This is a genomic window from Streptomyces sp. NPDC002232, assembly GCF_042890295.1.
In the GTDB taxonomy this organism is placed as follows: Bacteria; Actinomycetota; Actinomycetes; order Streptomycetales; family Streptomycetaceae; genus Streptomyces.
The window spans coordinates 397,617-455,287 of sequence record NZ_JBIARV010000003.1 but is presented as its reverse complement, the minus strand read 5'-3'; the positions used below and the strand labels follow the sequence as shown (position 1 = coordinate 455,287).

Sequence of the window (57,671 nt, the reverse complement as noted above, 5' to 3'; positions counted from 1 at the left end):
GGGCCCTTCGTAGCGCAGGGCGGCGGCCCAGTCGGTCCAGAAGGCGAGGGTGCGGCCGAGGGCGGCGTCGACGTCGCCGGGGGTCGCGGGCGGCGGCGCGGGGACGTGCGAGGGGCACCAGCCGAGGACGAAGGCGACCCGTCGGCCGGCGGTGATCGTGAAGGCGCAGGTGGTGCGTTCCGGGGTGACGTCCAGCGTGACTCCGGGTCCGCACGAGAGGTGGGCGGCGTCGGGTCCGGCGACGGAGACGACGGTGCGCCGGTCCGTCGAGCGGGTCCAGGGCACGATGCTGCCGTGGTGGAAGCGGACCCTCAACTCGCCCCGCACCGCGACCCGTCCGGAGATCCCCTCCACGACGCGCACGATCCTCGGGGCGTCCTCGCCCCGGTTGCGGGGCGGCATGAAGTCGGTGATCCGGACGGCGCCGGAGAGGGTCTCCCAGACGGTGTCGAGGACGAGGGTGTCGCCCCGGTAACTCCTGCGCTTACAGAGCCCGTTGCCGACCGGGGCGAGGATCCAGCGGCCGTGGCCGGGATCGCCGAGGAGAGCCGCGAGGCACGCGGGCGAGTCGAAGCGGGGTGCGCACCACCAGTCGACGGACCCGTCGGTCCCGACGAGCGCGGCGGTCTCCAGGTCACCGACGAGGGCGTAGTCCTCAATTCGCCCTGCCATGCAGGGATTCTATTCCTCCAGGAGGGAACGCGCAGAAATCGCCGACGCGGGGCCGGGTCGCTTCTCGTGGGAATTCGCGTACCCGTCCGCCGTATGTCCGCGTACCCGTCCGCCGTGTCTCCGCATACCCGCTCGCATGATCTTCCGCGTCCTCTTCCGCATTTCTTGACGGCGCCACCCGCACGCAGGATTCTGAAATGCGGGCGCTCGCCCGAGGGGCCGAACAGACGAGTGAGGCCGTACCGATGAGTAGCGATGCGCGATGAGCGGCGACTCCCATCCTCTGCGCCGCTCGACCGACCGGTCGCCGGCCCCCGGCACCCGGACGGTGACCCTCGTGCTCACGGTCCGCCCCGGTGAGGCGTGTCCCGGCCCGGTGCTCGACGGGCTGCTGGACCAGGTGCCCCCGAGCGTGCGGGAGGTCGTGCTGATCGGCGGCCGCGCCGCGGAGGGCGCCGTGCGCGAGGGCATGGAGGTGCGGCGGCTGGGGGACTGGGACTTCACGCGGGGCGACATCCCGCACGCGGCCCTGCTCGCGGCGACCGGGGACCTGATCGTCCTGATGAACGCCGACGGGAGCATGTCGCCGCACGAGATCCCGCATTACCTGCATTACCTGGAAAGCGGTTACGACTTCGTGAAGGGCTCGCGTTTCATCGCGGGCGGCGACTGTGCCGACTATCCGCTCCCGCGCCGCCTCGGACACCGCGCGCTGCTGCGGGTCGCCCGGCGCCTCTACGGCCAGCACCTCACGGATCTCTGGTACGGGTTCTGCGCCTTCCGGCGGCCCTTCGTGGACCTCCTGGACCTGCGCGAGGACGGCGTCGAGCTCGGGGCCGAACTCGTCACGCACGCGCTGCACTACGGGCTGCGCGTCGCCGAGGTGCCGAGCCGCGAACGGCCGCGCCGCCCGGCGGGCCGGGCCGGACCGCCGCATCCCCGTACGGTCCGCGACGGCGCCCGGATCCTCGGCACCCTGCTGGAGGAGCGGCCGCACAACGCCCTGTCGAGGCTGACCCGGGTGCCCTTCCGCGGCTCCCACGGCGCCTCCGGTTGACGAACCGCTTCGCGGGATGCTACCGCTTAGAGAAGCAACATTTCAGGACAAACCAGACCCTGAGCGCACATCCTCGGCAGGGTCGGTTGACGGAGAGGCTCGTCGTGACCTCACATCCCCTCAGCCGAACGCCGGTGGCACCCGTTCCGCACCCGCTGCGACGCGTGACCGACTGGCCCCTCGCTGATGCCCGTCGTCGCTCGCTCCACCGCTCCCCGCACGCTCCGAACCCGCACCCGGCCCGCCGGGCCTCCGACCGGATCGGCCCCTGCGCCCGTCCGCCCCGGAGCCCGGCACGCAGGCCGCGCGGCGCGGCGCGGCGGCGGCGGACCCGTACGACCCACGCGCGCACCGCTCGACGCGGGCGCGGCTCGGGCCGTAGCGCCGGTCCATCGGGCTCTCCCGCCCGCAGCGGCCCGTCCGGTTCACCGGGCTCCCACGGCCCGGCCGGCGCGTCCGGCCCCGCCGACGGCGGCACCGCCCGCCGCGCCCCCGTCCACGCCCCGATCCCCCGCGCGTGCGCGCGCTCCGCGCCCCGCGCCTTCCCCCGAGGAGGCGAGGCGTGATGGCAGCCGCACGCACCCACGCACCGCTCCCCCGCCGGCTCGTCCGCCCGCCGGTGGAACTGGAACTGCTGATCCCCGCCTTCAACGAGCGGCGCCGACTGCCCACCACCGTGGCGGCGACCGTCGACTACCTGACCGAACGGCCCTGGTCCTCGGCGGTCGTCGTGGTCGACAACAACAGCGCCGACGGCACCCAGGACGTCCTCGGACGCTTCACCGACTCCCCCGTCCCGGTCCACGCCATCGGGTGCAGCGACCAGGGCAAGGGCGCTGCGGTCCGGCGCGGGATCGAGACCTCCTCGGCCCGGTTCGTCGGCTTCGCCGACGCCGACAACGCCACCCCGGTGGACACCCTGGACCGGGTCATGCGGCTGCTGCGGGCGGGCCACGGCGCCGTGATCGCCTCCCGGCACGCGCCCGGCGCGCGCCTCGACGTGGAGCAGCCGCTGCTGCGGCGCGGCGGCGGCCTGCTCTTCCGCACCCTCGCGCACCTCTCTCTGCCCGGTGTCGCCGACACCCAGTGCGGCTTCAAGTTCTTCCCCGGGCCCCTGGTCCGGGAGATCGCGCGGGACTGCCGCATCGACGGCTTCGCCTTCGACGTCGAACTGCTCGCCCGGGTCGTGCGGGCCGGACGGGACGTCGTGGAGGTGCCGGTGGTCTGGCACGACGTCCCCGGCTCGACCTTCTCGGCCCGGCGCGACGGACTGCGCTCGATGGCCGACCTCGTCCGCATCTCGCTGGCCCGGTGAGCGCCGTGACCGCACTCGACCGCCTCGCCCGCACCGACCTCGCCTTCCTCAACTGGCGCGACCCGTCCCACCCGGACGCGGGCGGAGCCGAGGCGTACTGCTGGGAGATCGCCCGGCGGTTCGCGACGGCCGGCGCCCGCGTCACCCTCGTCTCCTCGCGGTACCCCGGCTCGCCCGCCCGTGAGTTCCGCGACGGGATCCGCATCGTGCGGGCCGGCGGCACCTTCGGCGTGTACGCGTCGGCCGCCGCCCATCTGCTGAGGAACCGTCACGCGTACGACGCCGTGGTCGACTTCCAGAACGGCATCCCGTTCTTCTCCCCGCTGTTCACACCCCGCTGGACCGCCGACATCTGCGTCATCCACCACGTGCACCAGCGGCAGTTCGACACCCGGTTCCGCTGGCCCCTCAACTCGGTCGGCCGGGTGCTGGAGAAGCAGGTCAGCCGACAGGTCTACCGGGGCCGGCCGGTGGTCGTCGTCTCGCCCTCGACCCGCGAGGGCGCCCGCCGCGAACTCGGCTTCGGCAATCCGATCCACATCGTCCCGAACGGACGCCCAGGCCCCGCGCCCACGCCCCCGGCCGGGCACCGCTCCCCCGTCCCCGCGCTGACCGTCGTCAGCCGGCTCGTCCCGCAGAAGCGGGTCGACCTGATCCTGCGGGCCGTGCCCGCGCTGCTGCGCCGCCGCCCCGGACTCCGCGTCGACGTGTGCGGCGACGGACCCGAGGCGGAGCGGCTGCGGAAGCTCGCCGCCGAACTGGGCGTGGGCTCCGCCGTCGTCTTCCACGGACGCGTCGGCGACGCCCGCAAGCAGGAGCTGTTCCACCACGCGTGGCTGACGGTGGTGCCGTCCGTCGCCGAGGGCTGGGGCCTCGCCGTCATCGAGGCGAACACCGTCGGCACCCCCGCCCTCGCCTTCGACGTGCCGGGGCTGCGGGACGCGATCCGGCCGGGGGTCAACGGCTGGCTGCTCGACCCCGGCGCCGACCTCGCCGACGGCGTCGCGGCCGCCCTGGACGCGCTGTCCACGGCGGAGGCGCGGCGCCTGGCCGCACTCCGGTGCCGGGCCTGGGCCGCCGCCTTCTCCTGGGACGCCAGCGCCGAGCGCCTCGCGCAGGTCGTCCTTGAGGACCTCCAGCGCACCCACCGCCACCGGCGCACCCGGCGCGGCGCGAGCGACCTCTCGGTGCTCACCCGCTTCACCTCGCCCGACCCGGACGCGACCGAGCGGGCGGTACGGGGCTCCCTGCGTCAGACCGACGTCTGGCGGCGCGAGGGCGACGCCTTCCGGCTCCTCCTGCACGGCTGCGACGAGGTGCGGGCGCTGAGCGCCCTGCGCCGCCTCGCCGTCGCCGACGCGGACGTCTTCCTGGCGAACGGTCACGACGTCCTGCTCGGTACGGCGGAGCCCGGCGACGGGTCCGCCGCGGGGCGGGCACCGGGGAGGCGGCCGTGAGGCCCGCCGGCTCCGTCACCACCCGGCCGCCGGTCCACCAGGACGAGGCCACGGCGGTGCACGGCGCGCGCTGGATCGGCACGGCCGTGGTCGTGGTCGGCGCGCTGAACTACGCGTACTCCCTGATCCTCACCCGGCTCCTGGACGTCTCCGGGTACGCCACCTTCGCCGCGGGCCAGGGCCTCATCGTCTGCACCGCCGCGGTGGCCGTGGTCACCGTGCCGTGGATGCTCGCGCAGGCCCTGGCGCGCGCCGGTTCGGACGCCGAGCGCGGCGAGGCGGTCCGCTTCGCCGTGGTCACCGCCTTCGCGGGCGGCACCGTCGCGGCGGTCGTGGTGGCGGCCGTGTCCATGGAGTTCGCGAGCGCCGTGACGACGCTCGTCATCGCCGGCGGCACCATGGCCGTCTACGTCACCCGGGTGAGCGTGGGCTGGCTCCAGGGCACCGAGCGGCTGCGGACGCTGGCCGTGCTGACCGCCCTGGAGGCCGCCCTCAAGTTCGGGGTGGGCCTGTTCTTCGTCACCGCGCTCGGCATGGGCGAGACGGGCGCCCTCGCGGCCTTCGGGATCGCCGTCCTGCCGTACGTCTTCTTCCGGCCCCGCCGCTTCCCCGACGCGCAGCGCCGCCCGTGGCGGGCGGTGAGCGCCGACCGTCGGCTGTGGCGGCGCGCGATGGGGGTCGCCTCGATCCAGGGCGTGGTCGCGATGCTCGCGGCCGTGGACGTCGTGCTCGTCGCGATGCTGCCCACCGACCGGTCGGCCGCGGCGAGCTACCAGGCGGCCGTGATGCTCGGCCGGGTCCCGCTCTTCCTGGCCGGCGCCGTCTCCATCGCCTTCCTGCCCGCGCTGTCGCGGCGCGGGGCGGGCGATCCGCTCACCGCGAGCGCCCTGCGGATGTACCTCACGGTGGCCCTCCCGCTGACGGTGGTGGCCGCGACGGCGCCGGGCGCCCTGCTCACCAGGATCTTCCCCCCGGGGTACTCCATGGTCTCCACCCTGCTGACCTGCACGGCGGCTTCGGGCCTGGCCCTCGGCGCGCTCGCCCTGCTCGTGACCTTCGCCCAGGCGGTCAACGACTACGGGTGCCTGCGGACGCTCCTCGTCGGGCTCGTCGTGTACGTGACGGCCCTGCTGTCCGGCTGGGCCGTCGGCGGCGTGCTCGGGATGGCGGTCGGCGGGCTGTGCGGGACGGTCACGGCCCTGGTGCTGATCGTGGTGCGGCACGCCCGTCGCCACGGCTTCGGGGTGGCGGAGCGGCCCTTCGGCCGGGTGGTGCTGCCGCTGCTCGGACTCGCCGCGGCCATGGCGCTGCTCCGCCCTTACACCCTCGCCTGGTTCGGCGCCGCCGTGGTGGTGACGGGCGTCGCGCTGTGGCGCTTCTTCGGACGGCGCGGCTCGCCCGTCCCGGCGGCCGGAGCCGCCGGGGAGGCCGCCGGGGCCGCGTCCCCCGACCCGGCCGCGGAGTCCGGCCCCGGACGGCCCGGGACACCGGCGCCGGTGCCCGGCGAGCGGCCGACAGCACGGGCCGCGGCCCACGACGAGCGGGCCGTACCGCTGCTCGTCGACGCCGTGTGGCGGGGCCGTGTCCGGCCCGCCGGCGACGAGGAGCTGCTCGGCGCGCTGGCCGCGGCCCGGCTCAACCAGGTGGAGGGGCGGCTGGCCCGCGCCTATCCCCGCCAGCTCGCGGCGACCCTCGACGAGGTCGAGTGCGCGACCAGTCAGTTCCGGCGCAACCTGGTGGAGTCCACCGACCGGCTGCGGACGGCGGGCATCCCGACCGTCCTCATCAAGGCCGACCTCGGCGGCGACTACGTGTACGGCAACTTCGACCTGGTGGTGCCCCCGGGCCGGCTCCCGGCGGCGCAGGACGCGCTCGACGGCTGGTACGCGCACCGCACGACGTACTGGCTGGAGCGCACCAGCAAGGTGCTCCTGGAACCGGCGCGCGGCCCCGCGGCCCATCTGCACGGCTCGGTCTCGTGGTTCGGCGTTCCGGTGGTGCCCACCGAGCGGCTCTTCGCGCGCGCCGAGCGGTCCGCGCACGCCGACGGCGAGGCCGGCGGGCACGCCTGGCTGACGCCGTGTCCTTCCGACCGGCTGCGGATCTGGCTGGCGCACGCCCTCTTCCAGAACCTCACCCTGGACCTCTCCGAACTCCTCGCGCTGCGGCCCCTGCTGTGCCCCGAAGTGATCGCGGAGGCCCACCGGGAGGCCGCCCGCGAGGGCTGGAGCGCGGGCGGCCGTGCGGCGCTCGGCGTGGCCGTCGAGGCGATGGCGAGGCTCGACCGGGGCGAGCCCGTCCCGCTGCCGCTGCCGCTGCCCGTGGGAACGTCCCTCCGGGCCGGGGCCGAGCACTCCGGGCACCTCCTCGGCGCGGGCCGGATCCGGGCCGCGACCCGTGAGGCGTCCCTGCGCGTCCCCCTGGTGATGACCAAGAAGCTGCGGAGGCGGGTGCCATGACGACCTTCCGGGGCCCGCTGCTCGTCGCGGTGTCGGGGCCGGACGGGGCGGGCAAGTCCTCGCTGGTGCGACGGCTCTCGACGCTGCTCCGCGAGCGCGGGGTCACCACCGTCACGACCTACGGCTACGGCTGCTTCCTGTGCCGCAGGTTCCCGGCTCCGCCCCGCGCGCGGGAGGACGGGGACCGGCGGGCACGGCGCGCCACGGATCCCGAGGCCCTGGCGTCCCGAGCGCACGCCGCCCACGCGTTCCTGGACGCGGGAGAACTCGCGGCCCGGCTCACCTCGGCCCGGCTGCTCGCGCGGGTCCGGGCGCACGGCGGGCAGGCCGTGGTCGTGACCGACCGCGGACCGCTCGACGGGCTGGTCAAGTTCGACCCGCCGGCCTCCTCCGGGGCGGCGGCCGCCTTCCGCCGGATCGCCGGCCGGTACGGTCTGACGCTGCTCGTCGAGACCGGTCCCGAGACCCTCCGGGCCCGCGGCTGGGAGGAGAGCGCGGGGCCGCCGACCGCCTGGTGGGCCCGCTACCGCACCTGGTCGCGGCGGCTGGCGGGGATCACGCACCTCGACGGCGAGCGGGCCCCGTCCCTGGTGGCGGGCACCGCACTGGAGCGGATCCTCGGCGCCCTGCGGGCCCGGGAGCGGGCCGCCGGTGCGCCGGAGGGCGGCGCGGCCGGGGACCGGCCGCACGTGGTGGTCTCGATCTACGACGACGCGGACAACCCCGCCTACCGGGGCGGCGGCGCGCTGGTCGTCGGCAAGGTGGCGCGGCGGCTCGCCGAGGACTTCCGGGTGACCGTCGTGACGGCGGGACGCCACGGCGGCACCGAGGACCGGGACGGCGTCCGGTACGTCCGGCTGCCGGTGGGCCGGGCCGGTCCGCGCGCGGGACAGCTGCTGTTCCTGATGGCGCTGCCGGTCGTGTCCCGCCGGATCCGGCACGACCTGTGGCTGGAGAGCTTCACGCCCCCGTTCTCGACGAGCTTCCTGCCCCTGACGACGCGCGCACCCGTGGTCGGCATCGACCAGGGGCGCAGCGCGGAGACCCTGTCGGACCGCTACCACCTGCCGTTCTTCCTGGTCGAACGGCTCGGACTGCGCTGCTACCGGCACCTCGTGGCGCTGAACGCCGCCGACGGGACGGCGATCCGCCGGCACAGCCCCCGGGCCGACGTCCAGGTCATCCCCAACGGGGTGGAGCAGCGCCCGCCCGAGGAGTCCCCGCTCGGTTCCGGGCGGTTCATCCTCTTCCTGGGCCGGATCGACACCTGGGTCAAGGGCATCGACCTGCTGCTCGACGCCTACGACCGGGCGCGGCCCCCGCTCGACCTGCTGCTCGCGGGCAGCGGCACCGCCGTCGAGGAGCGCCGTCTCGCCGCGCTGGTCGCGGCGCACGCCCGCGGGCCCCGGCCGAGGATCCACTGGGTGGGCTTCGCCGAGGGGGAGCGCAAGCGCCAACTGCTCCGCGACAGCGCGTTCCTGGTGATGCCCTCGCGGCACGAGACCTTCGGCCTGGTGGCCCTGGAGGGCATGTCGTACGGCAAGCCCGTCCTGCACTTCGACCTGCCCGCGCTGCGCTGGATGCGCGACGGCGGCGACGTGGCCGTGCGGCCGTTCGACGTGGCGGCGTTCGGGGCGCGCATGACCGAGCTCGCCACGGACACGGCGCTGCGCCGCCGCCTCGGCCACCGCGCCGGGATCGCGGCGCGGCACTACACCTGGGACGAGATGACGGGCCGGTATCTGGCGCTGGCCCACCGGCTGGTGGACTCGCCCGCCGCCGCGCGGCGGCCGAGGAGGAGGGGTGCGTCATGGCAGACGATCCGCTGACGGGGTTTGTCCGCACCCTCGTCGGCTCCCGCGTCCCGGTGCTGGTGCTGTCGCCGCACCTGGACGACGCCGTCCTGTCCTGCGGCGCGCTGCTGGGCTGGGCGGGGCGGCGGGCCCCGGTGACGGTGGCCTCGCTGTTCACGGAGGCCACGCCACCGCCGTACACCCTGTCGGGGCGGATGTACCTGAGGCAGACCCGTGCCGGGGACGCGGAGGCGCTGTTCGCCGAGCGGCGGGCGGAGGACCTGCGGGTCCTGGAGCTGCTCGGCGTCGACCCGCACCACGCGGGCCTGGTCGACGGGCTGTTCCGGCGGCTGCCCCGGCCCCGCCCGGGCACCGGGGGCCTGGCCCGGCTGCTGCCCGAGGTGGCGCACGTGTACCCCACGTACCGGCTGCACCTGACCCGGGGCCGGATCTCCGCGCACGACGCCGAGGTCCTGCGCGCGGTCGGGGAGACCATCGACGCGCTGCTGCCCGCCGGCTCGGGCGGCCTGGTCCTGGCGCCGCTGGCCGTGGGCGGGCACGCGGACCACGTCCTGGTCCGCTGCGCCGCCGAGCGCAGCGGCCGCCGGATCGTGTACTACAGCGACTTCCCGTACAACCAGTCGGCTGCCGCCGAAGCGGAGTTCATCCGCCGCCACCGGCTGGTCGCCCACACGTGGGAGCGGGACCTCGACCGGAAGGCGGAGCTGATCCAGGGCTACGGGACGCAGGCCGGCGCGCTGTTCCCCCGAGGGCGCGTGCCGTGCTCGCCCGAGGTGTACCTGGTGTCCGAGGCGGGCCCCGGAGCCGCGCCCCTGCCCGTCGCACGGCCGCCCGGCAGCCGGGCCAGGACCGCCGGGGGTGTGCCGTGACCGTCCCCCGCACCGCCCCCGCGCCCGCCGGGACCGCACGGACCCGGCCGCGGACCGCGCGCCCGCGTCTGCCCCGGGGCCCCGTCCCCGCGGGGGTGTACGCGGCCCTGGCGGCGCTGCTCACGGTGACGCTGCGCCTGGTGGAGATCGGGCGCGCCGGGGACGTGTTCATCGACGAACCGATCTACCGGCGTCTCGGCGAGAGCGCCGCCGCGGGCGGCTTCCCCCGGACCGGCGAGGGCCTGTTCTTCCTGCACCCGCCCGGCGACTTCTACCTCCAGGCCGGCTGGATCAAGCTCGTCGGGGACCACGCGGACATCATCGCGGGCGTGCACTCCTCCCGGGTGCTGAACTCCCTGCTCGCCGGCGTCACCGCGGCCCTCCTCGTCCTCCTCGTCGCCCGGGTGCGCTCGCCGGGCGCGGGCGCCCTGGCCGGACTGGTCTTCGCCCTGGACCAGTTCTGCATCCGGCAGAACGACCGGGTGCTCCTGGAGACGGCCACCATGATGTGGATCCTGGCCGGCTACCTGGTGCTGGTGGGCCTCGCCCGTCCCGATCCGCCCGGCCGCCCCCGCGCCCGCGCCCTGCTCGCCGGGCTCTTCCTCGGCCTGGCCGTCCTGACGAAGGACCACGCGACGCTGATCACCGTGCTGCCGCTGCTGGCCGCCCTGGCGCTCGGCTGGGGACCGCCCCGGCGCCTGCTGGCACTGACGCTTCCCATGACGCTGCTTCCGTACGCCGTGTACGTCGGCCTCGTCGCGGGCTTCGGACACTTCGGCGTCTTCTGGGACGCGAAGACGTCCGGGGTGCGGCGGCTGCTCGGGATGGTGCAGGAGACGGGCTTCAACGCGGCGGGCACGCCCTCGCTCTCGGGCCGGCTCCTCGACGAGTTCCCGGCCTACGCGGTCACGTACCTGCTGCTCGCCCTGACACCGGTGGCCCTGGTGCTGCTGTGGCGGCGCAAGGGGCCCGTGTACCGGCTGCTCACCCTCTTCCAGGCCTCCGCCATCGTCACCCTGGGGTACGCGCTGACCCTCGGCACCCTGGAGGAGCAGGCCCTGTACCTGCTGTTCGTGCCGAACCTGGTGGCGCTCGCCGTGACGGTCCGCCTGCCGTCCCGGCACCGCCGCGGGCCGCGCGCCCTGGCCGTCGGGGCACTGGTCGCCGTGCTCGCCGTCCCCGCCGCCGTCTACGCCCAGAACCGGTGGACGCCCGACGACGGCTTCCAGCGCCTCCGCGCCTACCTGCTCACGCACGTCCCGGCGGGCACCGCCGTCGTCACCGTCGACGGGCAGCGGACCCGGGGCGTGACGGAGTGGATCCTCGACGACACCTATCGGCTGGGCCACTGGGTGACGCCCGGCGAGCGCGCCGCCGAGGGCGCCGACTACCTGATCGTGCCCTGGCGGGTCGTCGACCAGGGCTACGGCAGCTCCACGCCCGCCGAGGTCCGGAGGCTGACGGACGGGCTGACGCCCGTCACCGCCTCGCACGGCCCCATGTACGGCACGCTCGCCCTGTACCGGCTGCCGTCGCCGCTGCCCGGTCCCGACCTGGCCCGCCTCGCCGTGACCGGCTCCACGGCCGGGCCGGTGCTCCCGGCGCCGGAGCCGCCCCGGGGGGAGGCGCCCGATGCGCCGCGGTGAGCGGCCCCGGGTCCTGCTCCTGACCAGCAGTCCGCTGGACGGGTCGGAGGGGGGTGACGTGCGGCTCGCCGCCGACGTCCTCGGGACGCTGCCCGGAGTGGACTTCGTCTGGTTCGCCCAGTGGCCCACCGGGCGGCAGCCCGCTCCGCGGCGCGGCCGGCCGGTCCGCGTCCTGTCCCTGGACGGCGTGCCGCACGTCCCCGAGCGGTTGCAGTCCGCCGCCGCCGGGGCCGTGTTCGCCCGCCGGGTCGACCTGGTGCACGCCTTCCTGACCATCGGCCGCACCTTCCCGGTCTTCTCCTGGCTGCGCCCGCTGCTGCTCGGCGGCCGGCCCGTCGTGCACACCGTGCCGGGCGTGATGGACAACCGCCACCTCCGCAGGACCCGTCCGCTCGGGACGACGGTGGCCCTGTCCGAGTCGATGGCGCGCAGGCTGCGGGCCGCCGACTTCGGGGACGTCCGGGTCGTACCGCCCATGATCGGCCTCGACGCGTGGCCGTACCTGCCGCGCCCCGAGGGGTTCCCCGCGGTGCTCTTCGCCGGGCACCACGATCCGCACGGCGGCGCGGAGACCGCGATCGAGGCGGCGGCGGAGGCCCATCGGGAAGGGGCCAGGTTCCGGCTGGTGCTGGCCATGCGGGCCCGGCCGGGACAGGACGGCGAGGCCCTCGACGAGGCGCTGCGGGAGCGGGCCGGCGCGGCCGGGCTGCCGGACGTCGAGGTGCTCGGGTACGTCGACGACATGCACGCGCTGCTGGCCTCCGTCCAGGTGCTGCTGTTCCCGCCGGCCGTGCTCGGCGGGAAGGCGGACATCCCGCTCACGGTGCTCCAGGCGCTGGCCTCCGGGCGGCCCTCGATCCTCAGCGACCTGCCCCAGTTCGCCGACTTCGGCCCAGCCGTGCTGCGCGCCCCGGCGGGCGACGGGCGCCGCACCGGGCAGCAGCTGGCGTGGCTGCTGGCCCGGCCGCGCTCCTGGGACGTGCTCGCGGAGCGGGGCCGCGCCCTGGTCGAGGACCACTTCGGTCCCGAGCGGTTCGCCGCCCGGTACGCGGCGCTCTACCGGGAGCTCCTGTCGTGACGGCGCCGTGGCGGACGGGAGCCCGGCCGGGGTCGCTGGTGGCCCTCGTGGTGATCCTGCTGCTGGTGGGGGCGCTCGGGGGGCTGCGGCGCGCGGACCCGAGCCCGGCGCCGTACTGGTACGGCACGCTCCAGACCGATCCGGACCGGGCGCGCACCGAGTACGAGCACGGCATCCGGGTCGCGCACCTCCAGATCGACTGGGAGCGGCTCGAACCGGAGCCGGGCGTGTACGACGAGGGGTACGCGCGCGAGGTACGGGACCGGGTCGCCGCCTTCCGGGACGCGGGGCTGCTCGTCGAAGCCGGTCTCGGGCTCAACCACGCCCCGTCCTGGCTGTCGGACGCCTACCCGGAGTCGGTCTGGACCGACCAGGCCGGGCGGCGGTCCACGGCCACCCCGAACATCGTCTTCAGCGCACCGGTGCGCGCCGGGGTCGCCGACTACGTGCGCGCGGTGGACCGCCTGATCGGCCTCGACACCTTCTGGGCCGTGCGGCTCGGCGTCGACGAGACCGGCGAGTTCACCTATCCGGAGCCGTCGCCGGGAGGCGAGGGACGGGCCGCGTTCTGGGCGTACGACAGCCACGCGCAGGCCAGTTCGCCGTTCCCGGGCTGGCGGCCCGGTGAACGCACCTACCGCGGGCGTCCGTTCACCTCCGAGGACGTGGCCCGCTGGTACGCCTGGTACGAGGGAGCCCTCGCCGGGGCCGTGAACTGGCAGATCGACCTGTACACCTCGCTCGGCTACCGGGGCCGGCTCAAGGTGCTCGTGCCCGGCGCCGGCTTCTACCCCTCCGACCTGCGGGCGGCCGTCGGCGCCCGGCTGGCCGGCTCTCCCGCGATCGGGCTGGTCGGCCGCGGGGCGGGCTACTTCCTGACCCTGGGCCGGGTCGAGCACCGGGACACCGTACGGATCGTCACCACCGCCCTGGTGGACGGCACGGGCACGCCCGAGGACGACGGCTGCGCGCCCGGCGACGCCCGGGTCGACGTGTCGGCGCCGGACGACGCGGCGGTACGCGCCTGGTCGTCGGCGCGCTGGGTCACGGCGGTGGCCCGGAGCGCGGGCTTCACCCGGCTGGCCGGGGAGAGCGCGGGGCCGCAGATCGCCCCCTACCACGACGGGGTGACCGACACGGCGTACCGGCAGATGGCGTCCTGCGGGCTGGAGGGCATGATGTGGGCCTTCGACCGGAACCTGTACGACGGGACGCCGGGCTCCTCGCTCGACCGGTACGCCGAGACGATCCGGAGTCACCCCTGACCCGGTGCGGCGGAGGCGGCGGGCGCGGCGGGCCGTTCGGCCGTGAGCAGCAGGACGCCGCTGTCCCCGTACTCGGGCAGGGTGGGGTCCTTGGCGAGCCGGGTGATCCGCAGGCCGGTGGTGCGGGGGGCGAACACGGCCCGCAGGGCGTGTTCGTCGACGGGGCAGGCGGGCCAGACCGGGCCGGTGCCGATGCGGTAGCTCGGCATGCGCTCCATGAAGGAGGCGAGGAGGGTGCCGCCGGGGCGCACGGCTGCGACGAAGGCCCCGCAGAGGGCGGCGAACTCCTCGGCGTCCTCGGTGACGCTCTCGGCGACGAAGTTCATCGAGGCGAGGTCGTAGCTCCCCGGTTCCAGGTCGGCGGCGGTGCCCCGCCGGACGCGCACCCGTCGCAGCGCCTCGGCGGACCGCTCCGGGAGGGCGGGGTCGAGGGAGCGGCACAGGGCGTAGAAGGGCTCCCAGCTGTCGTCGACGCCGTGGTCGAGCTGGGCGCGCAGGTAGCGCACGCCGGCGGCGCCGGGTTCGAGGGCGTCGATCCGGAGACTGGCGGCCCCGGCGAGCATCAGCGGGTACAGGTTGGGGCCCGCGCCGAGTTCCAGGGTGCGCGGCAGGCTGCCGGGGGCGAACCGCCGGTAGACGGCCGCGTGGTGGCGGATGACGCCGACGTCCAGGGGGTGGAGCAGGCGGTAGTTCTCGGCGAGGTAGGCGTCGACCGGCCAGGCGTCCCAGTCGGCGTCCCGGTTGCGGCGGAGCGGGTCCCTCGCCCGCGGGACCGGCGGACGGCGGTCCCTCACTCCTCCGCCGTCCTTCCCGCGGTGACGGGACGGGTGGTCGCGGCGGACTGGAGGGCGAAGCGCGCGGCGAGCTCCGTGAGGGCGGCGCACAGCTGCTCGATCTCCTCGTCGGTGTTGGCCGCGGTGACCTGGACGCGGAAGCCCACCCGGTCGCGCGGGACCAGCGGGTAGGACGCGAGGGTGACGTAGACGCCCTTCTCCCAGAGGAAGGCGGCGACGGCGTCCAGGTCCGCGGCGTCGCCGAGCGGGATCTCGACGATCGGCAGGCCGTCCGTGTTGGGGGTGTCGATGCCGAGCGCCCGCACGTGCGCGAGGACACGGGCCGTCATCCGGTGCAGACGGGCCCTGATCTCGTCGCCGCGCTCGTCGTTGAGGTCGAGTCCGGCGAGGGCGGTGGCGAGCGAGGCGGTCGGCGAGGGGCCCGAGTACAGGTAGGGGGCCGCCGCCACCTTGAGGTGGTCCTTGAGCCGCTTCGGTACGGCGAGGAAGGCGAGCAGCGAGGAGAAGGCCTTGGAGAAGCCGCCGACGAGGACCAGGTTGTCGTAGGTCTCGCCGAAGTGGCGGACGATGCTGTTCCCGCGCGAGCCGTACGGGCTGCTCTCGCCGGGGCGGCGTTCGCCGATGACACCGAAGCCGTGGGCGTCGTCGACGTACAGCAGGGCGCCGTTCTCCCGGCAGACGCGGGCCAGGAGCGGCAGGTCGGGGTAGTTGCCGGTCATGCTGTTGACGCCGTCCATGCAGACGAGCCGGGCGGCGTCGGCGGGCGCGCCGCGCAGCAGCGAGGCCAGTTCGTCCGGCCGGTCGGCGTGGAAGCGGTGGATCTCGGCGCCCTGCCCGCGGGCCCCGACCGCTCCGTCGTACACGGTGCGGTGGGCCTGCGCCTCGACGAAGACCTGGCCGGTGCCGGCGAGGATCGGGATGACGGACTGGTGGATGAGGGTGATGGTGGGCAGCAGCAGGGTGTCGGGGGCGCCGAGCAGTTCGGTGAGCCGCTCCTCGATGCGCGGGTAGAGCCGCGGGCTGCCGATGAGCCGGGACCAGCTGGGGTGGGTGCCCCAGCGGTGGACCTCGGGTCCGATGGCGTCGATGATCTCGGGTTCCAGGTCGAATCCGAGGTAGTTGCACGAGGCGAAGTCGACGAGCCAGTCGTCGCCGACGCGGATGCGGCGGCCGTCGATCTCGTCGATGACGGCGTCGCACATGAGGCTGGTCCGCTGGAGGTGTTGCAGGTCCCGCCAGCGGGGCTCGCGCGGCGGCCGGACGGTGGGGACGGCGGGCGTGGATCCCGCGAGCCGGACGACGGGCCGGTCGGGGGGCCGGGCGGCGGGTCCGGCCGCCCTCGACGGGGCGTGGTGCAGATAGGAGTCGGCCTGGTGGGCGGTCATGGGGCGGGCGAAGAGGTAGCCCTGGCCGTACTGGCAGCCCATCTCGGCGAGCAGCGACCGCTGTTCCTCGTGCTCGATGCCCTCGGCGACGACCTGGAGGCCGAGGACGTCGGCGATGCGCACGATGCCCTCCACGAGCGCCACCTGCTGCGGGTCGGTGGTGATGTCGTCGATGAACGACTTGTCGACCTTGAGGACGTCGATGGGGAACTCGCGGAGATAGCTGAGCGAGGAGAAGCCGGTGCCGAAGTCGTCGATGGCGATGGCCACGCCGAGCTCCTTCAGGGCGGCCATGGTGGTCCTGATCTGGGCGTCCCTGCGCATGAGGACGCTCTCGGTGAGTTCCAGGACGAGCGAGCCGGGGGCGAGCCCGGAGGAGTGCAGGGCGCGCCGCACCTCGTCGAGGAACCCGGGGTCGCGGAACTGCCGCGCGGAGACGTTCACGTTGGCGCGCAGCGGGGTGCGGCGGGGGTGGGAGCGCTGCCAGCGGGCGATGTCGAGCGCCGCGTGTTCGAGGACCCAGGCGCCCAGCGGCATGATGTGGCCGCTCTCCTCGGCGAGGGTGATGAACTGGTCGGGCGGGACCATGCCGCGCCGGGCGTGCGGCCAGCGGATCAGCGCTTCGAAACCGGCCGGGGCGCCGCCGTCGACCTCGACGATGGGCTGGTAGCGCAGGGCGAAGGCGTGGTCGGTGATGGCGGTGTCCATGCCCGCCTGGAGTTCGTGGCGGGCGACGAGCCGGGAGTGCAGCTCGGGGTGGAAGAGCCGCCACCGCTTCTTGCCTGCGGCCTTGGCGGCGTAGAGGGCGAGGTCGGCGTGGCCGAGGAGTTCCTCGGCGTGGGCGCTGTCGAGGACGGTCGCGATGCCGACGCTGGTCGACACGGAGACGGCGCCGTCGGTGAGGTGGAACGGCTGGCTGAGGGTGTGCACGATCTCGGCCGCGAGGGCCTCGGCGTCGCGGGGCTCGCGGGCTCCTTCGATGAGGACGGCGAACTCGTCGCCGCCGAGCCGGGCGGCGGTGTCGGTGAGCCGCAGGACCGAGGTGAGGCGGCGGGCGACGGCGACGAGCAGTTCGTCGCCGACGGAGTGCCCCATGGTGTCGTTGACGACCTTGAAGTCGTCGAGGTCGACGAAGAGCATGCAGGTCAGGGTGGACTCGCGGCGGCCCCGGAGCAGGGCACGCTCGATGCGTTCGAGGAGCAGGACCCGGTTGGGGAGCCCGGTGAGGGAGTCGTGGAAGGCCCGGTGGGTCAGCTCCCGTTCCAGCTTCCGCTGCTCGGTGACGTCCCGCAGGGTGAGGACGAGGCCGTGGACGGTGCGCTCGTCGCGGAGGTTGCTGCACCGGACCTCGACCTCCAGCTCGTCGGAGCCGCCGTGCAGCAGCCTCCAGTCGTCCCGGGCGTCGGCGGCGCCGCGGGCGCGCGCGTCGGCGACGAGGCGCAGGGCGCCGGCCGTGTCGGACGGGGCGACGAGGTCGGTGAGCGGGGTGCCGGGCAGCGGGGAGCGGCCGAACATGGTCTCGGCCGAGGGGCTGGCGTACCGGACGGTGTCGTCGTCGTCGACGATCAGGATGACGTCCGAGGTGTTGTGGACGAGGGTGCGGAAGTAGGCCTCGCTGGTGCGGCGGTTGACCTCCTCGCTGAGCTCGAAGCGTTCGAGGGCGAGGGCCGCCTGGGAGGCGAGGGACTGGGCGGGGCCCGAGATCTCCGCGAGCTTCTTCTCGGGCCCGCCCAGGAGCAGGATGCCGAGGAGCGGTTCGCGTCCGTCCGGGGTCTGGAGCTCCAGGGGGCAGAGCAGGACGTGGGTCTCGGGCGTGATCTCGGCGGCGACGGACGGATCGAGCCGGGTGAGTGGAAGCAACTGGGCGCCGTCGGTGACGAGCTCCGACCAGTCGGTGCCGCGGGGCCGGATCAGCGCGTCCGTGCGGCAGCTCCAGGGGTGTTCCGCCGTGGGCACCGCGGTGAGGCCGCCGCGGCGGTCCCGGGTCAGGAGCAGCACCCGGTGGGAGGTGCCGGGGCCGAAGAGGGTGGCGGAGGCCGTCTCGACGGCTCCGGCGACCTCGCGGGGGCTGAGGGCGGCGACGAGGGAGGCGGCGGCGATCCGGAGGCTGCGCTCGCGCGCCTCGGCCTTGCCGTGGTCGTTCATCATGCCCCAGAGCCGGGCGAGGACCAGCAGGAACATGATCGCCGAGAAGATCGCGATGACGGCGATGTCCTCGCTCTCCTCGTGGCGCAGCGACTGGAAGAGCAGCAGGGCGGGGGCGACGAGGGACGCGCCGGCGAGCAGGGCGAGACGGCGCTCGGCGATGCGCGGGGCCGGTTCGGGGGCGCGCTCGGTGAGGCCGGTCATGGAGGGGTGGAGGGCGGCGAGGCCCCAGGCGGTGAAGAAGACGACCCAGCCGAGGTCCCAGGGAGTGCCGACCTGCCAGGTGCCCTTCAGCTGGAGGACGCTGTAGATGACGTCGGAGGCGAGGATGCCGCAGGTGCCGAGGGTGAGGAGCTGGACGGACCGGGAGCGCAGCCCGCCGGGGACGAGGAGCCGGGCGAGCATGGCCAGCATCAGCACGTCGCCGAGGGGATAGGCGATGGAGATGGCCTTCTCGGTCCAGGTCATGTCCTCGTTCCTGGCGAGGGGGTTGATCAGATGGACCCAGCAGAGCAGCGCGAGGCCCGAGGTGAGGATGAGGGCGTCGAGGACCACGGCGAGGTCGCGGCCCACGGTCCGGTAGCGGATGAATCCGAGCAGGCCGATCGCGAACAGCGGGTAGGTGACCAGGTAGAGGGCGTCGGCGACGGACGGGAAGGGCCGGGTCTGCCCGAAGAAGGCCTCCAGCGCGTTGTAGGCGGTGTCGCCGCCCACGAAGGTGAGGTTGGCCGCCGCGAGCACCATCCAGGGCCAGCGCCGGGCGGGCCGGTGGAGGTGGACGCCGATGAGGATGGCGACGACGCCGCTGAGACCGATCAGCGCCCAGAGGATGGTGTGCCGGTCGGGGTAGTTCAGGTAGGCGACCGTCAGACCGGTCACGATCACGAGGTACACCAGGGTCCAGCGGCGCAGTGTCCCGGACATGGTGTGCGTCCGGATCGGCTCGCGCTGCGGCATCCTGTGCCCCCTTGCCGGGTCGGACGCCGTCGGTAGCGCCCTGGTCGCGGATAGGGACCCCGTACGGGGTCCATTCTCCGGGGCGCCGGGGTGGGCTGCATCTCGGCGCCCGGGGGCGGGAGTCCGGCGTCAGGAGGAGGCGCGGACCACGAGTTCGGTGGGCAGCATCCGGCGGGGCTGCTCGTCCGGGCCGCTCGGGGACGCGATCTCCTGGAGCAGCAGACGGGCCATGGTGCGGCCCATCTCCTCGATGGGCTGGCGGACGGTGGTCAGGGGCGGGTCCATGTGCCGGGCCACGGCCGAGTCGTCGACGCCGACGAGGGCGACGTCCTCGGGGACCCGGCGGCCCGCCTCGCGCAGCACGCTCCGGGCGCCCGCCGCCATCACGTCGGAGGCGGCGAAGACGGCGTCCAGGTCGGGGCGCCGGCCGAGGAGTTCCCGCATGGCGCGCCGGCCGCCCTCCTCGGTGAAGTCCCCGGTGGCGACGAGCGTCTCGTCGGGCGCGAGTCCGGCCCCGGTCAGGCCCTCGCGGTAGCCGTCGAGGCGGCAGCGGGCCACGTACATGTCGAGGGGACCGGTGACGGTGGCGATCGCGCGGCGGCCGCGGGCGGCGAGGTGGGCGACGGCGGTCCGGCCCGCGCCGGTGTTGTCGGAGTCGACGAACGCGACGCGCTCGGCCTCGGTGCGGCGGCCGTTGAGGACGGCGGGCAGGCCGAGGGCGCGGACCTGGTCGGGCAGCGGGTCGTCGGCGTGCACGGAGACGAGGAGCACGCCGTCGACGCGTTGGGCGGCGAGGTACTGCTCGAAGCGCTGCCGCTCCTGCTCGCTGCGGACGAGGGTGAGGAGCAGCTGCTTGTCGGCGTCGGCGAGTTCGGTGCTGACGCCGCGGATGATGTCGAGGAAGTACGGCTCCGCGAAGAGCCGCGCCTCGGTCTCGGGGATCACCAGGGCGACGGCGTCGGTGCGGCTTCCGGCGAGGGCGCGGGCGGCCCGGTTGGGCACGTAGCCGAGCTCGGCGACGGCCCGTTCGACGGCGGCCTTGGCCTGCTCGCTCACCTTCGGGGAGCCGTTGATGACCCGGGAGACGGTCCCCCGGCCGACTCCGGCCCGGGCCGCGACCTCTTCCAGGGTGGGCCTGCCGGTCTGTCGCCCGCTCGCCGCCATGTGCCGCTTCTCCCCTCGGGCCGCCGCCCCGCCTGCGTGTGCACGCGAACCTATCAGGCGGGACGGCGACCGCCGGGGGTGCCGGGGGAGGCACGGAGACCGGTGGAGCGGGGCTCTCGCCCAGGGTGTCGGGGAGGCTCGGGTACCGGTCGGGAGGTCCCGCCCCGACTGCCCGGTCAGGCCTCGGAGGCCGCTCGGGGAGAGACCCGCCCCGGCTGCCGGGGGAGGCTCAGGAACCGGTCGGGGAGAGCTCGGCCATGGCGCCCCAGCCCTGCTGCGGGACCTCGACGTTGATGATCTCGGGGGTGGTGGCGATGGCCCCCGCCATGGCGGCGAGACCCGCGGTGAAGTGCGGGGAGGCGACGTGGGCGGCACCGGCCTCCGCGTCGGCGAAGGCCTCCAGGAGGACGAAGACGTTCGGGTCGTCGACGCTGCGGGACCAGTCGAAGAAGAGGTTCCCCGGCTCCGCGCGGGTGGCGCGGGTGAAGTCGTCGACCAGGTCGAGCCAGCGGTCGGCGTGGTCGGGGCGGGCGGTGAATCGGACGGCGATGAAGATCATGCGTCCAGAGTGCGCTGCCGACGGCCGGAGGGCGAGCGGGGCGGCTCAGGATTCCGGCAGGGTCGGAAAGCCGGGGACGGCCCGGGCGAGCGCGGCCCGGATCTCGCCCTGCCGTCGCCCGAACTCGGCGGTGGGCAGGGAGACGGACAGGGCGTGCACGATGCCGTCGCCGCGCTCCGGCAGGGCGACGCCGAGGCAGGTGTACGCGAGATCGGCCTCGCCGACGGACACGGCGAAGCCCTGGCCGCGGACGCGGTCCACCTCGGCCTCGAACCGCTCGGCGCCGGTGATGGTCCGCTCGGTGAGGCGGGCCATGCCGTGCTCCGCCAGATAGCGGCGGCGCAGGGGGCGGGGCAGCGCGGCGAGCAGCGCCTTGCCGTGGGCGGTCGCGTGGGCCCGGCGCTCGGGGCCCGGGGCGAAGGGGTGACCGGTGTCGGTGACCGGGGCGGTGGTGTCGACGACGGTGATCAGGCCGTCGCGGTAGGCGGTGTGGTACGCCTCGGCGCCGGTGGCCCGCCGCAGCCGGCCGAGGAGGTCGCCGGTGCCGACGCCGAGCCCGTGGTGGCGCTGGTGGGAGCGGTGCAGGGCGGGGACCCGGGGGCCGGGGGCGTACCCCTCGGCGGTGCGGACGAGATAGCCGCGGGCGAGCAGGGGCCCGGTGAGGTGGTAGACGGTCGAGAGGGCGCAGCCGAGGTCACGGGCGAGCGCCTTCGCCCCGACGGGCCGGTCCGCGTCGGCGACGGCGTCGAGGACGGCGAGGGCCCGGTCGACGGACTGGGGCCCGGAGTGCCCGGGGCCGGGGGTGGCAGGCATCGCTCCAGCTTAGGGGCCGTGTTCCGGGCCGGTACGGAGCGGGGTGACCGGTCCGCCGTCCCGCGCCGCGCGGCCCGACCGGTCCCGCGTCCACGGTCAGCCGGCCCCCCGTCCCCCTCGCCCGGCCCTCCTACGTCCCCTCGCCCGGTCGGTCCCGCGTCCACGCGGTCGGCCGGGGCCCCGTCCCTTCCCCAGCCGTCCCGCGTCCCCGTCCGGCCGCACCCTGCGTGCCCGGATTGCCCCGCTCCGTATCTCCACAGGTCAAACGGCCCTTATGTACAGAACTCACTCTTTCGGCGTACCGTCGTGGGGTTGCCCTTTTCCTCGACGCCCCGGGAGAGCGCGTGCCCCGCTCCACGACCGACCATGCCCCGACGCCCCGCGAGGGGCGCCGTCCGCGTCTGAGGACGGCGGCGATCGCGACGGGTGTGGTCGCGGTCGCCGCGGGCGGCCTGTACGTGGCGGGGCTCCTGGCCACCGGGGACGACATATCCGCCGGCACCCGGGTCGCCGGCGTGGACATCGGCGGCATGAGCCGCGCCGAAGCCGAGGCGAAGCTGACGGCCGCCGCCCCGGCCTCCTGGAAGGCGCCGATACCGGTGAAGGTCGGCGACCGCGCCACCACCGTGGATCCGGCCGCCGCGGGTCTGACCGTGGACGTGGCCCGGACCGCCGACGAGGCGGCCGACCCCTCCCGGGACCCGATCACCGTCATCGGACGGCTCTTCTCCTCCGGCGAGCGCGAGGTCCGCCCGGTCTACGCGCAGGACCAGGCCAAGACCCGCGCCGCCGTGGCCGAACTGGCACAGCGCAACGACCGGACGGTCCGCGAGGGATCCGTCGCCTTCCGCGAGGGCAGAACCGTCGCGACCCAGCCGCAGACGGGACGCAAGCTGGACGCCGGACAGGCCGCCGAGACCCTGCGCGCGGCCTACCCGGCCGCCACCGGCGCCGCCGCGGTCACCCTCCCGGTCTCGGTCACCGAGCCCAAGCTGCCCGCCGCCGAGCTGACCCGCTTCCTCGACACGTACGCGAAGCCCGCCGTCTCCGGCCCGGTGACGCTCACCGCGGGCGGGGAGCGGCTGCGGATCTCCGCCGCCACCCTCGGCGATCACCTCACGGTGAAGAACGACGCCGGGCGCCTGTCCGCCGCCCTCGACGAGAACGCCCTGCTGCGCGACCCCGACGTGTCGCGTCCCCTCGCCGCGCTGACGAACGCGCCCCAGGAGGCGTCCCTGGGCGTGCGCGACGGCAAGTTCGTCGTGGAGTCGGAGGGCCGTGCGGGCCACGAGGTGACCGCGAAGGCGCTGGGCGACGCCGTGCGCCCGCTGCTCACGAAGTCCGGCGAGGCGGCCCGTACGGCCCCGGTGGCCACCAAGGTCACCGACCCCGAGCTGAGCTCCGGCTCCCTGGCCCGCCTGGGCATCAAGGAGCAGATGTCGTCCTTCACCGTGAACTTCCCCAGCGCCCCCTACCGCACGACGAACATCGGCCGGGCCGCCGAGCTCATCAACGGCTCGCTGGTGAAGCCGGGCGAGGTGTGGAGCTTCAACAAGACGGTCGGCGAACGGACCCCGGACAACGGCTTCGTCGACGGCACGATGATCCTCGACGGGCAGTACCGCTCGGCTCCGGGCGGCGGCGTCTCCGCCATGGCCACCACCGTCTACAACGCGATGTTCTTCGCCGGGGTCCAGCCCGTCGAGCACGGCGCGCACTCCTTCTACATCGAGCGCTACCCGGCCGGCCGCGAGGCGACCGTCGCCTGGGGCTCGCTCGACCTGAAGTTCCGCAACGACACGGGCAAGCCGATCTACATCAAGGCGAGCGCCACGGACACCTCGGTCACCGTCAGCTTCCTCGGCACGAAGAAGTACGACTCCGTCGAGGCCGTCGCGGGCCCGCGCACCCACCTCACGCAGCCGACGAAGCGCGAGGGCACCGGCGAGGCCTGCGTCCCGCAGCCGCCCCTCGAAGGCTTCGACATCTCGGTGGACCGGGTCTTCAAGAACGGCGGCACCGAGGTCAAGCGCGAGACGTACAAGACCCACTACACCCCGCGCGACGAGGTCACCTGCAAGCCGGTCGCCGAGAAGCCCGGCCAGGACGCCGGACAGGGCGGCGATCACCGCTGACGGAAGGGTGTCTTCCCGTACCGCCGGGGCATGTCTTCGGAGCGCGGCCCGTCTCCCCCTCCGGCGGGCCGCCTCCCCCTCTCCCCGGACGGTCGGAGACACGCCGTGGCCCAGAGCAGCGACCCCTTCGAGCGGCTCCTCGGCGAGGCCGCGCGCGCGGGCACGTACCCGGGCGCCGCGTGGGCGGTGGGCGACGCCCGAGCCACACTGTCGTCCGGTGCGGTCGGGGTGCTCGACCCGGCGGACCCCGGCCGGCCGGCCCGCCCGGACACGCTCTTCGACGTCGCGAGCCTCACCAAGATCCTCGCGGTCTGGGCGGTCGTCGGCACCCTCGTCGACGCCGGGAAGCTCGATCCGGCCGCCCCGCTGGAGGCGTACTGGCCCGAGGCCGTGGGCCGGCCGCTGGCCGGCGTCACCGCGCACCATCTCCTCACCCACACGGCGGGCCTGCCGCTCCGCGCCAACCTCCGGCACCTGTACGGCTCCGATCCGCAGGACGTCCGTGACGGCGTCCTCGCCGAGCCGCTCCGGCACCGGCCCGGGGAAGCCGTGGCGTACACCGACCGGGCCGCGCTGATCCTCGGCTACCTCGCCGAGCACCTCACCCGGCAGCCGCTCCCCCGGCTCGCGCGGGACCGGGTGTGGGCCCCGCTCGCCATGGCCGAGACCCGGTACGGTCCGCTGCCCGCGGCGGCCGGGGAGCGGTGCGCCCCCACCGAGTACGACGAGGAGACCGGCGCCCCGCTGCGGGGCACCGTCCACGACTTCTCGGCCCGGCTGCTCGGCGGCGCCTGCGGGATCGCGGGGGTCTTCACCACCACGGCCGACACCGGCCGCTTCCTGCGCCATCTGCTCGCTCCCGTGTCCGGCACCTTCTCCGCCGCCTGGACGGCCGCGTCGCTGCGCGTCCACACCGGCGGGCTGGTCCCGCCGCGCGGGCTCTTCTGGCATCCGGCGCCCGGCACCCGGCCCGGGGACGACGTCTGGGCGCACTTCGGCTTCACCGGAACGGCCCTGTGGGTGTCCCCGGCCCGGGACCGCTGGGCCGTCCTGCTCACCAACCGGCTCCGCCTCACCCGGGACCCCGCTCCGCTGGCCCGGGTCAGGGACACCTTCCGCGGCATGGCGTTCCGCTGACCGGCGTACGGAATCGAGGTGCGGGCCCGGCACCCCTTCTGCGACGCTGCCCACCGATCGAACGATCTTCGACAGCGACACGAACGGGGTGCGGACGGATGGGCTTCACAGGGGAGGCGCCGGTTCTGGAGGGCGCGTTCGTGCGGCTGGAACCGCTGGGACACCACCACGCCGCCGGACTGGCGGACGCGGCGGAGGAGAACCGGGACGCCTACGGCTTCACCTGGGTGCCGGGGCGGGACGGGGTCGGGGCGTACGTCGACGGGCAGCTCGGCCGGGCCGCCGACGCCCTCGTCGTGCCGTACGCGCAGGTCGACCCCGCGACCGGCCGGGTGCTCGGCGCCACCGCTTTCCTGGACCCGCGCCCCTGGCCCTCCGGGGAGGGGCTGTGCGCGGTCGAGGTCGGCTACACCTGGCTCGCCGCCTCCGCCCAGGGCACGGGGGTGAACGCGGAGGCCAAGTACCTCCTCTTCCGGCACGCCTTCGAGAGCTGGGGCGTGGCCCGGGTCGACCTCAAGACCGATGCCCGCAACGCCCGTTCGCGCGCGGCGATCGCGGCCGTCGGCGCGAGCTTCGAGGGCGTCCTGCGGAAGATCGCCCGGTCCTGGGCGCCGGGCGAGGAAGGCCTCCTGCGCGATTCCGCCGTCTTCTCCCTGATCGCCGAGGAGTGGCCCGAGCGCCGGGCGGCCCTGGAGGAGCGCCTGGCCGGCCTCCGGGAGCGGCGCGCGCCGGCCCGGTGACGGACACCGCGCCCGAGCCGGACGCGCCGGGGCACGCCGTCGGCGGCGCCGGCGACGGCGTACGGGGCCGGGTGTCCGGCGCCGGGCGCGGCCGTCACCGTCCGCCCGGGGGCGTGCGGGCCGCGAGGGCCGCCAGACCTTCGAGGCACTCGTCGATCCGCTTGGCCAGCTTGTGCCGGCGCGCCAGCTCCAGGCACGACTCCCAGGTCGAGCGGGCCTCCTCCCACTCCCCGAAGTGGTGGTGGGCCCGGGCCGTGAAGACGAGGCAGTCGACCGTGCCGCCCTGGTCGTTCATCCGCAGCCGGATGGCGAGCGCCTCCGCCAGGGACGCGAAGGCCGCGTCCCGCTCCCCGAGGATGCGCAGCACGTCGCCGTAGTTGGTGAGCGCGGTGGCGAGGAAGACCCCGTGGCCACTGCCGCGGACCAGCTCGATGACCCGGCGGTAGTCGGCGGCCGCGAGGCCGGGCTCGCCGCGCGTCTTGCGGACGTCGGCGATCCGGCTCAGCAGGAGCGCCTCGCCGCGGGCGTTACCGACCTCGTGGTAGAGGTCGCGGGAGCGCTCGGCGTGGACGAGGGCCCACTCGGAGTCCCCGACCTGGAGGTACACCGCCGACATGTTGCCGAGGATCGACGCCTGGGCCGCGCGGTCCCCGCGCTCGGTGAAGAGGCCGAGGGCGATCCTGAGGTGCTCCAGGCAGGCCTCGTTCCGGAAGGCCATGCCGTGGGCGACGGCCGTGCGCCGGTGCAGCCACGCCTGGCCGATCCGGTCGTCGTGGGCGCGGGCGATGCCCATGGCCTGCTCCAGGCAGGCGTCCCACTCCCCCGTCCACCAGTGCGTGGACGCGTGCCCGAACAGGCCCACCGCGAGGCGCCAGGCGATGTCGGAGCGGCCGAGCTCCCCGGCGCGCGTCAGGGCGTCCCGGACGGCCGGCAGTTCCCTCGCGGTCCACCGGATCGCCTCGTCGTCGTCCCGGAACTCGGGCAGGGCCCACCCCGTCGCGTCCGCCCCGTCGAGCGGCGGTGGGGACTGCGTCTCGCGGGTGGCGGTCAGGGTCGCGGCCGCGAGGGCCGCGACGTACCAGGAGAGCAGCCGGACCAGGGCCGAGGTCCGCTCCTCCTCGGTGTCCTCCTCGTCGCGCTGCGCGGCGTACTCGCCCAGCAGGTCGTGCAGCTGGTACCGGTCGGGCTCCGGGTTGAGGACGAGGTGGGCGTCGGCGAGGACGTCGAGGACGGCGGCGGCCCGGGCCTCCGTGACGTCGAGGAGCGCCGCGGCGGACTGCGGCGTGACGGGGTGCGCCGACCACACCCGTCCCAGCAGCCGGAAGGCCCGCGCCGCCTCGCGCTCCAGGGGCTGGTCGCTGTCCCGCATCGCCAGGTAGCTCATGGCGAAGGTGCGCCGGACGTCGAAGTTCCCCATGGCGAGGGTGTCGAGGCGGCCCTGGTGCGGGGTGAGCCGCTTCGCCAGCAGGGCGAGCGGCCAGGAGGGCCGGGAGGCCAGCCGGCCGCCGACGATGTGCAGGGCGAGCGGCAGGCCTCCGCAGGCGGCCATGATGTCGGCCAGCGCCTCGGGCTCGCTCCGCACCCGGGCGGATCCGGCGAGCTCGGCGAGCAGCGCGTGCTGGTCGGACTCGGGCAGCGGGGAGAGCGGCACCTTGGCGGAGCCGGGCAGGTCGGCGAGCAGCTGACGGCTCGTGATGAGGGCGGCGCTCTGCCCCCCGGCGGGGAGCAGGGGGGCCACGTGGGCGGCGTTGCGCGCGTTGTCGAGGACCAGGAGCACCTTCCGGTCGGCGAGCGCCGCGCGGAGGAGGAGGGCGCGGTCGTCGGTGTCCTCGGGCAGCGTGTCCTGGTGGACGCCCAGGTCGGAGAGGAACCGGGCGAGCAGTTCATGGGCCGTGCGCGCCCCGCCCACGCAGTAGCCGCGCAGGTCGGCGTAGAGGGCGCCGTCGGGGAAGGCGTCCCGGACGCGGTGCGCGACGTGCACCGCCAGGGCGGTCTTGCCGACGCCGCCCATGCCGGAGATGACCACGGCCCGGGTCCGGGACTCCACGCCTCCGGGCCCGCCGTCGGCTCCCCCGCCGCCGATGGCCCCTACACCGACGGGGCCGGGGCCTGTACCGGCGCGTGCGCCGCCGGCGATGCCGGAGCCCGTACGGGAGCCCGCGCCCGCAGCCCCACTCGTACCCCCGTCGCCGCCCGGGGCCGGCCGCTCCGGGGCGGTCTCCGCGGTCCCCTCGCCGCGTACCCCGAGCAGGGCCCGGACGGCCGCCACCTCGGCCGTCCGGCCCGTGAAGGCGTCGGCCTCGCAGGGCAGTTGGAAGGGCGGGCGGACGGACGCGGCCCGGGGACGCGGCGCGGGCTCTCCGGCCAGCAGCTCCGCGTGGGCCTCCCGGACGGCGGAGCCGGGCTCCGTGCCGAGCTCCTCGACCAGGTCGCGGCGGAGCCGGTGGAAGACGGAGAAGGCCTCGGCCTGGCGTCCGGAGCGGTGCAGCGCGAGCATGAGCCGCCGGTGGAAGCCCTCCCGCAGCGGGTGCTCCGCCGCCAGCGCGGTGAGCGGGGCGACGGCCTCGTGGTGACGGCCGAGGCCCAGTTCGGCGTCGAAGCTCCACTCCAGGACCTGGAGGCGCGCCTCCGTGAGCTGGTGGATCCGCAGCGCGGGCGCCTCGGTCTCGGAGAAGGGGGCGAGGTCGGCGAGCGGGGTGCCGCGCCACAGCCCGAGCGCGAGGTCGGTCTCGCGGCGGACCGCCTCCCACTCCTCCGCCTGGTGCGCCCCGCGTACGGCGCGGACCCGGGCCTCGAAGGCGTCGGCGTCGAGCTCGCCCTCGTGGACGTCCAGCTGGTAGCCGGGGGCGACGGTGCGCAGGCGCTCCTCGGTCCCGTCGCCCGCGCCGGCGAGGACGCGGCGGAGCCGGGTGAGGTGGTTGGCGAGGGCGGCGTCGGCGCTGGCGGGCACCGCGTCGCCCCAGAGCGCCTCCTTGAGGGCGTCCCGGGAGACCGTGCGGTTGGCCTGGAGCAGCAGTGCGGCGAGGAGGACGCGGACCTTGGGGCCGGTCACCGGCCGCGGTTCCGTCCCGTCGTGGACGACGAGTGTTCCGAGCAGCCCGAACTTCTCCACCACCATGCCCCCGCATCAAGGTAGGCGGGCCCGCCCGCCTGCGGCGGTCCCGACGGTCCCATCGTACGGTTCGGCACCCCTTGATTGATCAAACCGGCCGCGGGTTACCATATGAGCGCCGCCTAGCTCGAAAGATAATCTTGTGACTGTCAATGACGACTCGTTCACCAGTTGGAACAACCGCGAGGAGATCGCGGAGTCGATGATCCCGATCATCGGGAAGCTGCACCGGGAGCAGGACGTCACCGTCCTCCTCCACAGCCGCTCCCTGGTGAACAAGTCGGTGGTCAGCATTCTCAAGACCCACCGCTTCGCCCGGCAGATCGCGGGCGAGGAACTGTCGGTCATCGAGACGCTCCCGTTCCTCCAGACGCTCACGACCCTCGACCTGGGCCCCTGCCAGATCGACATCGGTGTGCTCGCCGCCGACTACAAGACCGACGACCGCGGTCTCTCGGTCGCGGAGTTCACCGCCGAGGCCGTCGCCGGCGCCACCGGCGAGAACAAGATCGAGCGCCGTGACGGCCGCGACGTCGTCCTCTACGGCTTCGGCCGCATCGGCCGCCTCGTCGCCCGCCTCCTCATCGAGAAGGCCGGCTCGGGCAACGGTCTGCGCCTGCGCGCGATCGTGGTCCGCGGCGGCGGCGAGCAGGATCTCGTGAAGCGCGCCTCGCTGCTGCGCCGGGATTCCATCCACGGCCAGTTCCAGGGCACGATCACGGTCGACGAGGCGAACAGCACGATCGTCGCCAACGGCAACACGATCAAGGTGATCTACGCCAACGACCCCTCCGAGGTCGACTACACGGCGTACGGCATCGAGAACGCCATCCTCATCGACAACACCGGCAAGTGGCGGGACCGCGAGGGCCTCTCCAAGCACCTGCGCCCCGGCATCGACAAGGTCGTCCTGACCGCGCCCGGCAAGGGTGACGTGCCGAACATCGTGCACGGCGTCAACCACGACACGGTCAAGCCGGACGAGCAGATCCTGTCCTGCGCGTCCTGCACCACGAACGCGATCGTCCCGCCGCTGAAGGCCATGGACGACGAGTACGGCGTGCTGCGCGGTCACGTGGAGACGGTCCACTCGTTCACGAACGACCAGAACCTGCTGGACAACTACCACAAGGCCGACCGTCGCGGCCGTTCCGCGCCGCTCAACATGGTGATCACCGAGACGGGTGCCGCCTCGGCCGTCGCCAAGGCGCTGCCGGACCTGAAGGCCCCGATCACCGGCAGCTCGATCCGCGTCCCCGTCCCGGACGTCTCGATCGCCATCCTCAGCCTGCGCCTGGGCCGCGAGACCACCCGCGAGGAGGTCCTGGAGTACCTCCGCGACGTCTCGCTGCACTCGCCGCTGAAGCGCCAGATCGACTTCACCACGGCCCCCGACGCCGTCTCGATGGACTTCGTCGGCTCGCGCCACGCGTCCATCGTCGACGCCGGCGCGACCAAGGTCGACGGCGACAACGCGATCCTCTACCTGTGGTACGACAACGAGTTCGGCTACTCGTGCCAGGTCATCCGGGTCGTCCAGCACGTCTCCGGCGTGGAGTACCCGACCTTCCCGTCCCCGGCGGTCTGATCTCCCCCCCCTCGCGCAGCGAAGCGGAGCGCCGCACCCTCCCGTCCGGGGGTGCGGCGCTCCGCCGTTCCGTCCGGGCGCCGCGCGGGCCGCGAACCGATCGCGGGCCGCCCCGCGTCCCCGCAGACATGAACACGTTCAAGAACGGCACGCGTCAGCTGTTGCGCTTCGCGCTCCTGGAGGCGCGCTGCTGCGCCTTCGCCCTCGCGCTCGTCGGCGGCATCGCCGCCTCGTCACTGCTGCCCGACCTCCCGGTCGCCCGCTACGACCTGCTGTTCCTGTACGGCCTCGGGCTCACCGTCCTCGCCTGGCGGGTCGGCTGGGACTCCGGCCGGGACGTCGCCGTGATCGCCGGCTGCCACGCGGTCGGACTCCTCTTCGAACTGGTCAAGGTGCGGATGGGCTCCTGGAGCTATCCGGAGGACGGCCTGACCAAGTTCGGCGGGGTGCCGCTGTACGGCGGGTTCCTGTACGCGGCGCTCGGCAGTTACGTCTGCCGGGCCTGGCGCCTGTTCGACCTGCGGCTCACCGGCTACCGGCCCCGGATCACCGCGCTCCTCGCCGGGGCCGTGTACGTGAACTTCCTCAGCCACCACTGGCTGCCCGACGCCCGCTGGGCGCTCGCCGTGCTGCTGCTGGCCGCGACGGCCGGGACCTGGGTCCGCTTCCGGGTCGGCGGGAGCGACCTCCGGATGCCCCTGGCCCTCTCCTTCGTGCTGATCGGGTTCTTCCTCTGGGTCGCCGAGAACGCGGCCACGTACGTCGGCGCCTGGAGCTACCCCGACCAGCTGGACGGCTGGCAGCCCGTCTCGCTCGCGAAGTTCGGCGCCTGGGCACTGCTCGTCACGGTCACCTTCGTCCTGGCCGCGCGGGGCGTCCGGGGGCCCGATCACGGTGCGTCCGCCCGGTCTCGACTCTCGGCTATACGGAAGTATCGGACATTCTTCGTGCGCGGCCGGGGACGTCGTGCTACAGTAGTGATCAGTTGCAGTCGTGGTTCCCATTGAGCTGACAAGTGCCTTCGACGATTCGACATCGTCAGGCACTTGATGTGTTTTCGGTGCAGTTTTCCGGACGGGGCAATCATCACGGCGACGCCGGGATCCGCACAGTGCGGGTTCCAGGGCTACGCCCCGAAGGAGATTTGACATGGCTAATGGCACCGTGAAGTGGTTCAACTCGGAAAAGGGCTTCGGCTTCATCGAGCAGGAGGGTGGCGGCCCGGACGTGTTCGCCCACTACTCCAACATCGCCACCTCCGGCTTCCGTGAGCTCCAGGAAGGCCAGAAGGTGACCTTCGATGTCACACAGGGCCAGAAGGGCCCGCAGGCGGAGAACATCCTCCCCGCCTGACGTTGACACGTCCGACGCGGCCGGAGCCCCACCCTCGTGGTGCGGGCTCCGGCCCGTCGCATTTTCCAGACCTTTCCGACGGACCAGGTGCCGCATGAACACCACGCCCCGCACGGACGCCTCCCCGGCGCCCGTGACCTTCGCCGCGTTCGGCCTGCCGGCCGACCTGCTCGCGGAGCTCACCCGCCGCGGTGTCGAGGCGCCCTTCCCGATCCAGGCCGCGACGCTGCCGGACGCCCTCGCGGGCCGCGACGTCCTCGGCCGCGGGCAGACCGGTTCCGGCAAGACCCTGGCCTTCGGACTGCCGCTGCTCGCCCGCACCGCCGGGCGGCGGGCCGAGGCCCGCAAGCCGCTCGCCCTGGTCCTGGTCCCCACCCGTGAACTCGCCCAGCAGGTCACGGACGCCCTCGCCCCCTACGCCGGGGCACTCGGGCTGCGCCTGGCGACCGTGGTCGGTGGCATGTCGATCGGGCGGCAGGCCGGTGCGCTGCGCGACGGGGCCGAGGTCCTGATCGCCACCCCCGGGCGGCTCATGGACCTCGTCGAGCGCAAGGACTGCCGTCTGGACCGGGTGGCCGTCACCGTCCTCGACGAAGCCGACCGCATGGCCGACATGGGCTTCCTGCCGCAGGTCACCGAGCTGCTCGACCTGGTGCCCGGCGGCGGCCAGCGGCTGCTGTTCTCCGCGACGCTGGACCGTGACGTCGACGAGCTGGTCGAGCGCTACCTCCAGGATCCGGCCGGCCACTCCGTCGACCCCTCGGCCGCGGCCGTCACGACGATGGAGCACCACGTGCTGCACGTGCACGGCGCCGACAAGTTCGCCACGGCGACGGAGATCGCCGCGCGCGACGGGCGCGTGATCATGTTCCTGCACACCAAGGCCTCCGTGGACCGCTTCACCAAGCACCTCCTCGGCAGCGGCGTGCGGGCCGCGGCGCTGCACGGCGGCAAGTCCCAGCCGCTGCGGACCCGGACCCTGGACCGCTTCCGGACCGGCGAGGTCCCCGTCCTGGTCGCCACGGACGTGGCGGCCCGGGGCATCCACGTGGACGAGCTCGACCTCGTCGTCAACGTCGACCCGCCGGCCGACGCCAAGGACTACCTCCACCGCGGTGGTCGCACCGCGCGCGCCGGGGAGTCCGGGGTCGTCGTCACGCTGGTCACGGACGAGGAGCGCCGGGACGTCGCCCGGCTCATGGCGGAGGCCGGCATCCGGCCCACCGTCACCAAGGTCCGCTCCGGCGAGGCCCAGCTGACCCGGATCACCGGCGCCCGGAAGCCCTCGGGCGTACCGGTCGACGGCAGCGCGCCGAGCCAGGAGGGCGTCAAGCGCGGCGGCGCGGCCTTCCGGGGCATGGGCACCGTGCCGGGACGCCCGGGGCGCGCCAAGAACGAGTCCCGTCGCGCCGCGGAGGCCCGCAAGACGGCCGAGGCACGCCGGGCCGCGAAGATCCGCAAGGGCGGCTGACCGGCCCCGGAGCCTCTTTTCCTCACGCCCTTTCTGTGTCCGGCCCCGTCCCTCATCGTTGGTCACGGTGACGTACGGACGAGGGAGGGCTCATGAGGGACGACACGTCGTGGGACACGATCGGTGCGCTCGCCGCGTTGTTCACCCGCTTGGATTCCGGGCGCGGCCTGTCGGCGGAGGAGCAGTGGACCCTCCAGGTCCTCAAGCTCTCCGAGGAGGTCGGCGAGGCCGCCCAGGCCGTCATCGGCGTCCGGGCGACGAATCCCCGGAAGGGCCGCAGCCACACCTGGGAGCACGTCCAGGAGGAGGTGGCGGACGCCGTGATCACCGGGATGGTGGCGCTGGCCCGGATGCGGCCCGACGCCGCCGACTTCTTGGCGGACGTCCTCGCCGAGAAATCGGCGAAGTTCCTTCCCCGGGAGGGCTGTTGAACCGGCAGCGCCGTCAGGGCGCGGTATGCCCCTGGAGGAAGGCGCCCGCGTGGGCGGCGGCCTCCTCCCTGGTCGCGTATCCCGCGTGGGCGGCGGCCTCCTCCCTGGTCGCGCATCCCGTGTCCGCTCCGGCCGCGCCGTGCTCCCCGTCGGCGCCCCGGCCGGTCCACGTCCACCGGCGGGACGAGGGGTCCAGGGTGAGTTCGGCCGTGCCGCCGAAGAGTTCGAGGGCGGCCGACGCCGTCGCGGGGGTGCGCACGACGGCGTCGGGCCACTTCTTGCGGGCGCCCTGGCGGGTGATGCCCCACACCGCGCCCATCTGCTCGTAGCTCGCGCCGTGCGATCCGGCGGTTCCGGCCGCCGTCGCGGTCAGACGCCTGACCGCGGCGTCCACGTGCTTCCGTTCGACGACCAAAGTTACCGTCACCCGCTCGGCCGACTGCCGGAAGAAACCTCCCCCTCGCGGCGTTCAGCCTGATCACGGGGAGCTCGTGGCCCCGGTTCCGGATCCCGTCCGCCCGCACCCACGAAGGACAGCTCATGAAGATCGGCATCATCGGCGCCGGCAACATCGGCGGCAACCTCACCCGCCGCCTCACCGCCCTCGGGCACGACGTGTCCGTGGCCAACTCGCGCGGCCCCGAGACCCTCACGGCCCTCGCCGAGGAGACCGGGGCGACGCCCGTCGCCGTCACCGAGGCGGCGCGCGGCGCCGAGCTCGTCGTCGTCACGATCCCCCTGAAGAACATTCCCGACCTGCCCGAGAAGGTCCTGGACGGAGCGGCCGAGGGCTTCGTCGTCCTGGACACCGGCAACTACTACCCCAGGGAGCGCGACGGCCGCATCGCCGGCATCGAGGACGAGGGCCGCACGGAGAGCCGGTGGACGCAGGACCACCTGGGCCACCCGGTGGTCAAGGCCTTCAACGGCACCTACGCGCAGGACCTCCTGGACCGGCCCCGCCCCGCCGGTGACCCGGAACGCCTCGCCGTGCCCGTCGCCGGGGACGACGAGACCGCCAAGAGCACCGTCCGCGCGCTGATCGACGAGCTCGGCTTCGACACCGTCGACGCCGGAGGCATCGACGAGTCCTGGCGCCAGCAGCCCGACACGCCCGTGTACGGGCTCCGCGGCGGTGTCGACGCCGTCACCAAGGCCCTGGCCGGGGCCTCCCCCGAGCGCCCGGCCGGCTTCCGCGGCTGACGGCCGGGGAAGCCGCCCGAAGGCCCGGGACTAGGCGGCGTCGTCCCGGGAGGTGATGTTGACCATCCAGGTGATGCCGAAGCGGTCCGTGCACATGCCGAAGACGTCGCCCCACATCTGCTTCTCCAGGGGGACGGAGACGGTCCCGGTGCCGGAGAGTCCCTCCCAGTAGCGGCGGAGTTCGTCGGTGTCCTCGCCGCTGACGCTCACCGCGATGTTGTTGCCGGGGTCGTGCGGCATGCCGGGGGGAATGTCCGCGGCCATGAGGGTGAAGTCGCTCTCCGTCTCCAGCATGCCGTGCATGATCTTGTCGGCGGCTTCCCCCGCCTTGTCGTCGGCGAACGCGCCGTAGGTGTTGAGCACCAGGGTGCCGCCGAAGACCTCCTTGTAGAACTCCAGGGCGGCACGGGCGTCGCCGTCGAAGTTGATGTACGGGTTGAGGCGAGAGGGCACGGGGTTCCCCTTGTTCCTGTCGGGCCGGTGGTTCCGGCCGAGGCTAGGGGAAGCACCGCCGCCGGACGCGGCGGCGCCTCGGCCGCGTGCCGGAATTCGACCGGTTGCCCCAGGGGGCTGCCCGCGCCGCGCCTTCAGGCGTCCTGGATCCGCCGGAAGGGGCGCTCCGCCTCCAGGGTGAAGGCCACGTCCAGGAGGGTTCGTTCGCTGCCGGGGCGGCCGGAGAACATGACGCCGACGGGCAGCCCCGCGTCCGTCGCCAGGGGTCCGGGCAGGGAGATCGACGGTGTGCCGACGACGTTGTCCACCGGGGTGAACGCGACGTACGCGAGGATCCGCTCGATGAGCGTCGCGTAGGGGACGGTCGGCGCGAGGTGCCCGAGCTCCGGCGCGGTGTGGGCCAGGACGGGGGTGAGGAGCAGGTCGAAGCCGCGGAAGGCCGCCGCGTACGCCTCCTTCGTGCGCTTCAGCCGGCGCAGCACGCCCGGGGTGCGGTGCCAGTTCTCCAGGTAGGTGGTGCGCAGCCCGCGGCTGAGGCCGTCCATCCGGTGCCGGTCGAAGTCGGGGCCGAGGCTCCGGCCGGTGGTGCCGAGGAGGAACGACAGCATGCCCCAGTAGGTGAGGAAGTCCTCGGTGAAGCGCGGGTCGATCGCCATCTCGACCGGTTCGACGGCGTGGCCGAGCCGTTCGAGCGTCGTCGCCGTCGCGGTGACGGCTTCCCGGGTGACGGCGTCGGAGGCGACGCCGTTCGGCGAGTCCAGCAGGAATCCGACGCGGAGCCGTCGTCCGGAGGGTCCCTCGACCAGGCCGACGGGCGGCAGCTTCGGGTTCCGCCAGTGCGCCTCGGCGCCCGCGACGAACGCGGCCGTGTCCCGTACGGAGCGGCTGACGACCCCGTCGACGACGAGGTCCAGGGGGAGCCGGCGGCTCTGCTCGTTCGGCACGAGCCGGCCGCGGGTAGGCTTGAGGCCGACGAGTCCGCAGCAGGCGGCCGGGATGCGGATGGATCCGCCGCCGTCGTTGGCGTGGGCGATCGGCACCGCTCCGGCGGCGACGAGGGCGGCGCTGCCGCCCGAGGAGCCGCCGGCGGAGTGGCCGGTGTTCCAGGGGTTGCGGACCGGTTCGGCCCGCTCGAACTCCGTGCTCGGGCTGAAGCCGAACTCGGGCAGCCGGGTCTTGCCGAGCACGGTGAACCCGGTGCTCAGGAACTGGCGGGTGAAGGGGGCGTCCCGTCGCGCCGGTGCCGGGGTGAAGGCCGCGCTGCCGTGGCCGGTGGGCAGGCCGCGCCGGTCGGTGTTGTCCTTCACGAAGGTCGGCACGCCGCCGAAGGCGCCGTCCGGCCGGGCGGCGGACGGCGCCGGGGTGTCGGCATGCGTCTGGACGGCGTGGAGCCGGTCCTCCACCGCGCGGACCCGCTCGGCCGCGTCGCGGGCGGCCTCGGCGGCGCCGACCTCGCCGCGCCGGATGGCGTCGGCGAGCCCGACGGCGTCGTGCTCCCCCAGGGCGTCGTCCCGGAAGGCGTGCACCCTGGTCTTCTCGTACGTCGTCACCGCTGTCAGCCCCCGGCCGTGTGGATGGTCGTCCACCATCATTGCCTACCAGCGGGTAACAGGCGAGGGGGCGGAGCGGTTCAGCGTCCCTGGAGGGCCTTGACCTTGTCGCCGAAGGTCCAGCCCTTCGAGCCGTCCCAGTTGGCCGACCAGGTCATCAGGCCCTTGAGGGAGCCTCCGTAGTGGTTCCAGGCCTGGGCCACCGACGAGGGCGCCATGTAGCCGCCGCCCGCGCCGGGCTGGGCCGGGAGGCCGGGGACCTGCTTGTCGTACGGGACCTTGATGGTGGTGCCCTGGACGACGAGCCCCTTGTTCAGGCAGTCGGTCTGGGCGACGAACCCGGCGACGGTGCCGGCGGAGTAGGAGTCGCCGGAGCAGCCGTACATGCTGCCGTTGTAGTACTGCATGTTGAGCCACCACAGGCGGCCGTTGTCCGCGTACTTCTTGACGATGGGCAGGTAGGCGCCCCAGATGGAGCCGTAGGTCACGCTGCCGCCGGTGACGTAGGCCGTCTCGGGCGCCATCGTCAGCCCGAAGCCCGCGGGCATGCGGGCGAGGACGCCGTCGATGATGTAGACGAGGTTGGCCTGCGAGGCGGAGAGAGTGCCGATGCTGCCGCTGCCGACGAGGCCGGTCTCGATGTCGATGTCGATCCCGTCGAAGTTGTACTTCTGAAGGATCGGGACGACGGTCGCGATGAAGCGGTCGGCGACGGCGCGGGAGCTCAGGTCGATGCCGGCGGCGGCTCCGCCGATGGAGAGCAGGATCGTGGCACCGGCCGCCTTGGCGTTGCACATCTGCGCCGGGGTGGAGACGCGGACGGTGCTGTCCATGCCGTCCTCCCACAGCACCGTCCCGTCCGAACGGATCACCGGGAACGCGGCGTTGATCACGTTGTAGCCGTGGGCGGCGAAGCGGGTGTCGTCGATCGGCGCCCAGCCGAAGGGCGGATGGACGCCGTTGGCCGAGCCGTCCCAGTTCTCCCAGTACCCCTGGAGCACCTTTCCGGCGGGCTTCGGCTTGAGGGCGCAGGTGTCGGCCGAGGCCGAGGAGGGGGACCGGGTGGGCGGGGCGGCCTCGGCGGCGGCCGGGCCCGTGAGGACGGCGGCGGCGAGCAGGGCGGTGAGTCCCGCTCCGAGGACACGGGTGATCCGGGGGCCTGGCATGCGTGCTCCTGGGGACGTGGGGGGGATGGTCCTGGGCATGGCGCGCGCTCCAGCAGACCGTAGGTTGGTCCAGACCTTTCGTCAACCATCCCCGCACTCACGCGCGTTGTGAGGGCCCCTGGGTCAGCGCACCCGCCAGGTGAGCGAGTTGGACGTCGCCGCCCGGACCGCCGGGTCGCGGACCGCCGCCGTGGTGTCGGTGACCGTGGCCGTGACGCGCTGCCCGCTGCGGGTGGCCCCGAGGCGGGCCGGGGTCACGGAGGTGTCACCCGTGGCCCGGGCGATCTGCTTGCCGTCGACGTACCAGGTCACCTTCAGGCCCGACAGGCCGGTCACCGGGGCGAGCCGCACGCCGATCGGCTGCCCCGGGCGGACCCGGGTGCCCGTCGGGACGGTCGAGGTCAGGGCGTCCGCGTAGGTGTAGAAGCCCTTGATCATCGCCTCGCGGCCGACGTGGTTGAAGTCCGTGGAGGCCAGGGTGCGCATGAGGGACGTGCTGGTGGGGCGGTAGACGCCGGTCTCGTAGTAGTCGCCGCCCTCGTAGGTCCCGACCACCGAGCCGGTCGGATCCTGCTCGCCGAGCCAGCGGTACCACTTGCTCGTGCCGAGCTCCGGGGTGACCGAGATGTTGGCGCTCTCGGACGAGGGGTAGGGGTAGGCGCCGAAGCCCGCGTACTGGTACTCGTCGGCCAGGTTGCCTATGGAGTGGCCGAGCTCGTGGGCGCCGATCAGGTACGACTGCGGGTTGTCGGAGGACATGGTCGCGACGCCGTGGTACGTCGCCCCGTCCGGCGGGGTGGGGAAGCTGTAGCCCGCGCCGCCGTACTTGGCCGAGTTGGCGATGACGAAGACGATGTCGGAGGCCGGCGCCCGGTTGGCGTACGCGGTGACCTTCGACGTGTCCAGGCAGAGCAGCCGCTCCGTCTCCTCGCAGAAGAAGTACGAGCTGAGCGCCGTGTTCCTGACGACGCCGGCGGTCGGGTCACCGGAGACGCCGGACTCGGCGGAGACCGCGTCCACCAGCCAGATGTTGAACAGCCCCCGGTAGCTGGCGTACGGCTCGATGGCGAAGACGTGGTCGAGCGTGGCCTGGGCGTCCGCGTGGAAGTCCGCCTGCTGGGCGGCGGTGTAGCCGTCACCCATGATCACCAGGTCGAGCCGCCCGGAGACCGGACCGGTCCGCTGTACGGGCGTGACGGCCGCTCCCCCCGGCGCGGGGCCGGACGTCCGGTGGCGGGCGATCGAGGCCGGCGCCTCGGCGGGGACGGTCGTGTGCCGGGGCGTGCCGCCGGGGCCGTCGAAGTACTCGACCACGTGCGCCTCCCCCGTCCCCGGGCCGGTGCCGGGAACCGGCGCCGCCCCCGCCGTGTGCGCCCCGGCGAGCAGGGCTGCGGCGGTGACGACGGCTCCGACGGAGGCGATCCAGCGGGTGCGGGCTGATCTGGTTCCGGGCACGACGACCTCTCTCAAGTAGCGGGTTAACTGTGCTTAAGTAGCCGCTTAAGCTAGGGCGTCGAGAGGAGAGGGCACAAGCCCTCGGCACCCGGGAGGACCAAGTGGGCGGGCTGGGACCTGACATGATGGGGCGCATGGCACAGCGGGACGACCCGGAGACCATCGGCCGCCGGGTCCACCGGCTGCGGACCCAGCGCGGACTGACCCAGCGCCAGCTCGCCGAGCCGGCCTACACCTCCGCCTACGTCTCCACCCTGGAAGCGGGACGGGTACGCCCCTCCGACGAGGCCCTGCGCCATCTCGCCGAGCGGCTCGGCGTCGCCTTCGACGAGCTCGCCTCCGGCCGGCCCGCCGGTCTCGCCACCGACCTGCGGCTCCGGCTCACCGGGGCCCAGCGGACCCTCGCCGACGGCGCCGCGGAGGAGGCCGCCGCGCGGTACGGCGCTCTGCTCGACGAGGCCGAGGCCCACGGGCTCGTCGAGGAGCAGGCCACGGCGCGGCTCGGACTCGGCGAGTGCCGGCTCGACACCGGCGACCTCGTGGCCGCGCGCGAGCACTTCGAGCACGCCGAGCGGCTCCTCGCCGAGTCCTCCCTGCCCGCCCGCGTCCCGGCCCGCAGGGGCCGTGCCGTCGCCCACTACCTGGCGGGCGAACTCCGTTACGCCGTCTACCTCCTGGAGTCCACGCTCGACGAGCTCAACCTCGCCGGGCTGCACGACCCCGACGCGCTGCTTCTCCTCTACACCGCCGTGATCGCCCCCTACATGGACATGGGGGCCCAGGCCCGCGCCGCCCAGGCCGCCGAACTGGCCCTCGCGCTGGCCCCGCGGGCCGAGGACCCGGCGCTGATCGCCCGGATGCACCGCTCGGTCGCCCGCACCCTGCTCGCCGAGGGCCGCGTCGCGGAGGCCGATGCCTCGCTCGGCAAGGCCGCCGAGATGTACCGCCAGCTGGAGATCCGCACCGAACTGGCCAACTGCCGCTGGATGCGCGGCTACGTGTACGCCCAGAACGGCGATCTCGCCCGGGCCGAGGAGGAGTTGCGCGCCGCCCGCGCCGTGCTCACCTCGCACCGGGCCTCGCTCTACAGCAGCCAGGTCGCCGTGGAACTCGCCGACGTGCTGCACCGGCGGGGCCGCTCCGAAGAGGCCGCCGCACTGCTGCACGGCGTGCTCGGGGGGCTCGGGGGCCTGTCCCCGGAGCGCGGCGCCGTCCACGCCGCGGCGGCGCACCGGCTCCTCGGCATCATCGCCGAGGACGCCCACGACACCGGGACCGCCGAGGAGCAGTACGTCCGGGCCCTCGGCCTCCTGGAGCGGGCGGGTGCGGCGGGCGACCTCGCCGATCTGTGCCGCCTCCTCGGCGATCTGCTGCGCCGCACCGGCCGGGTGGAGGCGGCCCTCGACGCGTACCGCACGGGGCTCGGACACCGCACCGCCGGCACCACCACCCTCGGCCCGGCCCCCGCCCCGCCACCGCTGTGGGCCGACGGGGAAGCACCGGTACGGGACCTGGCACCGGACCCAGAGCCGGACCCGGACCCGAGGTGACCACGGCGCCGCGCCCGGACCCGCATCCCGGGTGACCGCGAGCCCCCTCCCGAACCCCGGGTGACCGCGCGGCCGCGCCCGGATCCGGCCTGATCACACGGCCGTGCGGCGTGCCCCGTTCCCCGGACCGGTCTCCCCCTCGTCCCCGTCCTCGGACCGGGGCGCGGTCCGGGGTTCCGGGGGTTCCTCCGTGCGTCGGTCGCGCCAGGCCGGGAGGACCGCCGTGAGCATCACCGCGGCCGTGAGGGCGAAGGCCGCCGGATAGCCGCTGCGGGCCGCTAGGAGCCCGAATCCCAGGGCCCCGGCGCCCATGCCCGCGTCGAAGGCGAAGTTCCACAGGGCGCTGACGGTTCCGTAGCCGGAGGCGGGGACCCGGGCGTACATCAGGGTCAGGGTGACGTTCTGGACGACACCGAAGCCGACGCCGAACAGGGCCGTGCCGAGGACGACGGCGACCGGGCTGTGCGTGAGCGCGGTCAGCAGGGTGCCGCCGGCCGCGGCGGCGAGGCCGGGCAGGAGGAGGACGGACGGCCCGTGCCGGTCGCCGTGCCGGCCGGCGACCCAGCGGGCGACGGTCGCGGTCGCGGTCTGGGCGAACAGGGCTGTGGCGACGACCCCCGCGGAGGCCGAGGGGACCGCGAGCGGGAGGAAGGTCACGAGGATCCCGGCGGCCAGGGCCGTGGTCGCGAAGACCAGCGTGGGCCGCAGCAGCGCGCCCGTCCGGAACCCGGCCGCCACCCCCATCCCGCGCCCCGCGGCCGCTTCGCGGTCCGGCAGGCCCGGGACCGAGACGACGGCGGCCAGCGCGGCCACCGCCCCGGCGGCGAACACCGGCCCGTACCCCACGTGCGCCGCGAGCCACACCCCCAGGGGCAGCGCCACCAGGGACGGGACCCCGGAGACGATGCCGACGAGGGCCAGCCCCTCGCCCCGGCGCTCGGCGGGTACGAGCGCGGCCGTCAGGGCACCGCCCGCGACCACCGTGAAGGCGAAGCCGAGACCGCGCACGGCGCAGATCGTCACGATCCACGCCGTGCCGCCCGAGACGGGGAACGCGAACGCGGGCGCACCGAGGAGGACGAGCCCCGCCCCGAGCACGAGGCGGTAGCCGAGGCGGGCGACGAGCCGGGGGGTGGCGAGTTCGCCGCCGACCGTGGCCAGCATCAGCGCGCCGGTGGCGAGCCCGGCGGCACCGCCGCGGCCCCCGGAGGAGGCCTCCGCGTAGAGGGGGACGACCGACAGGAGCAGATAGAAGCTGGTCGAGGCGCCGACGATCGAGACGAAGCGCAGCAGCAGGGGCCGCGTCACCAGGGGCGGCCGCGCGCCGGCGCGCCCCGCTGAGGAGTCGAGCATCTTGGTCACGCGATGACGCTAGGGGGCGCGGCGCGGCGCCGGTAGGACCGGATTCGAGCCCCCTGGCGCGGACCGCGCCCCCGTCGCGGGGGCCGCCGGAGGCGCCTTCGGGGGCGGTCGGAAAAAAACTTGGGCGAGAGCCGAATCCTCTGGGCACCTCCCCGTCTCTTATGTGTGTACCGGCCGAACGGGGCCGGCGTAACCGGGAGGAAACAGCAAAATGGTGACTGCCATCATCGTGATCGGCGTGGTGCTCGTGGGTGCGTGCAGCTGGCACCTCATGCGGCGCTTCAACAAGAGCCGAAGCTGACCGGCGCCTGCGCGCGGGGCGCCTTCCGGTATGAGTAGCGCATGAACCAACGCTTCCCCTGGCCCGACGAGCGGCTGATCAAGGCCGCTCAGGACGGCGACGTCACGTCGCTCACCACCGTCGTCATGGAATCGCAGCCGCATGTGCGCAAGTTCGCCATATCGCTGTGCGCCTCGCCGCAGGACGCGGAGGACGCCGCACAGGAGGCGCTGATCATCCTCTACCGGAAGATCGGCACCTTGCGGGCCACCGGTGCGCTCGCCTCGTGGATGTTCCGGATCGTGCGCAACGAGTGCCTCCGGTCGCTGCGGATGCTCGTCGCCCGACGTGACGAAGTATCCGCCGAACCGGAGGCGTGTGCGGAGCCGTCGGCCGAGGAGGCCGTGCTGTACAGGCTGGAGGTGGAGCGGATCGCGGCCGCGGTCAGCGCGCTTCCGCGTGACCAGCGGCAGGTCCTGATCATGCGGGACGTCCAGGGCCTGCCCGGCAAGGCCGTCGCCCAGTCGCTCGGTCTGAGCACCGCCGCGATGAAGTCGCGGCTGCACCGGGCACGTGCGGCGCTGCGTGACGCGCTGGAAGCGACCGACCAGCCATCAGATCGAGCCATCGACCGACCAGTCGAAGGAGACCCACGACCATGAACACCGTGAACATCGTGAAGCCCCCCGAGGGTGCGAAGGCCCCGGTCGTCGTGACCCCGGTGACCCCGCCGTCCTCGGCGCCGAACTTCGCGAGCAAGTCCGTCCCGCGCCACCTGGCGCGCGGCGTCATCGGCTTCGGGCTGATCATCGGCTCGATCGCCATGGTGCCGGTCGCCGGCCCGGCCACCCTGCTCGCGGCCCCGCTGGCGCTCATCGCCTTCCGGGGCTGCCCCACCTGCTGGATGGTCGGCCTGGCCCAGACCATCTCCCGGGGGCGCCTGGAGCGCCAGTGCGTGGACGGCGTCTGCACCCTCACCAAGGCGCAGCCGGGGGCGAAGGAGGACTGAACTCCCAGGCTCTCCGGCCTCCTGCCCCGGCCCGACCGTACCCTCCCGCAGTGTGTCCCGGAGGGTGGTGTCACCGGGCCGGGAGGCTCTGCCCATGCGCCGTGAAATATCTGAGACGGCCGTCTCAAGAAGGCCGCACAAGCGTCTTCTGGATTGTTCGTCACATTCGTTTTGCATACCAACCCCCCGCTTCAGCCATTGGTTTACGGAGCGCCGCCTCGGTGCTAGGGTCCGAAACGAGTTGAGTCCGGCAGGGCCGCCGAGTCGGCAACGCCGTTGTTCATGCTTCACGGGGGGAGCAACAACACCATGATCCGCCATGCCCAGAACCGGAAGGATTCGGTCGGGGACGCGCCGTCGCGTCCGACGCACGTCCAGGGGGACGACCGTGCCGTCGCCGTCGTCGGGCTTTCCTGCCGTTTTCCCGGTGGTGCCGGTCCTGCCGAATTCTGGAACCTTCTCCGGAACGGCCGCGACGCGATCGCGGAACCGCCCGCCGATCGTGCCCACCTCGGCGTCCGGGAGGACGGTTCGCCGCGTCCCGGCGGATTTCTGCCGCGTGTCGACACCTTCGACGCCGAGTTCTTCGGCATTTCCCCGCGGGAAGCCGCCGCGATGGACCCGCAGCAGCGCCTGGTGCTGGAGCTCGCCTGGGAGGCCCTGGAGGACGCCGGTATCGTCCCGGGGAGTCTCGCCGGCAGCGCCACGGGCGTCTTCGTCGGCGCGATCGCCGACGACTACGCGGCGGTAACCCACGCGGCCGGGCCCGAGGCCACCTCCGCGCACACGGTGACCGGCCTGCACCGGGGCATCATCGCGAACCGGGTCTCGTACGCCCTCGGGCTCCAGGGCCCCAGCATGGTGATCGACAGCGCGCAGTCGTCGTCCCTGGTGGCGGTGCATCTGGCCTGCGAGAGCCTGCGCAGCGGCGAGTCCGTGACCGCGCTGGCGGGCGGTGTCAACCTGAACCTCGCGCCGGAGAGCACCGAGGCCCTCGCGGCCTTCGGGAGCCTCTCGCCCGACGGGCGATGTTACTCGTTGGACGCCCGGGCGAACGGGTATGTGCGAGGTGAGGGCGGCGGCGTCGTGGCGCTGAAACTCCTCAGTCGGGCCATCGCCGACGGGGACCGCATCCACTGTCTGCTGCACGGTGGGGCCGTCGGCAGCGACGGCGCGAGCGACACCCTCCCCACCCCTGACGGGAAATCCCAGGAGCGCGTCATACGTGACGCCTGGGTTAACGCCGGAATAACGCCGGAACGCGCGCAGTACGTCGAAATACACGGGTCGGGAACCCGCGTCGGTGATCCCATCGAAGCCGCTGCTCTGGGCGCCGTATTCTCCTCCTCCCGCTCTCCGGAAAATCCACTCCGGCTCGGATCCGTCAAGACGAACATCGGCCACCTCGAAGGGGCCGCGGGCATTGCCGGACTCGTGAAGACGATTCTCTGCCTCACGGAGCGGGAACTCGTTCCGACCCTCAACTATCAGACTCCGAATCCGCAGATCCCCTTCGAGGAACTGCGACTCGCCGCCGTCACCGAGAACGGACCCTGGCCGCATCCCGACACCCCGCTCTTCGCCGGTGTGACATCGGTCGGAATGGGCGGCACGAACTGTCATCTGGTTCTCGGTGAAGCGCCGCGCACGGACCCTTCGACCGTCGGGGACGAGCCGGTACGGGACCACGGAACGCACGCGTCCGCATTAATTCCCTGGGTACTCTCCGGACGCGGGGACCAGGCACTGCGCGCCCAGGCCGCCCGGCTCCGCGAGCACCTCGGGGCGCACCCGGACCTCGACGCCGCCGAGATCGCCCGCGCCCTCGTCCACGACCGCACCGCCTTCGGCCACCGGGCCGTCCTGACGGGCTCCGACCGGACCGCCCTGCTGACCGCCCTGGACGCCGTCGCCGACTCCGGGGTCACCCAGGCCGCCGTGACCGGCAGCACCCCCGCCCCCGTCCGGCGGGCCGTGTTCGTCTTCCCCGGCCAGGGCTCGCAGTGGGCCGGCATGGCCGCCGAACTCCTCGACAGCTCCGCGGTGTTCGCCCAGGTCGTCGAGGACTGCGAGCGCGCGCTCGGCCCGTACCGCGACTGGTCGCTGACCGAGGTGCTGCGCGGTCGCCCCGGAGCCCCGGCCCTGGACCGCGACGACGTCGTGCAGCCCGCGCTGTGGGCCGTGATGGTCGGACTCGCCGCCCTGTGGCGGGCCGCGGGCGTCGAGCCCGCCGCGGTCGTCGGCCACTCGCAGGGCGAGATAGCCGCCGCCACCGTCAGCGGCGCCCTCACGCTGGACGACGCTGCCCGGCTGATCGCCGTGCGCAGCACCGCCCTCGGCGCGCTCGCCGGGCGCGGCGGCGGCATGCTCACCGTCTCGCTGCCCGCCGACCGGGTCCGCGCGGACCTGGCGGGATTCCCGCGCCTGAGCGTCGCCGCCGTCAACTCGCCCGGCATGACCGTCGTGGCCGGCGACGGAGCCGACCTGGACGCGCTGGCCGCGCACTACGGCGAGGACGTCCGCACCCGCCGCGTCCCGGTCGCCTACGCCTCGCACAGCCCGCACGTCGACGCCGTCCGGGACACGCTGCCCGCCGAGCTCGCCGGCATCGCGCCGCGCGCCGGAACCGTGCCGCTGCACTCCACCGTGACCGGCACGGCGCTTGACGGCTCCGAGCTGGACGTCGACTACTGGTTCCGCAACCTCCGCGAGCCCGTCGGCTTCGAACCCGCCGTACGGTCCCTGCTCCAGGCGGGCCACGAACTCTTCATCGAGATGAGCCCGCACCCCGTCCTGGCGCTCGCCGTGCAGCAGACCGCGGAGGACGCCGACCTTCCCGTGGCCGCGCTCGGCACCCTGCGCCGCGGCGAGGGCGGGCCGCGGCGCCTGCTGCTCGCGTTCGGCGAGGCGTTCTGCCACGGCGCCGAGGTGGACTGGGACACGCTCCTGCCGGTCCCGCCCGCCGGGGCCGGCCGCGCCGAGCTGCCGACGTACGCCTTCCAGCGGCGGCGCCACTGGATCGCCGGACGGCCCCACACCGCCCGGACGCCGGGGCCCTCCGCCACGGCGCTCCCCGAGGACACCGCGGACGCCCCCGAGGTCGAGCGGACGCTCTCCCTGACCGGCGCGGCCGCCCTGGAGCTCGTGCGGGCGCACACCGCCGCCGTCCTCGGGCACGAGTCCGCCGCCGAGGTCGCACCCCGGAGGACGTTCAAGGAGCTGGGCATCGACTCGGCGATGGTCGTAGAGCTGCGCAACCGGCTCGTCGCCGCCACCGGGCGCACGCTCCCCACCACCGTCGTGTACGACCACCCCAGCCCCGTCCGGCTGGCCGCGCTGCTCGCCGACGCGCCGGACGAGACCGGGACGGCCCCCGAGGCCCGTACCGGCGAGGACGATCCGGTCGTGATCGTCGGCATCGGCTGTCGCTTCCCCGGCGGAGTGGACTCCCCCGAGGCGCTGTGGCGGGTCGTCGCCGAGCGGCGCGACGTGATCTCCGGCTTCCCGGCCGACCGGGGCTGGGACCTCGACGGCCTGTACGACCCGGACCCCGCGCACGTGGGCACCACGTACGTCCGCGACGGCGGTTTCCTGGCGGGCGCCGCGGAGTTCGACGCCGAGCTGTTCGGGATCTCGCCGCGCGAGGCGCTGGCGATGGACCCGCAGCAGCGCGCCTATCTGGAGGTCTGCTGGGAGGCGCTGGAGCGCGCCGGCATCGCCCCGGACTCCCTGCGCGGGACCCAGACCGGCGTGTTCGCCGGTGTCATGGCCCAGGAGTACGGTCCGCGCCTCGGTGAGGCGGGGGCGGGTGCCGCCGGGTTCGGCCTGACGGGGACGACGTCGAGCGTGGCCTCGGGCCGCGTCGCGTACACGCTGGGTCTCCAGGGTCCGGCCCTGACCGTCGACACGGCCTGCTCCTCGTCGCTGGTCGCCCTGCACCTGGCCGTCAACGCACTGCGCTCGGGCGAGTGCTCGCTGGCACTCGCCGGCGGCGTGACGGTCATGTCGACACCGGGCATTTTCGTGGAGTTCTCGCGGCAGCGGGGCCTCGCGGCGGACGGTCGCTGCAAGTCCTTCTCGGCGGACGCGGACGGCACCGCCTGGGCCGAGGGCGTCGGCGTCCTCGTCGTCGAGCGGCTCTCCGACGCCCGCCGTCTGGGACACAAGGTCCTGGCGGTGGTGGCCGGTTCGGCCGTGAACCAGGACGGCGCCTCCAACGGCCTGACCGCCCCCAGTGGTCCCGCGCAGGAGCGGGTGATCCGCGCCGCCGTGCAGGACGCCGGGGTGACGTTCGCCGGGGTCGACGCCGTCGAGGCGCACGGTACGGGAACGGTCCTCGGCGACCCGATCGAGGCACAGGCCCTCCTCGCCACCTACGGCACCGAACGCGACGAACAGCCTCTCCTCCTGGGGTCGTTGAAGTCGAACCTGGGGCACTCCCAGGCCGCCGCCGGCGTCGGCGGCGTCATCAAGATGGTCATGGCCCTCCAGCACGCCGAACTCCCCGCCACCCTCAACGTCAGCAAGCCCACCGAACTCGTCGACTGGGCCGACGGCGGCGTCGAAGTCCTCACCGAACCCCGCGCCTGGCCCGCCGCCGAAGGCCGGACCCGCCGCGCGGGCGTCTCCTCCTTCGGCATCAGCGGCACCAATGCCCACGTCATCCTCGCCGAGGCCCCCACCGAGCCCCTAGCGCCCGGCGGCGGGACCGGGGACACGGACTCCGACCCGCTGTGGGTGCTGTCCGGCCGGACCGAACCGGCGCTGCGCGCGCAGGCCGTCGCCCTCGCCGACGCGCTCGACGGGTCCGGTCCGCTCGGCGAGGTGTCCGCGCGTGACCTCGGCCGCGCCCTCGCCACCACCCGTACGGCCCTCGAACACCGCGCGGCCGTCACCGCGGAGGACCGGACGGAGGCCCTCGCGGCGCTGACCGCGCTCGGCCGCGGCGAGCCGCACTCCGCCCTCGCCGTCGGCACGGCGCGGTCCGACGACGGCCTCGCCTACCTCTTCACCGGACAGGGCAGCCAGCGCGTCGGCATGGGACGCGAGCTGTACGAGGCCGAGCCGGTCTTCGCCGCGGCGCTCGACGCGGTCTGCGCCGAACTCGACGCCGCCCGCGCCTCCGAGCCCGGCATGCCGCCGGTCCGCGAGGTGATGTTCCACGACGGCGAGGCGCTCGACCGGACCGAGAACACGCAGTGCGCGCTCTTCGCCCTCCAGGTCGCGCTGCACCGGCTCCTGGAGCACCGGGGTCTCGCCCCCGACGCCGTGCTCGGCCACTCCATCGGCGAGTTCGCCGCCGCGCACGTCGCCGGGATCCTCACGCTGTCCGACGCCTGCGCCCTCGTCGCCGCGCGCGGACGGCTCATGCAGGCCCTGCCGTCGGGCGGCGCCATGATGGCCGTCCAGGCCTCCCAGGACGAGGTCGCGGCGCTGATCGCGCACCGCGGGCACGAGGTGAGCGTCGCCGCCGTCAACGGTCCGCTGTCCGTCGTCGTCTCCGGTGACGTGCAGGCCGTCGAGGACGTCGCCGCCACGTTCGCCGCCACCGGTCGCAAGACGCGCCGGCTGGTCGTCAGTCACGCCTTCCACTCGCACCGCATGGACGGCATGCTCGACGCCTTCGCCGCCGTCACGGCGTCGGTGCGGTACGCGGAACCGCGCGTGCCCATGGTGTCGACCGTCACCGGTCTGCCCGTCGAGGTCACCGGCGACTACTGGGTGCGGCAGGTGCGCCGCGAGGTCAGGATGTCCGACGGCCTCGCCGCGCTCCACGGCCTCGGGATGCGGACCTTCCTCGAACTGGGCCCGGACGGTGTGCTGTCCGCCCTGGGGCAGGACTGTCTGGACGACGACGCGCTGGCATTCGTGCCCGTGCTGCGTCGCGGCCGGTCCGAGCGCCGGACCCTGGCCGGTGCGCTCGGCGCCCTGCACGTCCGCGGCCGGGGCCCCGACTGGCGGGCCGTCTTCGGCCCGGGCCGGACGCCGCCCCTGCCCACGTACGCCTTCCAGCGGGAGCGGTACTGGCTGACCGCGCGCGGCACCGAGGGGGCGGCGGGCCACCCGCTGCTCGGCCCGGCCGTCGAGCTCGCCGAGTCCGGGCAGGCCGTCCTGACCGCCCGCCTCGGGCGCCGTACCCACCCCTGGCTGGCCGACCACGCGGTCCTCGGCTCGGTCCTGCTGCCCGGCACCGCGTTCCTGGAGCTCGCCGTCCGCGCGGGTGCCGAGACCGGCGCCCCCCGGGTCGCCGAGCTCACGCTGGTCGCCCCGCTGGTGATCCCGGCCGACGGTCGCACCGAGGTGCAGGTCGTCGTGGCCGCGCCCGGCGAGGACGGTCTGCGCACCCTGACCGTGCACGCCCGCACCGAGACGCCGGACGGCGCCGTCGAACCGTGGACCCTGCACGCCACCGGCGCGCTCGCCCCGCACGACGGCTCCCCCGCGACCGCCGGGACCCGGCCCGCCGGCGAGGGCGTACCGCTGCCCGTCGACGGCTGCTACGACGAGCTGGCCTCCTCCGGCTACGCCTACGGCCCGGTCTTCCAGGGCCTGCGGGCCGCCCGGCGGCACGGCTCCGACCTGTCCGCCGAGGTCGCGCTCCCGGCCTCGGTCAACGACGCCGCCTCGTACGGCGTCCATCCGGCGCTGCTCGACGCGGCCCTGCACCCGATCGTCATCACCGCGCTGGAGGACGGCGGACGGCGACTGCTGCCCTTCGCGTGGCGCGGTGTGACCGTCCACCAGCCCGGCGCCCGGTCCGTCCGCGTCCTGATCACCGGCACCGGACCGGACGCCGTGGCCCTGACGCTGCTCGACGCGTCGCACACGGTGGTCGCCGAGATCGAGGAGCTCGTCCTGCGTCCGGTGAGCGACGCCGTCGCCGTGCCGCGCTCGCTCCACCGGCTGGACTGGAAGCCGGTGACCGCGGACGGCGAGGAGGCGCCGCGCTCCGTCGCCCTCGGCCCGGCCGACCTGGGCGTCGGTCCCCGCTACGCCGGTCTCGCCGAGCTGGGACGGGCCGTCGACGCGGGGCTGCTCGCCCCGTCGGTCGTCCTCGCGCCGCTCACCGCCCTCGCGGACGCCCCGGCGTCCGGCGGCGGGCTCCCGGTGCACCGCGCGCTCGGCCTGGTCCAGGAGTGGCTGGCGGACGACCGCTTCGGCGAGTCCCGTCTGGTGCTCGTCACCCGGGGCGCCGTCGCCACGGCGGCGGACGCCGACGCGGACCCGGACGGCGCTGCCGTGTGGGGTCTGGTGCGGTCGGCGGAGACCGAGAATCCCGGCCGGTTCGGGCTCCTCGACGTGGAGTCGGACGACGACTGCCGGACCGCGCTGCCGCTGCTCGGCACGGAGCCGCAGCTCGCCCTGCGGGACGGGGAGCCGCTGGTGCCCCGCCTCGGCCCGGCCACGGCCGGCGGGGCGCTGGTTCCGCCCGCCGGGACATCCGCCTGGCGGATGGTGGTGCGCGAGCGCGGGACCCTGGACCACCTGGCGCTCGACCCCTGCCCGGAGGCCCTGGCGCCGCTGGGCGACGGGCAGGTGCGGGTCGCGGTGCGCGCCGCGGGCGTGAACTTCCGCGACGTGCTGGGCACGTTGGGCCTGTACCCGGGCGATCCCGGACCGCTCGGCCTCGAAGGGGCCGGTGTGGTCACCGAGGTCGGGTCCGGTGTCACCGGGCTCGCCGTCGGCGACCGGGTCATGGGCCTGTTCTCCGGGGCGTTCGGTCCGGTCGCGGTCACCGACCACCGGCTGGTCGCCGTCATGCCCGACACCTGGTCGTACGCCGAGGCGGCGTCCGCGCCCATCGTGTTCCTGACGGCCTACCACGCCCTGGTCGACCTCGCGGGGCTCGCGGCGGGCGAGCGCGTCCTGATCCACGCGGCGGCCGGCGGCGTCGGCATGGCGGCCGTCCAGCTGGCCCGGCACCTGGGCGCGGAGGTCTACGGCACGGCGGGCCCCGGCAAGTGGGACGCGCTGCGGGCCCTGGGCCTCGACGACGCGCACCTGGCGTCGTCCCGCACCCTGGACTTCGAGGCCGCGTTCGGCGCGGCCACCGGGGAGCGCGGCATGGACGTCGTACTCAACTCGCTGGCCGGCGAATTCGTGGACGCCTCGCTGAGGCTGCTGCCGCGCGGCGGCCGCTTCGTCGAGATGGGCAAGACCGACCTGCGCGACCCGGCGCGGGTGGCCGCCGACCACTCCGGGGTCGCCTACCGCTTCTTCGACCTGCTCCAGGAGCCGGCCGAGCGGATCTCGGAGATGCTCACGGCCGTCCTGCGGCTGCTCTCGGCGGGGGCGCTGACCCCGCTGCCGGTCCGCACCTGGGACGTCCGCCGGGCACCGGACGCCTTCCGGTACGTCAGCCAGGCCCGCCACATCGGCAAGGTCGTCCTCATGCTGCCGGCGGCCCTCGACCCGGACGGCACGGTGCTGGTCACCGGCGCCACCGGCGCCCTCGGCGGGCTCGTCGCCCGGCACCTGGTCACCGAGCACGGCGCGCCCCGTCTGCTCCTGGTCAGCCGCCGCGGCCCCGACGCCCCCGGCTCGGAGGAGCTCTCCGCCGAACTGAGCGCGCTGGGCGCCGAGGTCACCCTCGCGGCCTGCGACACCGCCGACCGCGAGGCCCTCGCCGGGCTCCTGAGGGGCGTGCGGCTCACCGCCGTCGTCCACGCGGCGGGCGTGCTCGACGACGGCGTGGTCACGGCGCTCACGCCCGAGCGGCTGGACACCGTGCTCGCCGCCAAGGCCACCGCGGCCCGGCACCTGCACGAACTCACCGCGGACCAGGACCTCGCGGCCTTCGTCCTCTTCTCGTCCGTCATGGGTGTCATCGGCGGCGCCGGCCAGGGCAACTACGCCGCGGCCAACGCCTCCCTGGACGCCCTGGCCCAGCACCGCGCGGTCCGGGGCCTGCCCGCGGTCTCCCTGGCCTGGGGCATGTGGGCGGACACGGCGGGACGGCCGGGCGCCGCCGGAATGGCGGGCGGCCTGTCCGAAGCCGACCGGGTGCGCATCGCCCGGACCGGCCTCGCGCCCATCGACCGCGCCGAGGGCCTGGCCCTGTTCGACGCGGCCCTGCGCATGGATTCCGCCGCGCTGGTGCCCGCACCCCTCGACCGGGCCGCGCTCGGCGCGCTGGGCGGCCACCTGCCCACCGTGCTCCGGGACCTCGCCCCGGCCGCGCCCCGGCCCGCCGAGGCGGCGCCGGCGGAGGCCGCGCCCCGTGCGACGGAGACGCTGCGCGACCGCCTCGGGGTGCTGAGCGCGGCCGAGCGGGAGGAACTGCTCCTCGACCTCGTACGGGTGCAGACGGCCGCCGTCCTCGGCCGGTCCTCCGCGTCCGGCATTCCCGCCGACCGGCCCTTCAAGGACATGGGCTGCGACTCGCTCACCCTCGTCGAACTGCGCAACCGGCTACAGACCGCCGCCGGACTGCGACTGCCCGCCACCTTCCTCTTCAACCACCCGACACCGCTGGCGGTCGTGACCCGGTTGCACACCGAACTGGCCCCGACCGCACCGGAACCGACCGGCTCCGACACCTCGCCCTCCGTACCCGGCCTGGTCGCACTCGACCAGCTGGAAGCGGCACTCGGCGCGCTGCCGGACGACACCCAGGACGACGTCCTGGCCGAGATCGGCCGGCGGCTCCAGGCGCTGGCCGTCCAGGTCCCGGCCCAGCGGGCCGCCGCCGACGACGACCTCTCCGCACGCGTCCAGTCGGCCTCGGTCGACGAACTCCTCGCGTTCATCGACACCGAACTCTGACCCCGCGTCCGCCCCGCCGGACCCCCACCCTTCTCGTCCTGATCGCTGCGCGCGGCGTGCTCCGGCACCGCCGCACGGGCAGCCATGCCCGCACGCCGCGCACGCACGGCTCCACAACGCCTACGGGGGCATCACCATCATGACAACACCGGACCACGACAAACTCGTCGAATACCTCAAGCGCCTGACCGTCGACCTCCACCAGTCCCGTCAGCGGGTCCGCGAGCTGGAGGCGGGCAGCAACGACCCGATCGTCATCGTTGGCATGGGCTGCCGCTTCCCCGGCGGGGTGGACTCCCCCGAGGCGCTGTGGCGGGTCGTCGCCGAGCGGCGCGACGTGATCTCCGGTCTGCCGACCGACCGGGGCTGGGACCTCGACGGGCTCTACCACCCCGACCCGGACCACTCCGGGACGTCGTACGTGCGCGACGGCGGGTTCCTGGACGGCGCCGCCGCGTTCGACCCCGCGTTCTTCGGAATCTCGCCGCGCGAGGCGCTGGCGATGGACCCGCAGCAGCGGCTGCTCCTGGAGACGTCCTGGGAGGCGCTGGAGCGGGCGGGGATCACGCCCGGTTCGCTGCACGGGTCGTCGACGGGTGTGTTCCTCGGGGCCATCGCGCAGGAGTACGGCCCGCGTCTGGGTGAGGCGAGCGCGGCCGCCACGGGGTTCGGCCTGACGGGGACGACGTCGAGCGTGGCCTCGGGCCGCGTCGCGTACACGCTGGGTCTCCAGGGCCCGGCCCTGACCGTCGACACGGCCTGTTCCTCGTCGCTGGTCGCCCTGCACCTGGCCGTCAACGCACTGCGCTCGGGCGAGTGCTCGCTGGCGCTCGCCGGCGGCGTGACGGTCATGTCGACACCGGGCATTTTCGTGGAGTTCTCGCGGCAGCGGGGCCTCGCGGCGGACGGTCGCTGCAAGTCCTTCTCGGCGGACGCGGACGGCACCGCCTGGGCCGAGGGCGTCGGCGTCCTCGTCGTCGAGCGGCTCTCCGACGCCCGCCGCCTGGGACACAAGGTCCTGGCGGTGGTGGCCGGTTCGGCCGTCAACCAGGACGGCGCCTCCAACGGCCTGACCGCCCCCAGTGGTCCCGCGCAGGAGCGGGTGATCCGCGCGGCCGTCCAGGACGCCGGCGTCACCTTCGCCGGAGTCGACGCCGTCGAGGCGCACGGTACGGGAACGGTCCTCGGCGACCCGATCGAGGCACAGGCGCTCCTCGCCACCTACGGCACCGATCGCGACGAACACCCGCTGCAACTCGGCTCTTTGAAGTCGAACCTGGGGCACTCCCAGGCCGCCGCCGGCGTCGGCGGCGTCATCAAGATGGTCATGGCCCTCCACCACGGCGAACTCCCCGCCACTCTCAACGTCAGCAAGCCCAGCGAGTTGGTCGACTGGGCCAACGGCGGCGTGGAGGTGCTCACCGAGTCCCGCCCCTGGCCCGTGACCGAGGGCAGGGTCCGCCGCGCGGGTGTCTCCTCCTTCGGCATCAGCGGGACCAACGCGCACGTCATCCTGGCCGAGCCCCCGGTGGAGGAGCCGGCCGAGAACACGGCGCCCGGGCCGGACGGCTCGACCCTGCCGTGGCTCGTCTCGGCCCGCTCCTCGGAGGCGCTGGCCGAGGCGGCCGGGCAGTTGGCAGCGCACGTACGCGCGCTGCCGGAGCTCGGTACCGCCGATGTCGCGCTCTCGCTCGCGACCGGGCGCTCCAGCTTCGAGTCCCGGGCCGTCGTCCCCGGTGCCGAAGGCCGCGACGGACTGCTCGCGGGCCTGGACGCCCTGGCGTCCCGGGAGGTCGAGGGAGAGAACGGCGTGTCCGCCGCGCGGGCCGTCTTCGTGTTCCCGGGGCAGGGATCGCAGTGGGCCGGGATGGCCACCGGGCTGCTCGACTCCTCCCCCGAGTTCGCCCGTGTCATCGCGGCCTGCGAGACCGCGCTGGATCCCTTCGTCGACTGGTCGCTCACCGCCGTCCTGCGCGGCGAGGACGGGGCCCCCGGTCTCGACCGCGTCGACGTCGTCCAGCCGGCCTCCTGGGCGATGATGGTCGGCCTCGCCGCCCTCTGGCGCGCCCACGGCGTGAACCCGGTCGCCGTCGTCGGCCACTCCCAGGGCGAGATCGCCGCGGCCGTCGTAGCGGGCGGCCTCAGCCTGGAGGACGGCGCCCGCGTCGTCGCCCTGCGCTCCAAGGCCCTGCGCGTCCTCTCCGGCGGCGGCGGCATGGCCTCACTACGGGTGCCGGAGGAGCAGGCCGAAGAGCTCGTGCGGCCGTGGCAGGGACGCATCTCCGTCGCCGCGGTCAACGGACCGTCGTCCACCGTGGTCGCCGGACAGCCCGAAGCCCTCGACGAACTCCTCGCCCGGTGCGAGGCCTCCGGGGTCTGGGCCCGTCGCATCCCCGTGGACTACGCCTCCCACTCCGCCCACGTCGACGAGATCCAGGACACCCTCGCCCACGAGCTGAAGGACGTCTCCCCCCGCTCGGGCCTGATCGCCTTCCACTCCACCGTCACCGGCACCGTCCTGGACACCTCCGCACTCGACGGCGCCTACTGGTTCCGCAACCTCCGCAGCAAGGTCCGGCTCACCGAGGTCGTCACCGGACTCGCCACCCCCGACACCGTCTTCATCGAGGTCAGCGCCCACCCCGTCCTCCTCTCCGGCATCACCGAGACCCTCGGCGACACCGGAACCGCCGTCGGCACCCTCCACCGCGACAACGGCGGACTCGACCGCTTCGCCCACTCCGCCGCCGAAGCCTGGACCCACGGCGTCACCCTCGACTGGACCACCCTCCTCACGCCCTTCGGGGCGCGCGCCGTGGAGCTTCCGTCGTACCCCTTCCAGCGGCAGCGCTACTGGCTGGAGCCGGAGCCCGCGTCCACCGACGCCCGCGGGCTCGGTCTGACCTCGGCCGGGCACCCGCTGCTCGGTGCCGTGGTCGAACTGGTCGAGGAGGACCGGCTGGTGTACACGGGGCGGCTCGGCCTCGACACGCAGCCGTGGCTCGCCGATCACGCCGTGCGGGGCACCGTCCTGCTGCCCGGCACCGCGTTCCTCGAACTCACCATGGCCGTGGGCGCGCGGGTGGGCACGCGACGGCTCGCCGAGCTCACCCTCCAGGCTCCGCTGGTGCTCCCGCCCGGCGAGGCCGTACAGCTTCGGGTGACCGTCGAGCCGCCGGCCGACCACGGGCAGCGGGAGCTGGCCGTGCACTCCCGGCCGCAGGACGCCGACGCGGACACCCCGTGGACCCGGCACGCCGCCGCGGTGCTCGACTCCGAGGACGACGGCGCCGACTTCGAGCTCTCGGAGTGGCCGCCGGCCGGCGCCCAGGAGATCGACGTCGAGAGCCGCTACGACACCCTGTCCGAGGCGGGCTACGACTACGGCCCCGCCTTCCAGGGCCTGCGCGCCGCCTGGCGCTCCGGCCAGGACGTCTACGCCGAGGTGGGCCTGCCCGCCGAACTGGACGCCACGACCTACGGGGTGCACCCGGCGGCCCTGGACGCCGCGCTGCACGCGGTCGGGCTGCTCCGCGCGGACGCCGGCACCGTACTGCCCTTCTCCTGGTCCGGCGTCACCCGCCACACCGACGGCGCGGACGCCCTCCGGGTCCGGCTCAGCCCGCGCGGCGACGGTGTGAGCCTGCGCGTCGCCGACGGCACGGGGAAGCCCGTCCTGTCCGCGGAGAGCGTCACGATGCGGCCGTTCACGGCCGACCCGACGGCCGGTGGCGGCGCGGACGCGCTCTTCCGCCTCGACTGGCAGCCGGTCGCGTCCGCCGCCGACACCGACGTGTGCCTGGTCGCGGACCTGGCCGACGTCCCCGGCGAGGTCCCGCCGCTGGTCGCCGTCCGATGTCCGGTCGACGGACGATGTCCCGACACCGAGCGGAACTCCGGCGGCAGCACGGGAGCCGATCTCGCGGCGGCCGCCCACGAAGCGGCGCGCTGGGCCCTCGGCCTCGTCCAGGGCTGGCTGGCCGACGCCCGCTTCGCCGGTTCCCGCCTGCTCGTCCTGACCGACGGAGCCGCGGGACCCGAGGTCGACGACCCCGCCCAGGCCACCGTGTGGGGCCTGATCAGGACCGCCCAGTCCGAGCACCCGGACCGCTTCGCCCTGCTGGACGCGGACGCCGCGCACGACACCGGCACCGTGCCCGGGAGCGTGCTCACCGAGCCGCAGCTCGCCCTGCGGGCGGGTGCGCTGCTCGCGCCCCGCCTCGTCCGGCACACCTCGGCCGGGGAACCGGCCGGCGCCGCCCCGCTCGACCCGGACGCCACCGTGCTCGTCACCGGTGGCACGGGCGTGCTCGGCGCCTCGGTCGCCCGGCACCTGGTCACCGAGCACGGCGCCCGCCGTCTCCTGCTGGTCAGCCGCCGCGGCGCCGACGCCCCCGGAGCCGGTGAACTCCAGGCCGAGCTGACCGCGCGGGGCGCCGAGGTCACCCTCGCGGCCTGCGAC

Annotated in this window: 36 protein-coding genes (2 of these 36 cut by a window edge); 23 read left to right on the top strand and 13 right to left on the bottom strand. The window is 74.5% G+C overall.

Annotated elements, in window-relative coordinates:
• Positions 1 to 672: the start of a glycoside hydrolase family 15 protein gene (locus ACFYXU_RS14600; RefSeq protein ID WP_389457873.1), read on the bottom strand. 1,170 nt of this gene lie to the left of the window's left edge; 672 of the gene's 1,842 nt are visible here — the first part of the coding sequence; the start codon lies at positions 670 to 672; the stop codon falls past the left edge of the window.
• Positions 673 to 934: 262 nt separating this feature from the next.
• On the opposite strand from ACFYXU_RS14600, the gene ACFYXU_RS14595 reads away from it, so the two are divergent.
• From ACFYXU_RS14595 to ACFYXU_RS14555, 9 genes are all read left to right on the top strand, one after another.
• The gene (locus tag ACFYXU_RS14595; protein ID WP_389457871.1) at positions 935 to 1,729 is read left to right on the top strand and encodes a glycosyltransferase family 2 protein; all 795 of its coding nucleotides are present in this window, start codon (positions 935 to 937) and stop codon (positions 1,727 to 1,729) included.
• A 565-nt stretch (positions 1,730 to 2,294) separates the two neighbouring features.
• On the top strand, positions 2,295 to 3,044 hold the full coding sequence (locus ACFYXU_RS14590) for a glycosyltransferase (protein ID WP_361401778.1): 750 nt from the start codon (positions 2,295 to 2,297) through the stop codon (positions 3,042 to 3,044).
• A gap of 5 nt (positions 3,045 to 3,049) precedes the next feature.
• Positions 3,050 to 4,501, top strand: coding sequence for a glycosyltransferase family 4 protein (locus tag ACFYXU_RS14585; RefSeq protein WP_389457869.1), 1,452 nt, complete (start codon positions 3,050 to 3,052; stop codon positions 4,499 to 4,501).
• Complete coding sequence (locus ACFYXU_RS14580) at positions 4,498 to 6,960, top strand: lipopolysaccharide biosynthesis protein (protein ID WP_389457867.1); 2,463 nt, start codon at positions 4,498 to 4,500, stop codon at positions 6,958 to 6,960. The genes ACFYXU_RS14585 and ACFYXU_RS14580 overlap by 4 nt, the downstream gene beginning before the upstream one ends.
• The gene (locus tag ACFYXU_RS14575) at positions 6,957 to 8,789 is read left to right on the top strand and encodes a glycosyltransferase (RefSeq protein WP_389457865.1); all 1,833 of its coding nucleotides are present in this window, start codon (positions 6,957 to 6,959) and stop codon (positions 8,787 to 8,789) included. Before ACFYXU_RS14580 ends, ACFYXU_RS14575 begins: the two co-directional genes overlap by 4 nt.
• On the top strand, positions 8,771 to 9,643 hold the full coding sequence (locus tag ACFYXU_RS14570) for a PIG-L deacetylase family protein (protein WP_389457863.1): 873 nt from the start codon (positions 8,771 to 8,773) through the stop codon (positions 9,641 to 9,643). The genes ACFYXU_RS14575 and ACFYXU_RS14570 overlap by 19 nt, the downstream gene beginning before the upstream one ends.
• Positions 9,640 to 11,289 (top strand): phospholipid carrier-dependent glycosyltransferase, encoded by a 1,650-nt coding sequence (locus tag ACFYXU_RS14565; RefSeq protein WP_389457861.1) that lies wholly within the window; start codon positions 9,640 to 9,642, stop codon positions 11,287 to 11,289. Before ACFYXU_RS14570 ends, ACFYXU_RS14565 begins: the two co-directional genes overlap by 4 nt.
• Positions 11,276 to 12,367, top strand: a complete 1,092-nt coding sequence (locus ACFYXU_RS14560) for a glycosyltransferase family 4 protein (protein WP_389457859.1) — start codon at positions 11,276 to 11,278, stop codon at positions 12,365 to 12,367. The genes ACFYXU_RS14565 and ACFYXU_RS14560 overlap by 14 nt, the downstream gene beginning before the upstream one ends.
• Positions 12,364 to 13,632, top strand: coding sequence for a beta-galactosidase (locus tag ACFYXU_RS14555; RefSeq protein ID WP_376512145.1), 1,269 nt, complete (start codon positions 12,364 to 12,366; stop codon positions 13,630 to 13,632). The genes ACFYXU_RS14560 and ACFYXU_RS14555 overlap by 4 nt, the downstream gene beginning before the upstream one ends.
• On the opposite strand, the gene ACFYXU_RS14550 is transcribed toward ACFYXU_RS14555, so the two are convergent.
• From ACFYXU_RS14550 to ACFYXU_RS14530, 5 genes are all read right to left on the bottom strand, one after another.
• On the bottom strand, positions 13,623 to 14,426 hold the full coding sequence (locus ACFYXU_RS14550; protein WP_389406539.1) for a class I SAM-dependent methyltransferase: 804 nt from the start codon (positions 14,424 to 14,426) through the stop codon (positions 13,623 to 13,625). The genes ACFYXU_RS14555 and ACFYXU_RS14550 overlap by 10 nt on opposite strands.
• Positions 14,423 to 18,913, bottom strand: a complete 4,491-nt coding sequence (locus ACFYXU_RS14545) for an aminotransferase class I/II-fold pyridoxal phosphate-dependent enzyme (RefSeq protein WP_389457857.1) — start codon at positions 18,911 to 18,913, stop codon at positions 14,423 to 14,425. The genes ACFYXU_RS14550 and ACFYXU_RS14545 overlap by 4 nt, the downstream gene beginning before the upstream one ends.
• A gap of 129 nt (positions 18,914 to 19,042) precedes the next feature.
• Complete coding sequence (locus tag ACFYXU_RS14540) at positions 19,043 to 20,077, bottom strand: LacI family DNA-binding transcriptional regulator (protein ID WP_361401749.1); 1,035 nt, start codon at positions 20,075 to 20,077, stop codon at positions 19,043 to 19,045.
• A 229-nt stretch (positions 20,078 to 20,306) separates the two neighbouring features.
• On the bottom strand, positions 20,307 to 20,636 hold the full coding sequence (locus tag ACFYXU_RS14535; protein ID WP_329852764.1) for a putative quinol monooxygenase: 330 nt from the start codon (positions 20,634 to 20,636) through the stop codon (positions 20,307 to 20,309).
• Between the two features lie 45 nt (positions 20,637 to 20,681).
• Positions 20,682 to 21,449, bottom strand: a complete 768-nt coding sequence (locus ACFYXU_RS14530) for an IclR family transcriptional regulator (RefSeq protein WP_389457855.1) — start codon at positions 21,447 to 21,449, stop codon at positions 20,682 to 20,684.
• Positions 21,450 to 21,793: 344 nt separating this feature from the next.
• Between ACFYXU_RS14530 and ACFYXU_RS14525 the strand changes: the two genes are divergently transcribed.
• The 3 genes from ACFYXU_RS14525 (at position 21,794) to ACFYXU_RS14515 (ending at position 25,461) form a co-directional block, all read left to right on the top strand.
• Positions 21,794 to 23,584 carry a VanW family protein gene (locus ACFYXU_RS14525; RefSeq protein WP_389457853.1) on the top strand — a complete coding sequence of 597 codons (1,791 nt, stop codon included), beginning with the start codon at positions 21,794 to 21,796 and terminating at the stop codon, positions 23,582 to 23,584.
• Positions 23,585 to 23,689: 105 nt separating this feature from the next.
• Positions 23,690 to 24,721, top strand: coding sequence for a serine hydrolase domain-containing protein (locus tag ACFYXU_RS14520; RefSeq protein WP_389457851.1), 1,032 nt, complete (start codon positions 23,690 to 23,692; stop codon positions 24,719 to 24,721).
• A 98-nt stretch (positions 24,722 to 24,819) separates the two neighbouring features.
• Positions 24,820 to 25,461: a GNAT family N-acetyltransferase gene (locus ACFYXU_RS14515; protein ID WP_376512159.1), complete on the top strand. Its 642-nt coding sequence runs from the start codon at positions 24,820 to 24,822 to the stop codon at positions 25,459 to 25,461.
• Positions 25,462 to 25,555: 94 nt separating this feature from the next.
• Here the strand turns inward: ACFYXU_RS14515 and ACFYXU_RS14510 are convergent, their stop codons facing one another.
• Positions 25,556 to 28,579: a BTAD domain-containing putative transcriptional regulator gene (locus tag ACFYXU_RS14510; RefSeq protein WP_389457849.1), complete on the bottom strand. Its 3,024-nt coding sequence runs from the start codon at positions 28,577 to 28,579 to the stop codon at positions 25,556 to 25,558.
• 136 nt (positions 28,580 to 28,715) lie between these two features.
• Here ACFYXU_RS14510 and ACFYXU_RS14505 point away from each other — a divergent pair, with 136 nt between their 5' ends.
• From ACFYXU_RS14505 to ACFYXU_RS14485, 5 genes are all read left to right on the top strand, one after another.
• Complete coding sequence (locus tag ACFYXU_RS14505) at positions 28,716 to 30,161, top strand: glyceraldehyde-3-phosphate dehydrogenase (RefSeq protein ID WP_329852758.1); 1,446 nt, start codon at positions 28,716 to 28,718, stop codon at positions 30,159 to 30,161.
• A gap of 128 nt (positions 30,162 to 30,289) precedes the next feature.
• Positions 30,290 to 31,168: a DUF817 domain-containing protein gene (locus ACFYXU_RS14500; protein ID WP_389457847.1), complete on the top strand. Its 879-nt coding sequence runs from the start codon at positions 30,290 to 30,292 to the stop codon at positions 31,166 to 31,168.
• A 142-nt stretch (positions 31,169 to 31,310) separates the two neighbouring features.
• A complete protein-coding gene (locus ACFYXU_RS14495; protein ID WP_015031667.1) occupies positions 31,311 to 31,514 on the top strand; it encodes a cold-shock protein in 204 nt (67 codons plus the stop codon).
• Positions 31,515 to 31,608: 94 nt separating this feature from the next.
• The gene (locus tag ACFYXU_RS14490) at positions 31,609 to 32,985 is read left to right on the top strand and encodes a DEAD/DEAH box helicase (protein ID WP_361401727.1); all 1,377 of its coding nucleotides are present in this window, start codon (positions 31,609 to 31,611) and stop codon (positions 32,983 to 32,985) included.
• 92 nt (positions 32,986 to 33,077) lie between these two features.
• Positions 33,078 to 33,416, top strand: coding sequence for a MazG-like family protein (locus ACFYXU_RS14485; protein WP_376512164.1), 339 nt, complete (start codon positions 33,078 to 33,080; stop codon positions 33,414 to 33,416).
• Positions 33,417 to 33,429: 13 nt separating this feature from the next.
• On the opposite strand, the gene ACFYXU_RS14480 is transcribed toward ACFYXU_RS14485, so the two are convergent.
• Positions 33,430 to 33,810, bottom strand: coding sequence for a hypothetical protein (locus ACFYXU_RS14480; protein WP_376512166.1), 381 nt, complete (start codon positions 33,808 to 33,810; stop codon positions 33,430 to 33,432).
• 113 nt (positions 33,811 to 33,923) lie between these two features.
• Between ACFYXU_RS14480 and ACFYXU_RS14475 the strand changes: the two genes are divergently transcribed.
• Positions 33,924 to 34,619 carry an NADPH-dependent F420 reductase gene (locus tag ACFYXU_RS14475; RefSeq protein ID WP_389458480.1) on the top strand — a complete coding sequence of 232 codons (696 nt, stop codon included), beginning with the start codon at positions 33,924 to 33,926 and terminating at the stop codon, positions 34,617 to 34,619.
• Between the two features lie 30 nt (positions 34,620 to 34,649).
• On the opposite strand, the gene ACFYXU_RS14470 is transcribed toward ACFYXU_RS14475, so the two are convergent.
• The 4 genes from ACFYXU_RS14470 to ACFYXU_RS14455 all read right to left on the bottom strand — a co-directional run bounded on the left by ACFYXU_RS14470 (position 34,650) and on the right by ACFYXU_RS14455 (position 39,243).
• Positions 34,650 to 35,072, bottom strand: coding sequence for a VOC family protein (locus tag ACFYXU_RS14470; protein ID WP_389406531.1), 423 nt, complete (start codon positions 35,070 to 35,072; stop codon positions 34,650 to 34,652).
• A 134-nt stretch (positions 35,073 to 35,206) separates the two neighbouring features.
• On the bottom strand, positions 35,207 to 36,622 hold the full coding sequence (locus ACFYXU_RS14465) for an amidase (RefSeq protein ID WP_389458478.1): 1,416 nt from the start codon (positions 36,620 to 36,622) through the stop codon (positions 35,207 to 35,209).
• 80 nt (positions 36,623 to 36,702) lie between these two features.
• Positions 36,703 to 37,788, bottom strand: a complete 1,086-nt coding sequence (locus ACFYXU_RS14460) for a chitinase (RefSeq protein WP_376514766.1) — start codon at positions 37,786 to 37,788, stop codon at positions 36,703 to 36,705.
• A 123-nt stretch (positions 37,789 to 37,911) separates the two neighbouring features.
• The gene (locus ACFYXU_RS14455) at positions 37,912 to 39,243 is read right to left on the bottom strand and encodes a M64 family metallopeptidase (protein ID WP_389457844.1); all 1,332 of its coding nucleotides are present in this window, start codon (positions 39,241 to 39,243) and stop codon (positions 37,912 to 37,914) included.
• Between the two features lie 134 nt (positions 39,244 to 39,377).
• Here ACFYXU_RS14455 and ACFYXU_RS14450 point away from each other — a divergent pair, with 134 nt between their 5' ends.
• Positions 39,378 to 40,793, top strand: a complete 1,416-nt coding sequence (locus ACFYXU_RS14450) for a helix-turn-helix domain-containing protein (RefSeq protein ID WP_389457842.1) — start codon at positions 39,378 to 39,380, stop codon at positions 40,791 to 40,793.
• Between the two features lie 93 nt (positions 40,794 to 40,886).
• Here ACFYXU_RS14450 and ACFYXU_RS14445 read toward each other — a convergent pair whose 3' ends face one another.
• Positions 40,887 to 42,146: an MFS transporter gene (locus tag ACFYXU_RS14445; RefSeq protein WP_389458476.1), complete on the bottom strand. Its 1,260-nt coding sequence runs from the start codon at positions 42,144 to 42,146 to the stop codon at positions 40,887 to 40,889.
• 351 nt (positions 42,147 to 42,497) lie between these two features.
• Between ACFYXU_RS14445 and ACFYXU_RS14440 the strand changes: the two genes are divergently transcribed.
• The 4 genes from ACFYXU_RS14440 to ACFYXU_RS14425 all read left to right on the top strand — a co-directional run.
• The gene (locus ACFYXU_RS14440) at positions 42,498 to 43,097 is read left to right on the top strand and encodes an RNA polymerase sigma factor (protein ID WP_329852748.1); all 600 of its coding nucleotides are present in this window, start codon (positions 42,498 to 42,500) and stop codon (positions 43,095 to 43,097) included.
• A complete protein-coding gene (locus tag ACFYXU_RS14435; protein ID WP_376514758.1) occupies positions 43,094 to 43,444 on the top strand; it encodes a hypothetical protein in 351 nt (116 codons plus the stop codon). Before ACFYXU_RS14440 ends, ACFYXU_RS14435 begins: the two co-directional genes overlap by 4 nt.
• A gap of 282 nt (positions 43,445 to 43,726) precedes the next feature.
• A complete protein-coding gene (locus tag ACFYXU_RS14430; protein ID WP_389457840.1) occupies positions 43,727 to 53,209 on the top strand; it encodes an SDR family NAD(P)-dependent oxidoreductase in 9,483 nt (3,160 codons plus the stop codon).
• Between the two features lie 139 nt (positions 53,210 to 53,348).
• Positions 53,349 to 57,671, top strand: the beginning of a protein-coding gene (locus ACFYXU_RS14425) for an amino acid adenylation domain-containing protein (protein ID WP_389457838.1). The gene runs 8,832 nt beyond the window's last position; the window shows 4,323 of its 13,155 coding nt (coding positions 1–4,323); the start codon lies at positions 53,349 to 53,351; its stop codon lies beyond the right edge, outside the window.

Excerpts from the sequence above, each read along its gene's own strand:
- ACFYXU_RS14595 (WP_389457871.1), top strand. The coding sequence starts at position 935 with ATGAGCGGCGACTCCCATCCTCTGCGCCGCTCGACCGACCGGTCGCCG.
- ACFYXU_RS14590 (WP_361401778.1), top strand. The coding sequence starts at position 2,295 with ATGGCAGCCGCACGCACCCACGCACCGCTCCCCCGCCGGCTCGTCCGC.
- ACFYXU_RS14575 (WP_389457865.1), top strand. The coding sequence starts at position 6,957 with ATGACGACCTTCCGGGGCCCGCTGCTCGTCGCGGTGTCGGGGCCGGAC.
- ACFYXU_RS14570 (WP_389457863.1), top strand. The coding sequence starts at position 8,771 with ATGGCAGACGATCCGCTGACGGGGTTTGTCCGCACCCTCGTCGGCTCC.
- ACFYXU_RS14560 (WP_389457859.1), top strand. The coding sequence starts at position 11,276 with ATGCGCCGCGGTGAGCGGCCCCGGGTCCTGCTCCTGACCAGCAGTCCG.
- ACFYXU_RS14545 (WP_389457857.1), bottom strand. The coding sequence starts at position 18,913 with ATGCCGCAGCGCGAGCCGATCCGGACGCACACCATGTCCGGGACACTG.
- ACFYXU_RS14540 (WP_361401749.1), bottom strand. The coding sequence starts at position 20,077 with ATGGCGGCGAGCGGGCGACAGACCGGCAGGCCCACCCTGGAAGAGGTC.
- ACFYXU_RS14535 (WP_329852764.1), bottom strand. The coding sequence starts at position 20,636 with ATGATCTTCATCGCCGTCCGATTCACCGCCCGCCCCGACCACGCCGAC.
- ACFYXU_RS14530 (WP_389457855.1), bottom strand. The coding sequence starts at position 21,449 with ATGCCTGCCACCCCCGGCCCCGGGCACTCCGGGCCCCAGTCCGTCGAC.
- ACFYXU_RS14515 (WP_376512159.1), top strand. The coding sequence starts at position 24,820 with ATGGGCTTCACAGGGGAGGCGCCGGTTCTGGAGGGCGCGTTCGTGCGG.
- ACFYXU_RS14510 (WP_389457849.1), bottom strand. The coding sequence starts at position 28,579 with ATGGTGGTGGAGAAGTTCGGGCTGCTCGGAACACTCGTCGTCCACGAC.
- ACFYXU_RS14500 (WP_389457847.1), top strand. The coding sequence starts at position 30,290 with ATGAACACGTTCAAGAACGGCACGCGTCAGCTGTTGCGCTTCGCGCTC.
- ACFYXU_RS14495 (WP_015031667.1), top strand. The coding sequence starts at position 31,311 with ATGGCTAATGGCACCGTGAAGTGGTTCAACTCGGAAAAGGGCTTCGGC.
- ACFYXU_RS14490 (WP_361401727.1), top strand. The coding sequence starts at position 31,609 with ATGAACACCACGCCCCGCACGGACGCCTCCCCGGCGCCCGTGACCTTC.
- ACFYXU_RS14485 (WP_376512164.1), top strand. The coding sequence starts at position 33,078 with ATGAGGGACGACACGTCGTGGGACACGATCGGTGCGCTCGCCGCGTTG.
- ACFYXU_RS14460 (WP_376514766.1), bottom strand. The coding sequence starts at position 37,788 with ATGCCAGGCCCCCGGATCACCCGTGTCCTCGGAGCGGGACTCACCGCC.
- ACFYXU_RS14450 (WP_389457842.1), top strand. The coding sequence starts at position 39,378 with ATGGCACAGCGGGACGACCCGGAGACCATCGGCCGCCGGGTCCACCGG.
- ACFYXU_RS14445 (WP_389458476.1), bottom strand. The coding sequence starts at position 42,146 with ATGCTCGACTCCTCAGCGGGGCGCGCCGGCGCGCGGCCGCCCCTGGTG.
- ACFYXU_RS14440 (WP_329852748.1), top strand. The coding sequence starts at position 42,498 with ATGAACCAACGCTTCCCCTGGCCCGACGAGCGGCTGATCAAGGCCGCT.
- ACFYXU_RS14435 (WP_376514758.1), top strand. The coding sequence starts at position 43,094 with ATGAACACCGTGAACATCGTGAAGCCCCCCGAGGGTGCGAAGGCCCCG.
- ACFYXU_RS14430 (WP_389457840.1), top strand. The coding sequence starts at position 43,727 with ATGCTTCACGGGGGGAGCAACAACACCATGATCCGCCATGCCCAGAAC.